We start from the raw sequence: 57,671 nt of genomic DNA, 5'->3' as shown, positions 1-57,671 counted from the left end.
TCCATTATCGGGACACAGGGCATGGAAGCGGATTTTACTGTATTGGAGAGTGAACTTCCCCTTATTAAGAGTGGAGATAAGGTCGTTGTGACTCCTTATGCCGATCCTGCTGCAAAATATGAGGGGCGTATTTCAGAAATCAATCCCCTGGTGGACGACAAGGGTATGGTAAAGGTGAAAGCCATTGTCAGCGGACAGGGCAAACTGTTTAATGGCATGAATATTCGGGTGAATGTGCATCGCTCGCTTGGCGAACAGTTGGTCATTCCTAAGAGTTCCGTGGTGCTGCGTTCCGGTAAGCAAGTGGTCTTCACGTTGAAAGATAATAAAGCCAAATGGAATTACGTACAGACAGTATTGGAGAATTCAGAGAATTATACCATTGTGGAGGATGAAGTGCATGAAGGAGACGTGGTGATTGTGACGGGTAATGTAAACCTGGCTCATGAGGCACCGGTGATAATTAAAAATTAATAATTAAAGGGGGATGGTTAAGTTTCTGGTACATCGGCCCATTGCCGTATTAATGGCGTTTACCGCGTGTTTTATTATCGGTCTGGTGACGTATTTCACGTTGCCGGTATCTTTGTTGCCGGACATTGCCATTCCGGAGATTACAGTACAAATCTCGGCACAGAATACTTCAGCCCGTGAGTTGGAGAATACTGTGGTAAAACCGTTGCGGCAACAGTTGATTCAAGTGGCACGACTGAAAGACATGGACAGCGAAGCGCGGGATGGGGCAGGGCTTATCCGCCTGAGTTTTGATTTTGGCACGAATACCGACCTGGCTTTTATAGAGGTGAACGAGAAGATCGATGCTGCCATGAACTACCTTCCTAAGGACACTGAACGTCCTAAAGTAGTGAAGGCAAGCGCTACTGATATTCCGGTATTTTACCTTAACCTCACTTTAAAGAATGACAGTGCTTACGGGCAAACCGACGAACGGGCATTTCTTGATTTATGTGAGTTTGCTGAAAATGTTATTAAACGCCGTATTGAGCAACTGACAGAAGTGGCAATGGTGGATGTCACCGGCTTGGTGGAACGGCAACTACAGATTGTACCGGATAAAAATAAACTTGCAGTTCTGGGACTCTCCATTCAGGATGTGGAAACAGCGCTTGCGCAGAATAATGTGGAACCGGGCAGCATGATCGTGCGCGACGGATATTACGAATACAATATCAAATTCTCTACTTTGCTGCGCACGGAAGATGATGTGAAAAATATCCTTATTAATAAAGAAGGCCGTATTATCCGCCTGGAGGAATTTTGTGAGATCGGCGTTGTTTCCGTCAAGGAGAAAGGGATCTCCATGAGCAATGGTAAGCGGGCAGTGACACTGGCCATCATCAAGCAGGCGGACGAGAATATGGATGACATGAAGGAGGCTATCGGCGGCACTATGGACTATTTTCAGAGTGTATATCCGGATATCGAGTTCAGTGTCAGTCGCAACCAGACGGAATTGCTGGATTATACCATCTCCAATTTGCAACAGAACCTTTCGTTGGGCTTCCTCTTTATCTGCATTGTAGCTGTCCTTTTTCTGGGGGATGTTAAATCACCGTTCATCATCGGATTGAGTATGGTGGTTTCCATTGTTATCTGTTTCCTCTTCTTTTATCTGTTCAAGATGTCCCTGAATATCATATCCCTTTCCGGACTGATTCTGGCATTGGGTATGATGATTGACAGTTCCATTATTGTAACTGAGAATATCTCGCAATACCGGGAGCGGGGGTATTCGCTGAGGCGTGCATGTATTGCGGGTACCAGTGAGGTGATTACGCCTATGCTCAGCTCCTCATTGACTACGATAGCGGTATTCGTGCCGTTGATTTTCATGAGTGGTATTGCCGGTGCTATCTTCTATGATCAGGCTTTTTCTGTAACAGTGGGGCTGATGGTATCTTATTTTACAGGTATCATGCTGTTGCCGGTGCTCTATATGCTGGTATACCGCACAGGGCTGCGTAAGTCATGGTTCTCGCGTATCCGTATCAATAATCCTATAAAGGATCATACGCTCGACCGTTTTTACGATGCAGGAGTCGATTTTATATTTGCCCATAAAACAGCAAGTGTGCTATTTTGTATCATTTCTATTCCCTTGTGCGTATTTATGTTCTATTTCATAGGTAAGGAACGTATGCCGGAAATAGATCAGAATGAGCTGATTGCCCGTGTGGAATGGAATGAGAATATCCATGTTGACGAAAACCGCCACAGGGTAAATGTTTTATTTGAGACATTGAGAGAAGGGACAGTGGAGCAAACCGCCGCTATCGGACAACAAGATTATCTTTTAAATCGGGAACAGGCTCTTTCCTCTTCGGAAGCCGAGCTTTACTTTAAGACAAAAGACCCCTCGGAAATAGCTTTTTTACAAGAAAAAGTCTATCGCTTGCTCAAGTCAGAGTATCCATTGGCTGTTGTCTCTTTTTCGCCTCCTGAAACGGTGTTTGAGAAACTGTTTGTGACGGGAGAAGCAGATATTGTGGCTGAACTCTATTCCCGCAATAAGGAAAAAGTGCCGACTGCTGATGAATTGCGTGGTCTGGAGAATGAATTTATAACTCGCACGGGATATGCTCCTACAGGTATTGCTTTTGAAAATCAGTTGAATATCCGCATTAATAAGGAAAAACTATTACTGTATAATGTTTCGTATGATGAGCTGTATCGTGTGCTGAAGACTGCTTTCAAAGAGAACAGTGTGGCGACTCTTCACTCTTATCAGCAATATCTGCCGATCAGTATTGTAGGAGAGGAGCAGACTGTGAACACTATTTTGCAAGAGACACTGGTGCAGACACGGGCGGACAAGGACGGTGTTGAATATCTGCCTTTGCGTGAACTGGTATCGGTGGTGACGGCGGAAGACTTGAAGGCCATAACTGCAGGACGTAACGGAGAGTATGTTCCTTTCCGCTTCTACGAGGTGCAAAAAGCAGAACCACTGATGCGGCAAGTGAAAGAAGTTGCGGATGCTACCGGAGATTGGGATACAGCTTTCTCAGGAAGTTTCTTCTCCAATCGCAAGATGTTGGATGAACTGGTAGTCATTCTGTTTATTTCCATTCTGTTAATGTATTTTATTCTGGCGGCACAGTTCGAGAGTTTTGTGCAACCGCTTGTCGTACTGCTTGAAATACCGATAGACGTAGCATTTGCCCTGGTACTGCTGTGGATATGCGGACATACGCTGAATCTGATGTCTGCTATCGGCTTAATCGTAACGTGCGGTATCATTATCAATGACTCTATCTTGAAACTTGATGCGATCAATGAATTGCGTAAGACGGGGATACCACTTCTGGAAGCTATCCATGAGGCGGGAAGGCGCAGGTTGCGCCCCATTATTATGACTTCGCTGACTACCATCTTTGCTATGGTGCCGTTGTTATTCTCTTTCGATATGGGATCGGAATTGCAGAAACCGCTTTCTATTGCTATGATTGGGGCGATGTTTATCGGTACACTGGTCAGTCTGTTCATTATTCCTTTGATATATTGGTTTATTTACCGGAACAAAAAAGCTTGATACAATGAAGAAACTTAGTTTGATAATTCTATTCGGACTTTCTCTGATACTTCCTGCCATTGCGCAGCAGCAGATAACGCTGGATTTGCAACGAACCATTACCATGGCAAACGACAGTTCGCTGGAAGCTTTCCGTACCAAAAATATGTATCTGTCCGGCTATTGGGCGTACCGCACTTATAAGGCAAACCGTTTGCCGAGCTTGACTCTGAATATGACCCCTGCACAATACAACCGTGACATTACAAAACGTTATGACTCTGAGCAAGACTTGGATATTTACCGTAGTCAACAATCTTTCTATGCATACGGTAATCTGGCCATCAAACAAAATTTTGACTTGACGGGCGGTACGTTCTATCTGGATACGGAGTTGGGGTATATGCGCAGCTTTGGTTCTAATAGTTACACCCAGTATACCAGTGTTCCTATACGTGTAGGCTATTCACAAAGTCTGGTAGGCTATAATCCTTTCCGCTGGGAGCGGAAAATAGAACCGCTGAAATATGAAAAGGTAAAGAAAGAGTATATCTATAATGCCGAACAGGTGTCCGAACAAGCCACTACCTACTTCTTTGAATTGGCTATGGCGCAAGCTGAATATGATTTGGCAAAAGAAAATGTTGCTTCTTCCGATACGCTTTATCGCATCGGTATGCAACGCCTGAAGATAGCCTCTATCAGTCGTGCAGACCTTCTGACACTGAAGCTGGACGTTGTGAACGCCCGCAATACTTTGCAAAATGCAGAGAGTTCATTGAAGCGTGCCATGTTCTCATTGGCTTCTTTCCTTAATTTGGAAAAGAATACAGAAATACGGCTTGTCCTTCCCAGCCGTCCCGGAGAACTGACTATTCCGGTAGATGCCGCTTTGGATGCTGCGCGTACAAACAATCCCAATTTCCTGGGTTTGCGTCAGGATGTATTGGAGGCTGAACAGAATGTGGACAAGACTAGAAAAGAGTCCCGCTTCAATGCCAGTATCAATGCCAGTGTCGGTTTCAATCAGGTGGCAGAGAAGTTTGGCGAAGCCTACAATCGACCCATGCAACAGGAGATGGTTTCTGTCAGCGTTTCTATCCCTTTAGTGGACTGGGGGGTGCGTAAAGGCAAATACAATATGGCTCGTAATAACCTGAATGTGATAAAGACCTCTTCCCGCCAGAGCGAGATCAGTATTGAAGAAGAAGTCATTATGACCGTGAGCGATTTCAATGTCCAGCAAGATCTGGTGACAAGTGCCGAGGAAGCCCTCGATCTCTCTATCCTGGCATATAATGAAACCCGCCAGCGTTTCATCATCGGCAAAGCCGACATCAGCAGCCTTACCCTGTCATTGAACCGTCAGCAAGAGGCCCAGCGCAACTATATATCGGCTCTGAAGAACTATTGGCTGAACTACTACAAAATCCGCAAACTGACCTTGCATGATTTTGCCAGTGGCTTCTCCCTTTCCGACAAGTTCGACTATAGCCATTAATCCTGCGTTGGTCGTGGCTTTTAATCTTTAATTGTTAATTTTTAATTATGCAACGTCTCTCTCCTTTCACCCTCATCGTCACCTTTGTCTGTCTGGCACTGGTGGGTTTGGCTCTGGTTCCGATGCTTCCGGTCAAGCTGAACCCGTCGCGTACATTGCCGGGCTTCACGGTGCGCTTCAGTATGCCGGGCACTTCGTCGCGGGTGGTGGAAATGGAGGCGACAAGCAAACTGGAATCCATGTTGGCCCGTATCAAAGGGGTAAAGGCCATGTATTCTACTTCCGGTAACGGTTATGGCTCGATAACGGTAGATTTGGATAAACATGCGGATGTGGATGCAGTACGTTTTGAAGCTTCCACAATCATTCGACAGACGTGGTCGCAATTACCTTCCGGAGTGAGTTATCCGTATATCGATATGAAAGTACCCGATGAGAATGCATCCCGCCCGTTTCTTTCGTTTACACTGAATGCACCCTCCACGCCTATACTGATACAACAATATGCAGAAGAGCATATCAAGCCCCGATTGGCTCAACTTCAAGGCATTTATAAGATTGATTTAAGTGGCGCTACTCCGATGGAGTGGCGGTTGGAGTATGACAGTGAACAACTACGGACCTTGGGTGTCAGTATCTCAGATATCCGTCAGGCCATCCAGTTACACTATAATAAGGAGTTTCTGGGTACGCACAACATGGATACGCCCGAAGGCAAACAATGGATACGCTTGGTGTTGGTGCCGGATGGAGTCAGTGGGCGGTTCGATCCTTCGGATATCACTGTGACGGCTTCCGACGGAAAAATCATCCACTTGGATGAACTCGTGAAGGTGGCTCATGTGGAAGAAGATCCTCAAAGTTATTATCGTATCAATGGTTTGAATTCCATTTATATGTCGATCACAGCGGTGGAAACTGCCAATCAGTTGCAATTGAGCAATGAAGTAATGGCGGAAATGGAAGATATACGCCTGACATTGCCTCCCGGCTATGAGGTGCATACCAGTTATGATGCTACGGAATATATTCGTGAAGAACTTAATAAAATTTATTTCCGTACCGGATTGACAGTACTTATTTTGCTGGTGTTTGTCTGGATTATCACATTGAATCTGAAATATCTGCTTCTCATAGTTACCAGTTTGGCAATAAACATTGCCGTTGCAGTTATTTTCTACTATATGTTCGGTCTGGAGATGCAATTGTATTCATTGGCAGGGATTACTGTGTCCTTGAATCTTGTGATAGACAGTACTATCGTTATGACCGACCATATCTTGCACCGGCGTAATCTGAAAGCATTCATGTCTGTGCTGGCGGCTACTTTGACCACGATGGGGGCTTTAGTCATCATTTTCTTTCTGGATGAGAAGATCCGGCTGAATTTGCAGGATTTTGCTGCTGTAGTGATTATTAACCTGGCAGTTTCTCTCTTTGTTGCTCTTTTCTTTGTACCGGCTATGATTGAAAAGATTAGCTTGGTGAAGAAATCTTCAAAGAAGACCTTGCGGCACAAAAACAGGCGAATGGTATTTCGTCCTTATCAGTGGTTGCAGAATGCGAAGCAATGGATGCACCGACATATACGTATTCGCAGGTTGACGGTTTATTTTACCCATTTCTATCAGGTGCTTATTCGTTTTCTTCTCCGTTGGCGGGTGGCGGTGTGCATTGTGCTGTTGCTGGGGTTCGGATTGCCGGTCTTCCTTCTTCCTGAGAAGTTGGAAGGAGAAGGTAAATGGGAAGAAAGGTATAATAAGACATTGGGATCTTCTACCTATAAGGAAAAAGTGAAACCTATAGTGGATAAGGCTTTAGGCGGAAGCTTACGGCTGTTCGTTCAGAAGGTATACGAAGGAAGCTATTTTAGTCGTAATGAGGAAGTTGTGCTTTATGCCAATGCCAATCTGCCAAATGGAAGTACGCTGGAGCAAATGAATACATTGGTGAAGCGCGTAGAGACTTATCTTAGTGGTTTCAAGGAGATCAAGCAGTTCCATACTTCTGTGTATAATGCACGTAGAGGGAATATTCAGATTTACTTTAAGAAAGAATACCAGCATAGCGGTTTCCCGTATACACTGAAAGCAAATCTGATAGGTAAAGTTTCCGAATTGGGTGGCGGTAGCTGGGATGTATATGGCCTGCAAGATCAGGGATTCAGCAATGACGTTCGTGAAAGCGCAGGTTCTTATCGTATCAAGATGTACGGTTATAATTACGATGAACTTTATGCATGGGCCGAGAAACTGAAAGAAGTATTGCTTTCGCACCGCCGCATAAAAGAGGTATTTATTAAGTCGGAATTCTCTTGGTGGAAAGATGATTATCAGGAATTCTATTTCAACCTGAATAAGGAACGCATGGCTCAGGAAGGTATTGATGCACAACACCTGTTTGCAGCTATTCAGCCGATATTCGGTAAGAACATGCAGGTGGGTTCGGTCATGACGGAAAGTGGCACGGAGAGTGTGAAACTTTCTTCACGTCAGTCACGTGATTATGATGTGTGGGCTATGCAGTTCTTCCCGTATGGTGCGGATGATGGAAAGCATTATAAGCTTTCCGAATTGGCTACGGTGGAAAAGGGGCAGATGCCGCAGCAGATAGCCAAAGAGAACCAGCAATACCGTCTTTGTCTGCAATATGAATATATCGGTTCGTACGAACAAGGTAATAAGATACAGAAGCGGGACTTGGAAGAGTTTAATAAGCTGCTTCCAATGGGATATACAGCCGAGTCGGATAGCCAGTCGTGGGCATGGAACAAGAAAGATAATAAGCAATATCTGTTGTTGTTGGTTGTGATTGCTATTATTTTCTTTACGACGAGTGTGCTGTTCAATTCGTTAAAACAACCTTTAGCTATCATTTTCGTCATTCCGGTATCTTATATCGGTGTATTCCTCACATTCTACTGGTTCCGCCTGAATTTCGACCAGGGAGGTTTTGCATCCTTTGTATTGCTTTGTGGTATTACCGTGAATGCCAGTATTTATATTTTGAATGAGTATAACAGTATTCGCCGCCGCTTTCCGCGCCTTTCCATGCTTCGTGCTTATACAAAGGCATGGAATGCTAAAATAGTGCCTATTTTCCTCACGGTAGTTTCCACGATTCTGGGTTTCATCCCTTTCATGGTGGGGACGGAGAAAGAGGCTTTCTGGTTCCCATTGGCGTCGGGTACTATCGGTGGGTTAATCATGTCTATTATCGGTATTTTCTTCTTTTTACCGGTGTTCTGTCTACCGAGAAAGAAAATACTCAAATCAAAACTGCATAAAGCTTAGAGGAAATTCATCTACAGAAATACTAAGGCATACTGGCAGAAATGTAAGTTTGAAATGGATGATGTTTATGAAAATCAGTATATTTGTAGCATCATACATGAATAATAACCTATGCATATTATATTGAAACTGCTATTGCTACGGGAACGGCTGTTTTGTTTGTTATTTCTTTTCGGGATGACTGTACTTGCAGCATCTTGTCAGCTCCCTGAAAGGGAAGTTTCTGTTCGTCGCACTACGACTTTAAGAGCTGCCGACACAGTACAAAGCCCGTCGTTGAAGGGTCTTATCTATTGCTATTATGGTCGTCAAGATCTAAATAGGGGGCACTCTGAGGATGCATTGCATTATTTCTCGCAAGCAGCCGGGTTGTTCAAACAGAAGTCTTTGACAGGGTCTTATGCCAATGCTTTGCGAAATATGGGGCGTGCCCATCTTCTATCTTCCCGTCCGGATAGTGCTTTATATTGTTACTTGCAGGCGCAAGAGGCTGTAGCTGACTTCGATCCCATCTTATTTATGGATATTTCTACCGAATTATCTGTTATATGTCAAAATGTGGAAGATTGGGAAGAGGCTAAACGGCAAATGCTTCAATATCGTAGGAGATCGGCAACAGACGAACTTCCGATGCGACGGTCTTCTATGATAGGGATGTTTCTGATAAAGGAGGATTTTATGAATGGAAGGAAGCGGAGCCTGAGTGCATTACAAAGTGAAAAGTTTAAGATAGAAGATTATCGCCGGTTCGCTTCAGAATATCAGGAGCTTTATATGGATTGGTGTCGGATGAATGAAGAACTGCAGGAATTGGATCGTGATATAAAGGAGAAATATAATAATGAAGTCTTGAAGAATGAAAACCAGAGGATTAGGAATGAGTTGCTGAGCCGTAAGGTATGGTTGCTGTCTATCGGTTTCGGAGCAATGTTTTTGGTTGTAATTGGCTTTGTGTCTTTCCATTTATATAAACGGAATGTTCGGAGGCGTATCGATAGTTTGCTTGCCCGTCTGAAAGAGAATGAGAAACAATTGGATGAAGGAAGGGTGGAATCGGAAGAAGAACGAGAGCGATTATTACAAGAGAATAAAGAGTTGTCTCAACAGATAGAAAGGCTGTCCGTCCGGCAAAAGGATAAGGATGAACTGAACTCTTGTTTGCAGAAACTGAATATATCCTATACAAAACAACTGAAAGAATATCAGGAAATTCATTCGTTATTGCCTGTTGAGCGTACACTTGCACTGAGTCGGTTATGTCAGTTGCGTTGCCAGCCAGTATGTGGGTTGGTGAAATCGGATGAGGAATGGGGGGAGATATTTGGAGTAATTGATACTCTTTATGGTGATATATCGGCAAAACTGGATGATTATAAACTTGGCATGCAGGAACGGAGAATCTGTTATCTTATCCGTGCCGGGTTTACTAATGCCATGATTGCTACTGTTACTAATGTGACTGTCGATGCTATTGCGAAGTCGAAGCAACGTATGAAGGGCAAATTATTGTTGTCTGTTGGCGATACTTTTGATGACTTTATACGGAAATTGTAAAAAAGGGAAGAAAGAATTGTCCGGTTGAGACTCTTGTTTTTGCTTTAATTATTGGGGTAATGTATTGATCTTTAGTATTGTAACCTATTTGTCTTTTGTCCGGTATCTTTTCTTGTTTAAGTGTAGTATCCTGCCTAACTTTGCTACATTCCAAGTCGGGATGTTAGCTGCATTTCAACTTTGATGCTGATACCGTATAGTATTAATCGTAATGGAGTAGCTGGCTGTTATGATGGATAGGGCGGAGACTTTTTCTTTTATACGAATGGGTTGGGTGGAGATAGGGATAATTATAAACCTTTATTTTGGGTGATTGCTACAACTAATGGGACGGTTCTTTCTATTCGTCGGGCTTCACAAGAAAAAGTGAGACAGACATCTTATAAACTTTACAATAATTTATCTGCTAATCAAACATATAGTGATTCATTTATATTTTGGGATTTATTTAATGATACTATATTTTATGTGAATTCGGAGAAAGTGAATATGGCCTATTTGTGGAAAAAAGATAATTATCGTGTTCGAGAGTCAGACTATGATTCTTTGGGCAATAAGAGGTTGTTTTCTCTCAACCTGTTTGATACAAAGAGGTTTTTGTGGATTTTTTGGACAAGTATGGATGTTTCTGATTTATCTAAAAAAAGTATGACTTTATATGATAGAAAGACAAAACAAATCTATCGTTTTGATAATTTATATATTTCAGAGAAAAATTCTAATGTTAGATTGCCCATTAATTTGTCGACTTATATGCAATATAAGGGCCGTGAATATATATTATTTGAAATGAAGTCTAAAGATTTATATAATATTCCGGGTGCATTACGTTGGGGGATAGATGAAAATGACGAGGAAGGTAATCCGGTATTAGTCTTGGTACGATTGAAAGATGAATGAAAATCTATAATTATTGAATACATGAAAACACTATTATCAACCTATTTGCATGAGTTACATATTCCATTTACCAGAAGCTATGCCGATAAGCTTTTTGTAAAGTTGAAAAGAATGAAAAAAACTTTATGTACAACTGCTGTTTTAACGTTTGTTTGGATCGTTATTCCTAATATTTTTTTAACTTTGTAAAAATTAGATTTTGGAGTAAGAAATGAAATACTGCATAATACTGGTCTAAATATATTTGTATTATACAACATTAGTGTCCCGTTAAAATTGGGACAAATTAAAATTTTATAAATAAGCTGACTTTAAAATTTACAACTGCTATTAATACTTAGAGCTTTAGAACTATAAAAAAATGATATAGTGTTGGTACTAAAATCGTAATTTCAAATCGTTGCACTTGAAAAATCTCAGTAATAAGTTAGGTTTTAATGATTTCAAAGAACCTTTTGTAAATTTAGCGGGACAGCTTATACAACTAAAATAAAAATACTATGAGGACTTCATCTTATAACATATTGACAAGAGTTGATGAACAAGAAGGCTTATATGCTATTCTGAATGCTTATACTCAAGCTTTTGATATTGTAAATACTGAAGTTTATAATTATCTCCGAGTAAATGGAGAGAATAACAAGATAACAGAAGAAACACGAGACACTTTAGTTAAAAGAGGTTATTTAACATCTTTATCCCAGAAAGATGAACTGGAACTCGTTAAGCAATTATTGGATAGGGCTTATGATGAAGCTCGTTTAAAAAAAAATAGTTTCCATTTTATACTTTCGTATGACTGTAATCTTAGATGTGTTTATTGTTATGAAGATCCTGTTTTAAATGGGAGTATGTGTCTACCCAAAAGGCAAATTACCAAAGAACAGGTAGATAAAGCTTTTGAAATAATAATAGAGAAAAATGCGAATGGAACGAACAATAAAAAGATAGCATTATATGGTGGGGAACCTTTTTTGGCGGAAAACTATGATATATTGATATATATAGTTGAAAAGGGGAAGGGTCTAGGGTATAGTTTTTCTGTTACTTCTAATGGCTATGATATAGATAAGTATTTGGATTATATTAAAGATAATAAAGTTTTTTCTTTTCAGATCACACTTGATGGTATTGCTGAAATACATAATAAGAGAAAGCCACATTATAAAAATGAAGATTCATTTGAAAAAATTTCTGCTAATATCGATAGTTTACTAAAGTTAGGAATTCCGGTAACAGTAAGGATAAATACGGATACATACACAATGGAATATATTGATCAACTATTGGAATTTTTTAAAGAAAAAGGTTGGTGTAAATATAAACATTTTATGGCTTATTGTGCTCTTTTGCGTAAGGAAATAACGAAGAAGGAGGATGGCCTTCCTTCTCCAAAAGCTATCTTTACTCAAAGTGATTTTTGTCGTTCTTATTACAATAAGAAACTGTTTGTGTTGAGTGAAGGTAAATTGAAATGTCAAGATTATGATACTTCCGATATGTTAAAGAGTTTATTGCAAGGTAAGTTTTTGCCTTATAAAGGATGTTTTTGTGGGGCTCAATCTGCTATGATAATTTTTGATCCATTGGGAGATGTCTATTCTTGTTGGGATGTTGTAGGAATTAGAGAGCAAAGAGTAGGACGATATATGCCTGAGTTTGAGTTGGATGAAGAATTATCTAAAAGATGGTTTGATGTTAGGATTAGTGAATATAAATGTGTAAAATGTAAGTATGTATTATTTTGTGGTGGCGGATGTCCTTCTTTTTCTTTTCGAGATAAGGGAAAGGTGGAACCTGGAACATGCAATGATTATCCCAAACTATTTACATTTTTGATGCGACAAGTTTATAATGATTATTTAAAGAATAGTTGGCGTGAATAGTAGTTTGAATGAAGTTATATGTTTGTTGTCTGACATAGACAGTTTACGAAAGTGGGCTATGCCTGTGGAATGTTTTTCTTTGTGCAATTTAATTCAGCAAATAGAGAAAAAAGAAATTTCTGACGAAATATTTTTCTTATCTGGATTAGAATTTTCTTTGCTCAATTTTTATGGGTATCTGAAGATGAATAAAAAGTTGGTCTTTTTATCTATTGAATTAGAAAAAAAATTGTATTCTGATTTTTCTTCGATAAATATTTGTGAATTGAAAGAACAATTAGACAATGTTATGGAAAAGTATTCTATGATTATTTCAAAACCTATTATAGTAAAAATGCTGCGATGACACACGAACAAATTTCGCATAAAATAGTCACAGCTTTACATGTTGCTTATCCGGATGCTTCAATTGGGGTTGGTGGTTCTGTTGCTGAAGGAACATATCGTGAAGATAGTGATATTGATATCCTGTTTTTGAGAGAAGGACAGACGGAATCTTATTCTGTGTCTTTTGTCTATGAGGGAATTGATATCAGTATTTTTAGTTTTTCCATGTCTTTCTTTAATAGTAATGATAGGAAATATTTGTATACATATCATAATATGCCGATTACTTTTATATCGGGTGTTTCTGTACTTTATGATGAGAAGAGGCTAATAGAAGAAATACGAAAGATAGTGGATAATCTTTTAGAGAGGCGTTCTTTTTTGAGGGAACTTTTGATTAAAGATTTGAAAAATGGGATAGAAAAACTGTTCAATTTTCAATCCCAGTCTGTATTGGAGCGCAAACGAATTTATTATGATATTATACACAGTATAGTTTATATTTTCTTTTTGAAAAAATACCCTGATAAAATTATTAATAAGCAATATGGGAGGAATCCTTTTACTATAATAGCTTCTGAAGATTATTATCTGTATGTGAATTTGAAAATGTGTGGGTGCTATACTTCTTTTTCATTTAGTAAGTTGAAAAGTCTTTTTGAAAACCATATACTAACTAATTATTGAGATTATGAGAAACAAAAAGGAAATTGTATCTTTAAATGCCGTTAAGTTTGAAGCTGTTGATGGCATGAGTTTGGATGAAAGATTGGAAAAATTAACATCCAAGGAGTTGAAAGCAGTAAAAGCAGGTGATGATTGCCAGTGGATGGATTATTATGGTTGTGATACGATGTGTAATGGGGTGAATGCATATTATTGTCCTGATAAGAAACCTGATGATTGGTGTAATGCTCATGGAGATTGTGGAGGTCATTGTAGCTTTGAATGTGGCGGCACTTATGAGGGAGGATTAGGATGTATTTATTATGATATCTGTTTTATTATGACGTAAAATAATAGAGCTAAAATGAGATATATTGTTATTTTGTGTTGCTTCTGTTTGTTTTCCTTTCTTTCTTATGCTCAGACAAAAGGGAAAATATTGGATGGCAAAACACTGTTAGGTTTAGAAGGGGTAAATATTTATATTTCCAAAGATACTCTAGGTATTGGCATTACAAATGAGAAAGGGGAATTTGATTTACAAATGTTCCGGCATTGTTTGGATAATGATACTATAGTCTTTTCTTATATAGGTTATCAGACACTAAAGTGCGGGTTAAAGAAACTGAAAGAGAATGACTATCAAGTTCTTTTGTTTGAAGCATCACAGTGTCTTGGTGAAGTTAATATTACAGCAAAACGGAGATCTTATTTTTTGGATTTTAAATTTGTTTCTACTATGCCAAAAAGGTTGTTTTCATTTGGCTCTTTTTTGCTAGGACATAAACTATATATTGTTGCGGGAGATGAAACTGAAACAAAGCTAAATAAATTGGGGATGGAATACTGGGAATATCGTTCTTCTAATATATATGTATACGATATTGAAAGAAATCTTTGGGAAACAAAAAAATATAAAGTTGAAGATCGGGCTTGTCATGCTGCACATTTTTATAATAATCGTATTTTTATTTTGGGAGGAGTTAGATATTCGACCAACCGGCGCATGGAATATACAGATGAAAAGATGGAGATGTACGATTTGACAAAAGATACACTATATGTAGAATCTGTCAATCCTCATCCGGCTAAGAATTTCACTTCTTTGATTTATGACAATTTATTGTTTGTGATCGGAGGATCTTCTAAAAAGAATGTGTTTTGGGATAAGATTCATGCTCTTGATTTGAAACGCGGATACTGGTATGAAATAGGAGATATACCGGAAAAAATGCAAAGAGAGATGAATGGCATTTTGGTCGGGCATAATGTTTATTTTTTTGGTGGAAAGCGTACTATTCCTTTATGGGATATAAATTCTTATAATTTATTGACCGGAGAATGGAAAAGTCTTTGTGATTTGAAAGAAGCGGTCAGCTATCCGGCATTAGTAACCCATAATAACTTGATATTCATTTATGAGTATAATACGTTGCAAGTTTACAATGTTTCTACCAATATGTTGTATTCTTATCCTATTAATTTAGAATTGGAATATTCCAGTATGCATTATTATGACAGTAAACTTTATATTGTCGGAGGGTGTAGAACTGGCGGTTTCGGGACTGTTCATCCGACGGCAAAGGTGGTTAGTGTTGATGTGAGCCAATTATATAAGGATTAATAGAAGTGGTTGTGTTTTATGAAAAGTTTTCCGTTCTATAATCAATTGGACAAGAAGGATTGTGGTCCTGCCTGTTTGCGTATGATAGCTAAATATTATGGGAAAAGCTATTCATTGCCAACTCTTCGTAAATGTGCTTATATTACAAGGGGGGGGAGTTTCTTTGATGGGACTTAGTGATGCAGCGGGAACTATTGGTTTTAAAACGATGGGATTACGTATAACATTAGATCAGTTGGTAAATGATGTGCCTTTACCTTGTATTCTGTATTGGAAACAGAACCATTTTGTAGTATGTTACGGTATAAAAAAGAGGAGGGGACATTATCATTTTCTGATAGCAGATCCAGCCAAGCAACCGATAAGTTATGCAGAAGAAGAATTAAAAAAAAGTTGGTTGTCAATGGAAAATGCAGGGTGTGAAGTTGGAGTCGCGTTAGCTTTAGAACCCACAATAGATTTTTTAGAGTATGAAGACGAATTGGAAAATAACGGTCATAAGCTAAGCTTTTTTATTAAATATCTTACCCCTTACAAGAAGCAATTGCTACAATTAATGTTGGGAATACTTCTTGTCTCTTTACTACAACTTATACTTCCTTTTTTGACCCAAGTGTTAGTAGATGTAGGCATTCGCAATGGAAATTTGAATTTTATAACTTTGGTACTGGTTGCTCAGGTAATAATTTCTATATCACAGCTTTCTGTTGAATTTATTCGTAGTTGGATATTACTTCATGTTAATACACGTATTTCTATAACCTTAATATCTGATTTCTTAATAAAATTGATGAAATTGCCGTTACATTTTTTTGATACAAAGTTATTAGGAGATTTAATGCAACGTATCAGAGATCACAATCGTATTAGATCATTTCTTATGGGATCGTCTATTACTACCTTATTTTCTTTTGTCAATTTCTTTATTTTTGCCTTTGTTCTTGCTTATTATAATTTGACAGTGTTAGGTATCTTCTTATTGGGTAACACTTTGTATGTGTGTTGGATACTCGTTTTTATGAAGTATCGGCGGGAATTGGATATACGCCGTTTTGCACAAGCGGCAGGCGAACAAAGCAACCTGATACAAATTGTAACTGCTATGCAGGAAATCAAACTAAACAACTGTGAGACTCAGAAACGCTGGCAGTGGGAACGTATACAGGTGAAACTGTTCAAAATTAGTATAAAAGGTTTGGCACTGGGACAGATTCAGCAAGTGGGTTCCATATTCTTTAATCAAACTACCAATATTGTGATTTCCTTTATTGCGGCAAAAGCCGTAATAGATGGACAGATGACGTTGGGTATGATGATGTCTCTGACCTATATTATCGGTCAGTTGAGTTCTCCGGTATCTTCTTTTATTGGTTTTGCACAGCAATTTCAGGATGCTAAAATTAGTTTGGAGCGTCTGAACGAGATACATGGACGGAAAGACGAGGAACAGGATATTTCGTCAAAACTTACAGTGTTGCCGGAAAAAGGGGATATACGGATAGAGAATGTTTCATTCAGTTATGACGGTGCAAACAGGGATTATGTATTGGATGATGTTTCTTTACACATTCCTCAGCATAAAATGACCGCAATTGTAGGGGCGAGCGGTAGTGGTAAAACTACTTTGATAAAATTGATGCTTGGTTTTTATACTCCCAATAAAGGAGCGATCAAGATACAGGATACTCCGTTAGAGAACATTAATCCACATTTATGGCGTGCCCGAACCGGATCTGTGATGCAGGATGGTTTTATATTCTCCGAGACAATTGCACAGAATATTGCGGTAGGTGAGGAGCAAATTGATATTGAACGTTTGAGACATGCGGTGACCATTGCCAATATCCGTGATTTTATAGATTCCTTACCGTTGGGATACAATACTAAAATCGGTATGGAAGGAAATGGCATCAGCCAAGGGCAGAGACAGCGTATTTTGATAGCCCGTGCGGTGTATAAGAATCCGGATTACCTGTTTTTTGATGAAGCCACCAATGCACTGGATGCGAATAATGAGCGCGAGATAATGGAGCATTTGCATGAATTTTATAAAGGGAAAACAGTTGTAGTAGTGGCTCATCGGCTGAGTACGGTGAGGGATGCAGATAATATTATAGTACTGGATAAAGGTAAAATAGCCGAAGAGGGAACCCACAAGGAATTGGTAGAACGGAAGGGGTTATATTACCGGTTGGTAAAGAATCAATTGGAGTTGGGTAATTAGAAATTGGTAATTTAAGACAGTGGAAGAGGAGAAGAAATATAAAGAGATAGAGCTGCGTAGCGAGGAAGTGCAGGAAGTGATGAATCACATTTCCCCTTGGGTGGTGAGATGGGGGATAACTGTGCTGTTCATTATTCTGTTGGCTTTACTGGCAGGGTGTTGGATATTTAAATATCCGGATGTCTTGCAGGCGGAAGTGACACTGACCACTGAAGAACCTCCCGCTTTTATATTGGCGCGCTCTATGGGTAAAATAGATACTTTATATGTACACAATGGCGATACGGTGAAGGCAGGCGAACATTTGGGAGTCATTCAGAATGCTTCTGTTACGGAAGATGTACTATGGCTGACAGATCGTATGAAAGACTGGGAAATAGCAGGTTATGAACCGGCGAAAGGGGCCGAGTATTTTATAGGTAAGCGTTTGCAATTAGGAGAATTGCAGTCTGCATACGCTTCATTTATGATTGCTCTTTCAGATTACGTTCGCTTTATCGAGCAAGATTATTATGCAAAGAAGATGGATGCGGGAAAAAAACAACTGGCTGGGCAACGTTCTTATCTTAACTTGGTGGAGCGTGAACATACACTGACCGAAAAAGAAATGGAACTGGCGCAGAGTATGTACGACCGGGATTCCATTTTGTATGCGAGAAATGCAATGATTGTGGCAGAATTTGAAGAGTCGGGCAGCCGTTATTTGCAGAGTTTACGTACCAGAGAGACTTCAGGCATGAGTTTGTTGCAGGCTGAAATGCAATTAAAACAACAGGAGGAAAACTTGCTGGACTTGGGTAAACAGGCTTATGATGAGGAACAGAACCGCAGGCTTGAATTGAAAAATGCAATTGAGCAGCTTCAGGCACAGCTGAGTTCGTGGGCACAGAACTATCTGTTTAGTAGTCCTATTTGCGGTAAGATCACTTTTATGACAGTTTGGAGTCGCAATCAGAATGTACAGTCGGGTGAGACTGTTTTTGTGGTTCAGCCTTCCGAAGATTCGAAAGTGATTGGTAAAGCAAAACTCCCTTTACAAGGTTCGGGAAAGGTGCAGGTGGGACAGAAAGTGCATATCCGTATGGATAATTACCCCGATCAAGAGTTTGGTTATGTGAGGGGGAAAGTGGAAAGTATCTCTCCGGTTCCGACGGAAGAGGGACTTTATGTAGTGGAAATAGTATTGCCGGAAGGTTTGCATACGAATTATGGTAAAACCCTTCCGACTTTACGTGAATTGAAAGGCACGGCAGACATTATATTGGCAGACAGAAATGTATTGGAGCGTTTATTAGCCCCGTTAAGGAAGATAGTAGAATACGAAGACTAAATAAAACCTTTGCTACTTTCCGCCAACTCCCGAACTTTTTCGTACTTTTGCCCATTCAATTAGTATGAACGATGGAAGTGACTTTAATCGTTCAATCGTAAATTGTCTAATCGTAAATAATCAAATGTTAACAAAAGTAATAGAACAAGCCAAAATAGATCGTTTTGCCAGATGGATGGGGCATGCGGAGAGAATTGTAATTGTAGCCCATGTAGCACCGGATGGCGATGCCATAGGCTCTTCATTGGGATTGTGGCATTTCCTGAATTCACAAGATAAAGTTGCGAATGTCATTGTGCCGAATGCTTTCCCCGACTTTCTGCGATGGATGCCGGGTAGCAAAGATGTATTACTCTATGACCGCTACAAAGAATTTGCCGATAAACTGATTGCTGAGGCTGAAATAATCTGTTGTCTGGATTTTAATGCATTGAGTCGTATTGATGCAATGGCGGATGCAATAAAGGCAGCAAAAGGAAAGAAGATTTTGGTAGACCATCATCTATATCCCGAAGATTTTTGTGATATCACGATCTCACATCCCAATATTTCTTCTACTTCGGAGCTGGTATTCCGCTTGATATGCCGCATGGGGTATTTTAATGAAATAACCAAAGAAGGAGCAGAGTGCATCTATACTGGTATGATGACCGATACGGGTGGCTTTACTTATAATTCCAATAATCGGGAGATTTATTTTATCATCAGTGAATTACTTTCCAAGGGTATCGATAAGGATGACATTTACCGGAAAGTTTATAATACTTACTCTGAAAGCCGCTTGCGACTGATGGGTTATGTGCTTTCAAATATGCAGGTTTATCCCGATTATCATTCTGCCTTGATCTCATTGACAAAAAATGAGCAGGGACGTTTCAATTATATCCGGGGAGATAGCGAGGGGTTTGTAAATATCCCTCTGAGCATAAAAGGGGTGGTTTTCTCTTGCTTCCTGCGTGAAGACACGGAGAAGCCGATGATTAAGGTTTCATTGCGTTCTGTGGGTACATTTCCTTGCAATCAATTAGCTGCTGAATTTTTCAATGGAGGCGGACATCTGAATGCTTCCGGTGGTGAATTTTATGGTACGCTGGAAGAAGCAAAGAAAGTCCTGGAACGTGCTTTAGAGAAATTCAAGCCTTTATTGAATGCGAAAGGATAAAAAAAGAGGGGCACAAAGGTTAAAAGATACGAACTTTCCTCGTAGAGCTTTCAACTTTCAACGAAATCGAATACTTTTGTACGGAATTACTAAATAACAGATAATGAAGAAACTTACATTATTCTTTTTGTCTTTGCTGGTATGTGGTCTGGCTTTTCAGGCTTGTGATAACACCAAGACTTATGCAGAAATGCTGGAGGAAGAAAAAGAGGCCATTAAAGCATTTATAAAAGACAATAATATTAAGGTTATATCCCAAACAGAGTTTTACAGAAACGACTCGATTACGGATACGCTTAAAAATGAATATGTGCAACTCGCCAGCGGTGTATATATGCAAATACGGGATAAAGGCTCTAAAAATCCTGCCGATACAGTAAAAGCGAACGACCAGATCTTGGTACGTTTCATGGAATACGGCCTTATTCAAGGAGATACGACAATGTCTAACTTAGGATTTGCCGAAGTAGTGGATGAATTTAATTACCGGGTAACGAGTTCTTCCATTGCTGGTCAGTTTACGCAAGGATTGATGCTTTCTTATTACCAAACGACTGCTGTTCCTGCCGGTTGGTTAGTACCACTGGCTTATGTACGCGACATGGCACACGTCAGACTGATCGTTCCTTCAAAGATGGGACACAATACAGCTATGCAGTCCGTATACCCTTATTACTATGATATCCGTAAATACCAAATCTATAGGTAATTATAGTATATAACCAACAATCTTTAAATCATTAACCTAATGACTCTAATCAAATCTATCTCTGGAATCCGCGGAACTATTGGCGGAGGAGCGGGTGTGGGCTTGAATCCGCTTGACATTGTGAAATTCACATCAGCGTATGCCACACTTATTCGCAAAACGTGCACGGTAAAAAGCAACAAAATTGTAGTAGGACGCGACGCCCGTATTTCGGGTGAAATGGTAAAGAATGTAGTAGTAGGTACCCTGATGGCTATGGGATGGGATGTAGTGGACATTGATCTGGCTTCTACACCGACCACCGAATTGGCCGTAACTATGGAAGGCGCCAGTGGTGGTATTATCCTGACTGCTTCGCACAATCCGAAACAATGGAATGCCCTGAAATTGCTGAATGAACGCGGCGAATTTCTGAATGCTGCCGAAGGTAACGAAGTACTTCGCATTGCCGAGGCTGAAGAATTTGACTTTGCTGATGTAGATCATCTGGGATCATATCGCAAGGATCTGACTTACAATCAAAAACATATAGACAGTGTGTTGGCGCTTAGTCTGGTGGATGTAGAAGCTATCAGAAAGGCGAACTTCCGCGTGGCTATTGATTGTGTGAACTCTGTGGGTGGTATTATTCTGCCTGAGTTACTGGAACAACTGGGTGTACAACATGTAGAGAAGCTTTACTGCGAACCGACCGGTGATTTCCAACATAATCCTGAACCGCTTGAAAAGAATCTGGGGGACATTATGAACCTGATGAAAGGTGGCAAGGCTGATGTAGCTTTCGTAGTTGACCCTGACGTAGACCGCTTGGCAATGATTTGCGAAGATGGAAAAATGTATGGCGAAGAATATACGCTGGTGAGCGTAGCCGATTATGTGTTGAAACATACTCCGGGTAATACAGTTTCTAACCTGAGTTCTACACGTGCTTTGCGTGATGTAACCCGTAAGTATGGCAAGGAATATTTTGCTTCTGCCGTAGGCGAAGTAAACGTTACTACTAAAATGAAAGAAGTGGGTGCCGTGATCGGTGGTGAAGGCAATGGTGGAGTTATTTATCCGGAAAGTCACTACGGACGTGATGCGCTGGTTGGTATTGCCTTGTTCCTGAGCCATCTGGCACATGAGGGCAAGAAGGTGAGCGAGCTTCGTGCAACTTATCCTGCTTATTTCATGGCAAAGAATCGCGTAGATCTGACTCCTGAAACAGATGTGGATGCTATTCTGGCTAAGGTGAAAGAACTTTATAAGGATGAAGAAATCAATGACATCGATGGTGTGAAAATAGACTTTGCCGATAAGTGGGTACACTTGCGTAAAAGTAACACCGAACCGATTATCCGCGTGTATAGTGAAGCTTCTACAGCGGAAGCAGCTGAAGAAATCGGTCAGAAGATAATGAAAGTGATTGAAGATCTGGCAAAGTAAAAGTTGTCAGGAACAGATATATAAATATTAAGTAAATGGGAAGCCTCGGCTTCCCATTTTTTATTTTAGTGAGAGTACTTTTTCAATCTCTCCTTCAAAGTTAGGGGTGAATATGCCTTTCCCCATATTCTCTTTAATTTCTTCTACGGTCCAGAATCGTCCGCCGTCCAGTTCGTCACTGGGGGTGATTTCACCGTCGTAAACCGTTTTGTGTACAAAGACAAGCTCTTTCTCGCGTGCAGATTCAAAAACGTAACTCGTAATGGTTTCGGGAGTAAAGTCAGTAATGCCCAGTTCCTCACGTACTTCGCGCTTTAGAGCCATTTCTACACTTTCGCCCAGGTCTACATGTCCTCCTACGGAAGTATCCCACTTTCCCGGCTGAATATCTTTCCATTCGGGACGTTTCTGCATATACAGTTCGCCTTTGGAATTAAAAACGTGAAGGTGAATGACCGGATGTAAGAGTTTGCTACCACTGTGGCATTCGCCACGTGTAGCGGCACCTGTAATATTCCCCTGTTCGTCGACAATAGGAAACATTTCTTGGTTGTTATCGCTGTTCATAATTTTACGGTATTAATAATGAAGAATCTCCATAACTCAGAAAACGGAAGCCATGACCTAATGCGAAGTCATATATCTTTTGCCAATTGCCTTTTACAAAAGCCGAGACAAGCAATAGCAATGTACTTTGCGGTTGATGGAAATTAGTGACCATGGCACATACAATCTTGTAGTCGTAGCCCGGTGCAATAATGATCTGCGTGCTGGTATGCAGGGCTTCCATATCGTGACGGTTCAGATAGTCGAGTATAGCTTGCAGGGCTTTTACAGATGTGATATTCGCAGCTTCTTCAGCTGTTTCATAAGGCTGCCATTGGCGGACGTGAAGTTCTTCTTCTGTGGCATCCGGATTTTTCAGTAGAGTAACGCCGATATGGTAAAGGCTTTCCAGTGTTCTTACTGAAGTAGTACCTACTGCAATTGCTTTTCCATCGTGTGCAATCAGCTTTTCAATGGTTCCGCGTGACACGGAAATATATTCCGTATGCATTTCGTGCCCTTCAATCTCTTCACTTTTAACGGGTTTGAAAGTACCTGCACCTACGTGTAATGTCAGTTCTTCAAGATCAATTCCTTTTTCTTTCAGAGCATCCAGTACACGGGGGGTAAAGTGTAGTCCGGCAGTAGGAGCAGCTACGGAGCCTTTTATTTTAGAATAAACAGTCTGATAGGTTTCCTTGTCACTTTCCTGAGTATCCCGGTTCAGGTATGGCGGAATGGGGAGTTCTCCGAATACTTCAAGAATATCGGCAAAAGTAATCTCCGGATTATTCCAACGGAAATCAACCCAATGGCTGGTGCCATGACATTCACCACGAGTGGCAGTCAGAGTTATCGGTTGCCCTTTTACGGTCATTTCCCGTTTTAGCGTGCCTTCTTTCCATTTCTTCAGATTACCGATCATGCAGAGCCAGGCAGCGTGTTCGGTTTGCTGGAAATTGAGGACGTAGTCGTTTGGCTCAATGGGTTCTAGGCAAAATACTTCAATCAGAGCACCGGTATCTTTGCGGAAGTGCAGTCGTGCCTGTATTACTTTTGTGTTATTGAATATCATCAGACTCCCTGTCGGCAGATAGGATGAAAGTGAAGTGAAGCGATCTTCGGAAACTTTGCCGTGACGGTAGACCAGGAGTTTGGACTGATCGCGTACTGGCAGAGGAAATTTGGCAATACGCTCATCCGGTAATGGATAATTGAATTCGCTGATACGGATATGTTTTGGATCTTCTTTCATGATAAACTTCTTTACGGGCTGCAAAGGTACGGATATTTATCGTCTTTTTTCTATCTTTTTTTATTGAGTTGCCGTATCTTTGTAGAACGATTGTTTGTTTAAGCAACTTCAATCATAAATTGTAAATAGCTAAATTGTAAATGATATGATGAAAATTGGTGATAAAGTACGCTTCCTCAATGAAATCGGCGGAGGAATCGTGAAAGGATTCAGGGGGAAGGATATTGTATTGGTGGAAGATGCTGATGGCTTTGATATTCCGATGCCCATGCGTGAGTGCGTAGTAATTGATACGGATGATTATAATATGACCCGGCCGGTGCCGAAAGCAACTCCGAAGAAAGCGGAGGAGAAGCCGGTACGTTCTTCTATTTCTCACTCGGTTCAGGAAGAAAGTGAGATGCAGCGCTTGTCCAAACCGCAGGTATCTGTTTACCGTCAGCCGGAAATGCGTGGTGGAGATATTCTAAATGTTTTTCTGGCTTTTGTACCGGAAGATATTAAGGCTGTCAGTACTACTCCTTTTGAATCTTATCTGGTGAATGATAGTAATTACTATCTGTATTATACTTACCTCTGTGCAGAAGGAAAAGCATGGAATGTCCGTTCCAATGGAATAGTAGAGCCGAATACGAAGTTGCTGCTGGAGGAATTTGAGAAGGTGGAGCTGAATGACCGTGAACATGTTGCAGTACAGTTCATCGCTTTTAAAGAGGATCGCTCTTTTGCTTTGAAGCCGGCAGTCAGTGTAGAACTTCGCATAGATACGGTGAAGTTTTATAAGCTACACACGTTCCAGGAATCAGAATTCTTTGAGACCCCTGCACTGATTTATGATATAGTGAAAGATGATGTTCCTACCAAACAAGTGTATGTATCAGCTGAAGATTTACAGTCTGCTTTGCTGCAAAAGAAAACTGAAGATAAACCAAAGTCCCAGCCAATTGTGAAGCGCAGTGGACAAAATGGTATCATCGAGATCGATTTACATATCGGAGAATTGCTGGATGATATTAAAGGAATGAGTAACAGCGAAATATTGAATTACCAGCTGGACAAATTCCGGGAAGTTCTGGAACAATATAAGAATAAACGTGAACAGCGCATTGTTTTTATTCACGGTAAAGGTGACGGTGTGTTGCGCAAAGCATTGCTGGAAGAACTGAAACGTAAATATCCGAATTTCCGGCATCAGGATGCTTCTTTCCAGGAATATGGTTTCGGAGCGACGATGGTGACGATAAAATAGTTACAGGTTACGAGCTACAGGCTACAAGTAGCTGCGCTTTCATTCCGAAAGGCACTTGTTACTTGTAGCTCGTAGCTTCGTAGCTCTTATATCTTCCTCTTTCCCAAAGGAATAGAAAGTCCGATGAAAGCATTTACATGTTTGGAATTATTTTCGAAAAACATATAGTCAGTACCCAGCATCAAAGGACCTACCTTGAAAGCAAAGCCGAATGTTTCACCACCTTGAAGCATGGAGTAACTTAATGTAGCGTTGATTAAAGTGTTCGGACGATAATTGGCGGATAAAGTCAATTCGGAATATGTCTTTAGCTGTCCGAAGCGGGTAGTTGATAATAATCCTACTCCCAGTTTATTATTCAGGAATCCGTATTCTCCTCCTAAAACCATAGTCGGGGATAAAGAAGTGGTGCGGGATTTATTCTCCTTCTTCTGCAAACCGTATAATTCAAAGTCCAGTACATCAGTAGATTCACTGTAATTATCTTTATCAATAGCGATATCTTTGTTTGATTCGGCTATCTGGGTGCTTGATTTACCCCAAGAGATAAAACCTAAGTCGAGGATGGCAGCAGAGAACGTAAGGTTCTTCATCACTTGATAGCTTGCTCCCAGATCTAAGCCTGCTCCGTATCCACTGATACCGAAATTATTGTAGTCCAGATCTGTGATGTATCCATTTTCTTCTTCCAAGTCCAGACCTTTAGCAGAAGCTTCCAGATAAGCATCTGATTTTAGTTGGAATTCGGAGTCTAATCCTGTTTCTTTACCAGACATATAAAGTTGGTTGATCTTCAGATTCAAATTTCCGACACCTAACAATAGTTTGGCTTTACCACCTATAGTCAGACGGTCGTTTATGGCACGTGAATAGCCTGCTCCAACTTCTATATAAGAGTTCAGGCGCAGTTTTTCATTCTGAATATTAAAGGTTCTACCGCTTCCCCAAGTAAAATCTTCCGCATCTGTAGCACGCAGATATTCGAACATGGTTTTAGGAATAGTTGCATCCACATCTACACGTGCTCCTACATTGAATGACCAGAATCCCTTGCCTCTATAGAATCCGAAAGAGATGACATCCGTATTAAGATTGATGTTCAGCTCATTCATTCCTTTCAGGCGGTTGTAGAACTTATCATTGTTGTAAAACTCTCCGTCGGAGTCAAAGACGTCAATAACATCCTGGATACCCAAAGAGTTAGAGGATACCTCGGCGGTCAATGACCCGATAACGGGTAGATTGATATAGCCACGCTTTGGTTGCGCTGCGGGGTTTAGTTGCATACGGGTACTGCTACCGTCCATAAAGTAAGATGAGCGCATATACTGCGCTTGCATGGCTGTGGGGAGAAGAAAAGAGATGCAAATCCCCAGAAGTAAAAGCTTTCTCATTGTGCTTCGTAAATTGTGGATTACTGTTAATGATTACTTATATTTGTTGTTGCAAAGTTAAAAGAACTATTTGTTATATCAAAATTATATAATAAATAAAAATTGAATAAGAAGCTGTCTTCATGGCTATGTGGCTTTATAATTGGATTGAGTGGGAAAAATAAGATGATTGCGGCCTATAGGCACATGTTATTTTATCCGCTCTCCTTTGCAATATGATGGTTTGTTAAGCGTAAAAAGAAGACTATCCTGATCTTTTTTTGAAAGGAAAGTAATGCTGTGTGATTGATTGAGCTATACTATTAAATGATAAACAACGGCATTTTGAGTGCACGCGAAAGAACTTGCATTGTTGAAATCCGGTCTGTTTGAATAAAAACATGCATCAATCTTACCCGGTAAAGACGTTTGCTACCGTATAGCACGCCTTTCTCTTTGTATTCATATACCTTTTTCTTTGCTTCCATCTTCTTTATTTTGTATTGACCACGTATGTGAAGCACAAGATTTACATTCGTGAAGCAGGATATTCACAGCTGCGAAGCAGGTGATTTACGGATGTGGTAAATGCTAAATATTGACTGTCAGTGAAATAAACATGCAGTGCTAATCTAATAAACATAAGCGGTGATGCCTATAAACACTGTTTCCGAACCGGTGAAAGCAAGTGGCAAACAGAATGAAATATGGAGTGTAGGTAAATTTGCCTACACTCTGTTTCTCTTTGCCTACACCACCGCTCAATGCCGATGAACAGGGCGATGCAGCGCATGAGTGTAAGCGTGTAGGTAAAAATGGACATAAACTCCTGTTATAGATAGATAGTGTTGATAAAGGAAAGAGGGTGCTAAACGTGATGTTCAGCACCCTCTTTTACAATTTATTTATTAATCAAAAAGGATATTCCTAATTATCGACATGAAATTATTTCATTTCGATACCCTTGTTCTGCAAAGTGACATTCAATACTCTTGCATATTCAGCATATTGTTTGTCAGTCAGTGCTTTTCTCATCAACTTCAAGTTTCCATAAACTGCATTGTGAAGTTTCTTTTTCTGATCTTTCTTGGCAGCTGTAGCGCGTTCCATCTGTGTAGAGAAGTAATCGCAAATGTTTGCTACTTCTTCATGCTGGTCAGCGGATAAATTCAAATATTTACTCAACTTGGTTACGTTGATGTTACCATCCCATTTTGCAGTTGTAGGTTGATTTCCTGCTGCAAATGTCGTAGCAGTCAGGCAGACTGCTGCCATTAATGTTAATCCTAAACGTTTCATAATACCTACTTTTAATTTGTTATACCTAAAAACAATTCTAACTCTAAAAATCTAATACCTATTGAAAACAGCTCTAAGCGCTTAGCTTTTTCTTTTTACCTGTGCAAATATAGAAATATGTTTTATAACACAAAAGTGAAAAAGAAAGAAAGTGATGCTAAGGTGACTATTTTTTGATATATATCAATTATATGATGTTATTTTGATTGTTTTAGGTCTTTTTTGTAATATGAATGTAATATAGTTATCGCGCACGGTTAAGCATAATGGTAGCAAGCGCTTGGTGAAAATATAAATAGCCTATCGGGTAGACATTTTTCTGCATGCTGCGCGAACTTCGGCAGGAACAGAAGGACACGGTTATTAACAAGAGAAGAATATAATGCTTCATGGTATAATCTTATTGAGTATATGGTGGCAAGTTTTCATTGTCAATAATCTCATCGGGCAGTTGCATTGTTATTCTTGTTTCCGAACTGATCCCTACAAATCCGAGCCCGCCTTTTACATTGCTTGGTATCATGACCGGTTCCATGAGTGCCTCTTCATAATTGCCCGATTCCAGAGTATTTAGGGCTTTTAAATAGCGGAATTCAGCTTCACTGATGCTGAGCAGGCGGACAGTGATACTTTTGGAGCGGCGAGTGACGTTATAAAGCCATAAATTGTAATCATGATAAAGTTGAGTATAAACCTTCAATGTACAGGTAGCATCAGAAAAGCGGTCATCGGTAAAGACATTATATTTATTCTCAATGTAGCTACCAAATAAATCATCTTCATCGTCTTCACTGCTGCTGGGTTTTCCATCTGTCAGTATCACATCTTCTCGATTGATGATACTTGTTTCTCTGGCATAGAGGACGGTATCTATGCGGCTGTCGTATTGTCCGTGAACGGCAATGTCATTCCAAATGTCCAAGCGGTAGTAATTTTTCTCATTAGGACGGTCTTGCAGGGTAATCTTAAACTGGCGATGAGGTTCCCATCCGCTGTACACTCTGATGGGGATGAGGCATGTATCTATTTGGATGGAGCTTACCGGATAAGGAACGGTAACTTCGGCTGTTGTATGATATTTGCCATTTTCAGCTATGGCCTCCAGACAGATTTGCTCACCGGCTTTCAAAGGAGTAGTGATGCGGAATTTTTTGCGTTTTGCTATTTCCGGGAGGTTATTGAGGGGTGCATTAGGATCGTAGACCATATCCAGGCTGCCAATAGGCTTGAGTGGGGGAAGTTCTTCCGCTTTTTCGACAAGCTTCCCGTTGATATATAGGTTTACAGTAGCTTCTTCTACGTGTGAGAGGCCATGTGTACCACTTAGGTTGAGATATACGTAGTTTTCCGGTTCTCCTGCATCAAGGAGGGCGTTCATAATGAGTTGTGGCTCACTGTGAGCCGGGGTATAGGGGATTTCATTCTCGCAGGAGGTGGAGAAAAGGATGATACCTATATATATAATAAGGTGCAAAGAGCAAATCCTTGTTTTCATTTTTTTGTTTCCGGTTTTATGGTTATTTGTTGTCATATCTTAGAACTTGTATGTATAGGTGACAGATGGAATGATCGGTAGCAAAGTTATTTTCTTTATGAATAGCTTTGATGTATTATAGGCACCTGTGTATTTACCGTATTCATCTTTATAGTAGAGGTAATCATAATCGCGCCGTTTGCCATAAACGAGTGTTGGGTTCATTGAATTATAAGCATTGTAGAGGCTGATGTTCCAGGTTCGCATGCCATGTTTGGTTTTCTTGTTGAAGTTCACTCCAATGTTCAATCTATGACTGGCAGGTAGGCGGTAGTTATTACGTTTGGAGATGTAGTCAGTTTGTTCTATGCTGCCATCAGGTTTGAGAATGACCGTTTGCTGCTCCGGTAAGGTAACTGTTCCGCCACTATTGTATATCCAGGAAGCTCCAATGTCAATGCGTTCACTGAATTTATGGTTCAGGCAGAGGCTAATACTGTGCCGGCGGTCGTATTTATAGGGAAAACGCTCACCATCGTTGATACTGCCGTCTTTGAATTGGCGATCTGCTTTAGCCAGGGTATATGCCAACCAACCGGTGGTTTTGCCTATGGTCTTTTGCGCCATGAACTCTATGCCCATTGAACGACCTTCACCCATTTCCACTTTCTCTTCCCAGTTGGTTGAACTGCCAAAGAAAGAAACCCCGTTCTGGTATTCCAGTACGTTTCGCATCTGTTTGTAATATCCTTCAATGGAGAACTCCCACCCCCGGATTCCGGTATAATATCCGCCTAAAGAGTATTGGTTAGCACGCATAGGACGTATGTTTTTGGTAATAGGTACCCATAAGTCTGTGGGCATGGCGAGTGGAGTGGAGGAGAGTTGGTGTACATATTGAGCCATCTGAGAGAAAGATGCCTTTACTGAGAAATCATGATCGAAGCGATAATGAACGGAAAGTCGCGGTTGTATGGAGAAATAATTCTTCCCCTGTGTATTGAACAGAGAAACGTGTACTCCTGCATTTAAACTGGTACGGCTACCTATATCAAAATTATCTTCTGCATAAACAGAAGCCTCATGTCCGTGCAGGTAACTGTTCGAAATACTATTATACAAGGTATCTTGTTCAGTTACGCCATTCTCCTCTTCTTTCATTTTCGAAGTATTGGTTTCCGGACGGAAGGTATGGTATAGGTATTCTACACCAAACTTAATGTGGTGTGAAGGAATAGGTGTATAGTCGAAGTCTGTCCGGAAACTCCAGTCACGGATTCCTGAACGATACTCTGAATCGTATTGATAGAAGTAGGAGTGTGATGGAGAGTAGATATTTTCTTCTTTTGCTTTGCCTTTTAAGATCATGCGATAGCTGTTGAAAGCTACGGTTGTATTGCTAAACAGTTTGTTGGTAAATACGTAATTCCAGCGTCCTGCAACGATTGTATTTCCCCAGTTCAGCCCATTTTTGCTTTCATAACAATCGCTAGTACCGTAACTCTCTTTGAAGTTATAGTGATAGTGATCCTTTCCATGATAAAAACTCAGGAAAAGCCGACTGCGATCGTTAAACTTATGATTTACTTTGGCATTGAGGTCATAGAAGTAATAATTGAACTCATCACCGTCACTGCTGAAAGCTTTTCCCATAAAAGCTGTGTGTGTGGTACGTCCACTAAGCGAAAAAGAAGTGCGATCTTTGATAATAGGTCCTTCCAAATGTATTTTATCAGTGAGTGTACCTATGCTCAGTGCACCATGATAACGTTTCATATCCCCGTCGTTGGTACGCACGTCTACAATAGACGAGAGACGTCCGCCATAGCGTGCCGGAAAAGAACTCTTGAACAGTGTAACCTTTTTCACAGCTTCGGGTGTGAAGATAGAGAAGACACCTAATAGATGGTCAGCATTATATATAGGAATACCGTCCAGCAATATCAAGTTCTGATCCGGTCCTCCGCCACGCACATATAAGCCGGAGAAGCCTTCGGTTCCTGCCTGTACGCCTGGCATTAGCTGGATGGTTTTCAATATATCAGCCTCTCCCAGTACAGCGGGTGTATGTTGTATTTGTGCCATGGGAATCTCATGTGCACCCATGGCGGTGGCTTGGATGCCGGCTTCCTTTTTGTCCGAAAGTATGATCACTTCCGCCAGTTCGTTATTAGTGTTCAGGCGAATATTGAGCACGGTGTCTTGGTTTAGCGGGAACGAACTGTGCCGTGTTTCGTACCCTAAATACGAAAAACTTAATTCTGCATCTCCCTCAGGTAAGGTGAGGGTATAGAAACCGAAAGGATTGGTGGCAGTGCCCACACGCTGACGACTATCGAGAACATTGGCACCAATCAGCGTCTCGGAAGACGCTCCGTCTGTCACGTATCCGCTGATCGTGAACCGTCGGCTTACGGTTTTCTGCGGCATGGGCCGCTTATGTAGCAAAATATGTTTTCCTGATATTTCGAAGCCTATAGGCTGCATTTCAAAAGCCTTCCGCAGGATTTCATTGATAGTGAGATCGCGGACAGCCAATGTGATACGGCTATTCAAGCGTACTTCTTCTCCATAGATGAAGCTGTAACCGGTTTTTTGTTCCATTTGTTTCACAAACTCTTCCAGTGTGGCATTTTGTAGTTTAATACTAAAACGCGTTTGTGAAGGATTGGCCTGTAAAACACAAGTGGCAAATACGAGCGTACTTTGCAGAGTACAGGTCGAGAGGAGAACCGCTCCCATCAGGAATAATTTCCTGATGGTGCGGGGTGAGCAGATAGAAGATTTCATTCTAGTTTAATTTTTGTGTGATTGTTATAGTGTCATTAGTTTTTGTGTATCCAAACTTTTGGTTGCGACAAAGCAAAGAAAGGATTTCTTCCAATGTTTCACCATTAGAAAAAGTAGCCGTCATGTGGTAGTTCTGCAAGTCAGCATCTTCTATACGAATGTCCGTATGAAAAGCATTGGAAAGTTGCCGGACAATCTCCTGCAGAGGAATACTTTTAAAAAGTAGTGTTCCGTTTCTCCAGGCAATCTCTTCCGATGCATCCTTTTCGGTGTGTAAAGTTAAGTTCTTTTTATCCTTATTGTAGATAGCACTTTCGTTAGGTGAGAGTACCAGGCGTTCTTCTTCTTTACCGATAAGGCTGACAGCAACAGAACCTTCCAGTAACGTTGTTTTAACTTGCGCATCTTCGGGATAGGCTTCGATATTGAAATGAGTACCCAAAACTTGTACTATAACCGCTTCGGCCTTTACCTTGAAAGGGTGTGCCGCATCTTTACTGACTTCGAAGTAAGCTTCACCCTGCAATTGTACTTTCCGGTCTTTTCCTCTGAACCGTTCGGGGTAAGTCAGGGTAGAGTAGCGGTTCAGTACAATTTCCGTTTGGTCGGGTAATGTTATACTACGTGTTTCTGCCAGCGTGGATACGGTTTGCAATGGTACCGGGGCGAACATATAGTATGCCCACCATCCCAGTACGCAAAGCACGGCAACGGCGGCTGCATTCGCCATAGTGCGCAATGGAAGAATGCGGTGTTGCAGACGTGGTAACCGTTTTTCTAGAAGTATCCAACTGTTAGTTTTGGAAAATTTTCCTCTCGGCGAACGGGTGGAGGCTACGAGTTTGTTGAGTATTTTTTCAAAATCTTGTTCCATGTTCTTCATCTTTCTTTTCTATAAAGACAGGTGAAATGAAAAAACTCCCTACGCTAAATCCTTTTTTTATTTGGGAAATTGCATCTTTTGCTGATTCATTCTCATTATTTATTATAGTGAAAGTCAGGTTTAGGTTATTTGGGTTGCAGGTAGACCGTGATTTGTGTTCTTTTCGCTTCCTTGTCCTGCGGGATACAGACGATACGAAACTCTGCCTTATTTTTAATTTTCTTGGGATAGATCTTCACGTGCAGATTGGCAGATTTCTTTTTTGCAGGAATAATAATCTTTTTATCCTCGATACTGAATACGACTGTTTGTCCTGGCATACTAACTCCGTTGATAAGGACTTCCCGGTCTTCTTTTTTCTTCTCCGCAGCGATAATTTTAATGTCGAACTCTTCAACATCTTTACTCCTGTCGAATGAATAATTCTTGGTAGTCTTGTCAAAGCCTACATATTCTTCGGGATAATTGGAATTGTTCTCACTGCATGCGGCAAGGATGAAGAGAATAGCTGCAGCTCCCGCCATTTGTTTACAAAGTTGTTTCATACTGTTTTAATTTAGTCTAGTTTATAGTTCATAATTAAAGACAGGGGAGGAGAAAGAAGTCCCTATAGGAATAAAACTAAAATGTGTTAATGTGTGGAAGAAGGGGGAATATATGATTATGGCTCTTGTTGGATCATGTATTATCCAGCAAGAGCCATCTGATATAAAGGAGCTATATTTTAATTAGCTTGATTCTCAACAGTATTTTGATAGCTGACAGGCCTTACATATTCTATCTGGACATTACTCTGTTCATTCTCCTCTAACAGCATAGAATGAGGTTCCGGTACTGCGAGCTTTATTTCTGTCGCGTTGAAATTCCGTGTAAAGCGGATCATTCCTGCCTTCTGAGCTTGTGCTTCAATAGCATGCAGATAGAAATTCTCCAGACGTAATGAGTCATTTTCACCGGAAGCGGAAATGAATTCCCTTACATTGGTTGTTTTGACGTGAGATAAGTATATGTTACGGAAATGAGGGTAGCCTTTCTCCGGAGGATCTACCGGGGTGAGCATTGTTTGCCAATGTTCCGGTATTTCTTTGCCTTTATACTCTTCAGGCAGTGTGCTATAGCTGTATTTAGGATTCCAGTTAGGCTCGGCTCCAAGAACTCTGCGGTTATTTTCGGCTTCTACCCGGGTTACATAAATATTCTCGATGGTTCCGCCACGGGTTGTGGCGCTCTTTAGTTGTAATATAACCGAAGTCCCCATGGCTTTGAGGTCGTGAGCCAGTATATTGCGTATGCTGCCGGAAGTTTCGCTGCCGCATGTAATCAATCCTCCACCTTTGTGAGCGATACAATTGCGTATCACTACATTTTCTGTAGGGCGGTTCACGCGTAAACCGTCGGCATCTCTGCCTGCCTTCAGGCATATATTATCATCGTTACAGTCTATTTCACAGTTCTCTATCAAGATATTTGTGGATGAATCTATATCGATGCCATCCGTACTGGGACCACGTCCGCCAATATTGTTATTAATAATTAATCCGTCTACTGTACAGTGGTCAGAGTATAAAATCTGGCATCCCCAAAAACCGGTACGCATCAATGTGAAATTACTTAGAGTGACGTCCGAACTATTTTCAACAAGGATACCGCGGACGCGCTTACAGTCGTAATCCACGATCCAGCGTAACCCTTTGGCTTCGTATTCTTTTCGCATAGCCCAGTATTTATCCCAATATATCTTACCCCGGCAATCCAGAGTCCCTTCACCGCTGACAGATGCTTTCTCTTCGCCGATGATGTTGATTACTGCTGCGGGCCATACCATCTCAATACCTGCAATGCGCGAGCGGAATTCCGGATAACAATGAATATCAGGACAGGCTATCAGGGTCACGCCTTTGCTTATTTGCAGATTAACCCCGCTTTTAACAAAGAGTGCTCCTGTCAGATAATAACCCGGTTGCAGCGTAACGGTTCCTCCTCCGGAGAGTGCGCAACTGTCTATTGCTTTTTGAATGGCATCTGTACTAAGAACTGTACTATCGGCAACAGCACCGAAGGAGTTAGCGGATACCACTGTACTACTATCCGGTAATTGCCGGCTACCTACATTCTCTGTCCAAGAGAAGTCCGGTTGTTGAGGGATTTTTCCCCATTCAAAGTTATTAGTATCAAGTCGGGGGTGTGCACACGAAAAAAGAAGTGCTCCTGACAAGAGCAGGGAAAAGGTATATCTTCTTTTCATATAATTAAAGTATTGATTATTAATTGTCATCCGATCTCTATGAATCCTACTGAAAAAATCACCGCTAAAGTAGGGCATTTACATCATTTGTTATATAGAGGTATGTACAGATGCATGTAATATTTGTTTTTGTGCGCTATTTATACCCTGTCCATACCTGAGTTGTATCCGAACAGTACTTGCTCCGTACATTCTCCACTCAGAGGTACCTCTACACGGAGAAAGTACGGTGTTGGTACGGAGCAAGTGCGTTTCAAGAAAGGCTGGGAGTACTGGAATCTGATGAAAAGCACGATTTTCTATGTTTTTGTCTGTTTTTACATTGCCTCTTTTCTTATATGGTGCTAAGTTTGCGATACATTTTAATATTATTGAAAAATAGAGGATATGAGACAGCTATTCGTGATTTTGCTTGCACTGGGTATTGGGATGCCGGTAAATGCCAAACAGATAACTTTCACAAAGAAGGGGGTAATTCATTACTGCATGAGTGGACAAGACACTCTTATTGTTCAGACTGCTTTAAAAAAACACTATACTTTGTCTATTGCTCCGTACAAAGGTGATAAGGCTTGTGCTATCAGTTATACATTCGATGACGGTTTGGCAGAACAATATTCATTGGTTGCTCCTCAGTTTGAGAAAAGGGGATTCCGGGGTACATTTGCTATTAATGGTTCTAAGATTAATAGCGATGGTGGACTAACTACGGATACCACGAGGATGAGCTGGGAGCAAGTGAAAGACTTATCGGACAGAGGACATGAGATATCGAATCATGGTTGGAAACATAAGAATTTTGCCCGATTTCCGTTAGAGGAAATCAGAGAGGATATTTATAAGAACGATAGTGCCATCTTTGCCAATACAGGAGTCATGCCCCGCACTTTTGTGTATCCTAATAACAATAAGAAAGAAGAGGCTAAGAAGATTGCTGTTCAGAACCGGGTAGGTACAAGAACCAAACAACGTTCTATCGGTAGTAAATCTACTCCTCAGAACCTGGAAGCTTGGGTAAATACTTTAATAGAAACTAATGATTGGGGGGTAGGGATGACGCATGGCCTGACCTATGGTTATGATGCTTTTCGTGATCCACAACGCTTCTGGGATCATTTGGATCAAGTAAAAGCGAAGGAGGATAAAATCTGGGTTGGGACATTTCGTGAAGTGGCAGCTTATGTTGAAGAAAAGGGAGCGACTCAGTTGGATATTGTATGTGAAAAAAATCATTTAAGAATAACTCCGGAATTGACTTTGGATAAGGAGTTATTTATAGAACCGTTGACGCTGGTTATTAAAGGAAAGCAGATAAAAAAGATTTCCGTCAGACAAGATGGGAAGAAACTGCCTGTGCTACTTCATACAGATAAAGCCGTTTTTGACTTTAATCCTTATGGAGGGGTGATAGAAGTAAATCTTAAATAAGTAAAACTATAAAAACACGTCTGTTATGAAATAACTGGCAGGCATAAAAATGATTGAAAATGAGGAAAATTGTTTTATTTACTTTATTGTTCTTTCAATATGTAGCGGCGTTTGCCCAAGACATTGAAACAGGTAAGCGGGTGTCGCAGTTGTTTAACTTTGACTGGAAGTTTCAAGCTGGTGATCTGAAAGGGGCACAGGCGGTAGACTATGATGACAGTAGTTGGCGCACGCTCGATTTGCCACATGATTTCCAGATAGAGCAGCCTTGGAGTAAGTCGGGTGGAGGTGCACGCGGCTTTAAGGATATGGGAACCGGTTGGTATCGTAAAATATTTAAGGTAGATCCTGCGTGGAAAGGGAAAAGAGTCTTTCTTGATTTTGAAGGTATTATGCTGATTGGAGATGTGTGGCTGAATGGAAAGAAAGTAGGAAGTACGGATTATGGCTATCTTGGTTTTGAGACAGATATTACCAGACTACTTAATTATGATAAAGACAATGTAGTAGCTGTGTGCGCCTCTACAGGTAAGAAGGGGGGATCTCGTTGGTATACGGGTGGTGGTTTGTATAGGAATGTACATTTGTTGGTGAAGGATAGTATTGCCATAGCCCGTCATGGCGTATTTATTTCTACTCCCCGAATTACAGAACAGAGTGCTGATGTCAGTGTACAGGTAGAGGTGGAAGGGCTTTGCGGCAAACCTCTGAATGTTGAAATTTATGCGAAGGTATTTGCCCCTGATGGTAAACAGGTGGCAGAAGGGAGAATGTTTACTCCTGAAAGGTCCAAACTGCAAACAGTAGAATTATCTTTACCGTCAATTAAGATTGAGAACCCCCAACTTTGGTCATGTGAGACACCTAATCTTTATACAGCAGAGATCGTGCTTTCTCATAATGGAACGGTGGTTGACCGTGTGGTTGAAACTTTTGGTATCCGTACTCTGGAGTTCTCAAAAGAATCAGGGTTTAAACTGAATGGAAAAAAAGTCTTTCTGAAAGGTATTGCTATCCATCATGACTTGGGAGCTTTAGGAGCAGCCGTTTTTGATGAAGCCATTGAAAGGCAGTTCAAGCGATTGAAAGAATTTGGTTATAATCATGTACGTACATCACACAATCCCTATTCGGAATCTTATTTGAGATTGGCGGATAAGTATGGCATCCTGATTGTAGATGAGTTGATTGATAAATGGAGTAGTAGTAATTCGTATTGGGGAGGAAGAGTTCCTTTTACCCAATTGTGGTATCAATTGATTCCTGAATGGATTAAACGTGACCGCAATCACCCTTCTGTAATTTTGTGGAGTTTGGGAAATGAATTGCAGATGAGAGAAGATCTGGCAGGATTTCCTACCGGTGACTGGGGAGTCACTACTTATAAAATATTTGATACGCTTACTAAACGTTATGATGCTACACGGAAGACAACTGTAGCTATGTTTCCTTCGCGGGCTGGTGCTATTAATCGACATGATTCGGATTTCAATGAGAAAATAATTCCTCCTGAATTGTCTGCGGTAACGGAAATTGCGAGCTTCAACTATCGGTATATGGATTATGCCAAATATCTGGAAACGTATCCCGATCTGATTATCTATCAGAGTGAAGCTACGACGAACGAACTTACTGCCCCTTTCTTTGGAATGGATAGGGAGAAAATGGTAGGAATTGCCTATTGGGGGGCTATTGAATATTGGGGAGAATCGAATGGTTGGCCGAAGAAAGGATGGAACTATTCATTCTTTAGCCATACCCTTGAACCTTATCCTGAAGCATATTTGATTAAAAGTGCGTTCTGCGATGAGCCTTTGGTACATATCGGTGTAGTGGATAGTGAAAGAGAAAGTGTTGAGTGGAATGATGTGATTGTCGGACGTATGCCTCTTTCATCACATTGGAATAGAACAGAAGGAAGTAAACAGAACCTATTTACTTATACAAATGCCGATGAAGTGGAACTGTTGGTGAATGGTAGGTCTTTGGGGATTCAAAAGAATATCCGGGATAATATACAGCGTCGCAATATGATATATTGGCAAAATGTGCCTTATGGAAGGGGAGGTAATGTTGTGGCAATAGCTCGTAATGGAGGGGAAGAGGTTGCTCGTCATACATTGGAGACTACCGGAAAAGCTACAGCTTTGAAGATGGAGATTGAAAACACAGACTGGAAGTCCGGTGGAATGGATTTGCAGTATGTGAGAGTATATGCTGTAGACAGTAAAGGACGGGTAGTGCCGGGCTATGAAGGCGAAGTTGTGTTTGAAATTTCAGGATCAGCGAAACTTATTGCAGTAGATAATGGTGACCATTCGACGGATGAATTGTTTTCAGGAAATCAGAAGGCATTACATAAAGGTTTTGTGATGGCTGTTTTACGCTCGGACCGAATGGCTGGTGAAGTGAGAATTACAGCTTCTTCCAAGGGATTGAAAAGTGCAAACAAGAAAATGAAGACTCAATGAAACAAGCTATGAAATATCTTATTTTTGTTCTTATTTTTGTTGCAAGTAGTTGCAATGTAGTTGCTTCCAAACCAGTTCATGTGATTATTACAGCCGGTCAGTCGAATACTGACGGGCGAACTTCAAATAAGGATCTACCGGATTATATTAAAGCATTGGCAAAAGATACTGCAGAGTATTCCGAAGGGGCATATTCTTATTGCCAGATTGCACAGAATGATCCGGACGGAAAATTCATCCCTTTTTGGCCTCGGGCTGCGCGAAGTGAGCGAAATAGCTTGTGGGCCTATGATGCTGTGACCTATTATTGGCTAGAACAGTTATTAAAAGATAAATTTTATGTGATTAAATGGGCAGTTGGCGGAACCTCTATTGCTCCTAATTATGATTCTGTAAAAGGAAGATATTGGTCGGCAGATTCTGAATGGCTATCTCAAACAGAGTCGACATCTAAGGGAGGAAGATCACTTTTATTGTCATTTATTCAGGAAATAGATATTTGCATTGATCAAACTCTTTCGAAGTTGGAAGAAGGATACCACATTGATGCTTTTCTTTGGCATCAGGGGGAGAGTGATCAGCGTAAGGGAAAAGATTATTATGATAATCTGAAAGCTGTAGTCACTTATGTGCGCACACATTTAAGTCAGAAAACAGGCAAGGATTATTCGAAGCTCCCCTTTATATTCGGCACAGTTGCCAGAAGCAATAAATCTTATAGCAGTGAGGTGGAGGCAGGTATGCGCCGCCTGGCAGAGGAAGATTCAAATGCTTATCTGATAGATATGTCTGATGCGGAGCTATTGAACGACCGACTTCATTTTAATAAAGAATCGGCAGAGCATTTGGGTAGGGAAATGTATAAGTGCTTGGTTGAAATAATGTTTTAAGGAATTATCCCGGAATTAGTAAAGTATTTATTGCAGAAATTTTAGATATTAAATTGAAATAAACTATGTTTTTAAAGAATTGTATTTTCTTATGTATGATTTTTACCTTATCCAATGTAGTGACTTCCATGGCACAAGATGACAATATATCTTCATTGAGTGAGGTTGGGGCGGAGATGTTGCCTTCGACTATTGCACCATACCAGAGAAATCCTTTCAATATTCCACTGTTGAAGTATCCTGTATTTCCTGATTATTCGGTAAATATAGAGGAGAGAGGAGCTGTGAAGAGTGAGCCTGTTACTGAACTTGTCAATCAGTTAATTGCTGAAATCAGTAATAGGGGAGGGGGAAAACTGATTATACCTGAGGGAAAATGGAAGTCGGGGCGTATTATTCTGAAAAGTAATGTCAATCTGTATCTTGATGAAGGGGCTGAAATAGAATTCTCGGGAAATGCGGAAGATTATTTGCCGAGTGTATTTACTGCCCATGAAGGAATAGAAATTATGGGAGCTGGTGCATTTATTTATGCTTGTGGCGAGGATAACATTGCTGTAACAGGTAAAGGACATATTTATGGACCTCAAATGGATGTACCGGTTCGAAAGAATTCTAACAGTATAGCCTGGCTTGAAAAAGAGTTTCCTGCAGAAGTGGATAAACGCATTTTTGATGGAATGGAAGGACGACGCTTTTTTGCACCCAAAGTGATCTCACCCATTAACTGCCGAAACGTTTTGATTGAAGGTATAACTATCGGAAGATGTTTGTTCTGGAATGTTAATCCTATCTATTGTGAAAATGTGATAATAAGAGGAATTACAGTGAATTCTGTCGGGATTCCAAGTGGGGATGGCATTGATATTACATCCTGCAAGAATGTTTTGATAGAATATTGTACCATGAATTGTGGGGATGACTGTTATGCGCTGAAAGGCGGAAGGGATAAAGACGGTTTAAGGATAGGTAAACCGACAGAAAATGCAATAATCAGGTATTGTATAGCAAAAGCCGGGCATGGAGGTGTTACTATTGGAAGCGAAACTGCGGGAGGTATTAAAAATATATATGCCTATGGATGTGTCTTTGACGGAACTCAGATTGGGATACGTTTTAAGACCCGGAGACCGCGTGCCGGTGTTTCTGAGAATTTGTTCTATGAGAATTTCAGGATGATAAATGTGAGAGATGCATTTGTTTGGGATTTACTTGGTACTCCACAATTTATGGGAGATCTGGCTAAACGTCTTCCTTTGCGTCCGATAACGGAACTTACACCTGAAGTTAAGAATATACATATCCGGAATTTTATAATAGAGTCTGCTAAACGACTGATTGTAGCTAATGGAATTCCAGAGCAACCATTCAGTAACGTGGTGATAGAGTCAGGAAGCATATATTGCAAAAAACTGATTCCTACAATGAATGATTTTAAAGGTTTCACCATGCGTGACCTTTCCATTACCTCAGATGATAATGTCATAAATTTGCTTGATGGGCGAGACTTATTATTAGACAATATTCGATTTACGCTTCCTGAAAATAAATTATACGTTTATATGAAGGGAGAGAGGACAAAAAATATCGAATTTAAAAATATTCAACCTGAAATTGAAATCATAAAAGAAAAGTAAGCGATATGAAGAACTTATCTTTATTACTGTTGTGGGCCGTTTTTCCATGGCAAGTGTTTTCGCAAGTGGAAAATAACCGGATGGAGGGAATGCCATCTGCTAAAATGCATATTCTTTCACAGGAAATTTCTTCCTATCAAACTACTGTTTATGGAAACCCCTTTTCCGGAAGTTACAGAAGTATCTTGAAAATATCGCCGGAATTATCGGGACTTGCAGGAATCAGACTGCCATTGGATGCTGACGGAAATATGAAATCAGCAACTTTGCGTGTCCGTTTTGGAGAGAATGTCAAATTGCTGGTTGGCATTACTCCGAGACGTGGGTTGAAAACTACTGATGTTTCGCAATTATCGCAAATAGACTTTGGAGAAGGGGATATTCCAGTAAAACCAGTGATCGAAAATGCGGTTAGCATAACTGAACTTCCTGCTATGGATGTATATGCTGTTTCCTTTCGCAAAGGAACGTATATTATGACTATTCCGGATAAGGTGGATTTTCATATTGTATTGTTAGGTGCCATTCCCGCTAAACAGCAGATTTCCAGTTATGATGCGAAGTTGAAAGATGCTCTGGATTATCCGGCCTTTTATATAGATGGATTTACTGAAAATAAACCGCTGTTTACGATAGTAGGGGGTGCGGATGAGCCTGTTGTCAGTGAAGGGATGCCCGGGACAGAAAATATTCTGGGTGGGTTTGAGGCTGGATCAGCAGTGAAAGTAAACGGTATTTATCATATGTTTCCTACGGAGCGTGCAGGAGAGCCGGGAGCACATATGCACTATGACAGGGTTAAAACGAAGATTGGGCATTGGACAAGCCCGGATGCTAAAACATGGACCCGTCAGTCTACAATTCTTGAATCCAGCGGAGTTTATGCATTGGTACATGAAGATAATCCAATGAATGACCGCCGTTCGGCAATATGGTCATTCAATGCTGTCTTCAATGAAAAAGAGAACAGATGGAATGGCTTTTATTTGGCATATACAACGGACCGAGAGATCGAACCTAATCATTCGTTCGGGCGTATATGGCGGTGCGAATCTGAGGTGGAAGGGATTGAAGGTATCGGTGGTCCTTATCGCGATCTGGGTATCATCATTGAACCGGGACTGGATTCTCAGCTTTGGGAAGGACGCCAGGGAGTTGCTTCATTCTACCCATTCAAGGTGAAGGATAAATGGCATGGATTTATCAGTGGGGCATTTCCTTTCGAAACAAAAGATGATTATCCCTTACGCGGTGGTAAAAAGAAGAAAGCCTGGTATGTAGGACTGGCACAGTCGGAAATAATGGAGGGACCTTGGACAAGGATGGGTGAAGATGTGAATCCTCTAGTTACCATCCACCCTTCTTTTGTTGAGAATCCGATTGTATCACAATTGTCAAATGGCCTTTATATTGCTGTTTTCGATGGTGGACCGGAATCTTTGAAGTTACCTAATAAAATAGGCTATACATTATCTAAAGATGGTTTAAACTGGATGCCTGCCCGTTATCTTGCTATTGATTCCAAAGTAAAAAGATGGTGGATGACAATGCGTACTCCTCTCTGCCTGATACCGGAAGGGAATGATATATATACGATTGTTTATACTGCATGGATGAAAGACCCCCGAAAATTGAATGCTAAAACCCGATTTAACCCGATTGGGATGGTAAAAGTAAAGCTTGATTCGGTGGTACTTGAAGAAATAACGAATAAGTTATAAGAGTGAACTATATGAAAAACATTGCTAAATCAATATTATTAGTGTCGGGAATCGTTGTTACGCTCCTATTCACAGGGACAGTTTTAGGCTATGCTTCGAATAATGAAGATGGAAATGGTACTCATGAAAATCCGATTGCCGTAGTTTCACAGCAACCGGGTTTTTGTTCCATATTTCGTTCATGGGGATTTATTGGCGATTCTCTATGTAGCGGAGAACACGAATATCATAAATCGGATGGAAGTAAAGGATATGCTGATCTATATGAATATTCCTGGGGACAATTCATTTGCTATGCAACCGGAGCGAAAGGAGATAATTATTCACAAGGTGGAGAAACGGCGAGGGGATGGATAGAGCGTTTTTGGAATAATCCTAAAAATAGAAATAACAATATAGATGCTAAAGCCGAACCCAAACAGGCATATATTATTGCTTTAGGAGTGAACGATACATATAAGAAACATCCGGTTGGTAATGTGGAATCGGATATAAATAAAGATGATTATACCCAAAATGCCCAGACTTATACAGGATGTTATGCTGGAATCATACAACGTATCCAGAGTATACAGCCTGATGCGAAGATATTTGTTGTTACACGTCCTAAAGAGGAATCCACTAATGAGGCATACAATGAAGTGGTGCGCCGGATGTCCGATATCTTTGAGAATGTGTATGTAATAGATTTATATAAATATGCGCCGTCGTATAATAAAGAAGATTATTTTCGTTCCAAATACTTCATGGGAGGTCATCTTAATGCAGCCGGATATCAATATACTGCCTGGATGTTTATGACTTATATTGATTGGATTATACGTCATAATCTGAAAGATTTTGAGCAGGTTGCGTTTATTGGTACAGATTATAAATACTAATCCTCAAAGGTAAGGTAGTAACCCTTCTTTTGGTCAATACTAATTCGTCCCCTTATAAGGAACATTTCGTTCCCTTATAAGGGGACGAATTAGTGTTTATAGCTACATTATTAAATGGTAGTAATAGTAGAGAGTATTAGTTACCGGGAGTTAATTTCATTATGAATGGTTAATAATCATTTTCTTCAAAATCGTATGGGGAGTAGATGGTACTTGCCAATGATTTCTTTTAAAGACTCTGTGAATTTGATGGAAATTCGTACACGAATATGGAAATATTGGGCTGGGAGGTGATGTAATGGTGTTATTTTATTCAGGTGTCCATTATTACATGCTTACGTACAATTTTATATTATTTCGGATTGTATATACAGGTATATTTGCAGCACATTTATTGTTTGAGAACTAAAAAATACTATCGTTAACTAAAAAAAAGAATGCATGAAGAACAGAAGAAAAAACAATCTGTTTGGTTGCCTGCATGAATTCAGGCAATTTTTCTTCATTACATTGCTATCAGTGCTTTCCGTAAACCTCTATGCACAGCAGAGGGGTATTCAAGGTGTTGTGGTAGATGGTAATGGAGAAACTATCATTGGGGCTAATGTCGTGTCGGAAGATGGCAAGGTTGGAGTAATTACCGATCTTGATGGGAATTTCAAATTGGATGTTCCAGTGGGCACTAAAATTAAGATTTCATATATTGGCTATGAGACAAAGGTCTTGAAAGCAACTGCCGGGAATATGAAGATCACTTTATCGGAAGATTCCCAAATGTTGGGGGAAGTGCAGGTGGTGGCTTATGGTACACAGAAGAAAGTGACTGTTACAGGTGCTATTTCCGGTGTTAAAGGTGAAACTTTAACTCAAATTCCTACAGGTACTATTTCAAGTATGTTGGCAGGTCCCGTATCTGGCGTTTCCTCCGTTCAATATTCAGGTGAACCGGGTTCTAATGCTGCTCAATTGTTTATTCGTGGTAAGGCAACTTTTAATGATGCCAACCCCTTGGTTCAAGTAGATGGTGTGGAGCGGGATTTGAATGAAATTGATCCCAATGATATTGAAGATATCACAGTATTGAAAGATGCGTCAGCTACAGCTGTGTTTGGTGTACGTGGTGCGAATGGCGTTATTCTGGTGACGACCAAACGTGGTAGTGAAGGTAAGGCAAAAATTTCTTTCTCTTCTACGGAGAGTATTCTGATGCCTACTAAAATGCTGGAGATGGCAAATGCTTATCAATATGCATTATATCATAACCAAATGAGACTAAATGATGACGGAATACCTCAGTTTTCTGATGCAATCATAGAAAAGTTCCGCACTCATTCTGACCCTTTACGTTTTCCTGATACGGATTGGACGGATAGCGTATTAAAGGATTTTACTTTTCAGACACGTAATAATGTAAATATTTCCGGAGGTACGAAGACGGTGCGTTATTTTCTTTCAGCCGGTGCTTATACAGAAGGTGGTTTACTTAAACAGTTTGATCAAAAATATGATAACTCTTATCAGTATAAGCGTTTTACTTATCGTGGAAATGTTGACATTGATGTAACTAATACAACAACTTTGTCTTTTAGTGTAGGTGGTAGTGTTGATAATGCAAATAAGGGTAATACTGGAAGTGTAAATAATATAGTAAAACAAATATATTGGTCGCCTCCATTTTCAAGTCCTGGTCTTGTAGATGGTAAGTTTTTGGTTGGATCTACACAATATACTACTTATCAAGGTGAGGAAGAAGGTCTTCCGTTTGTAGGTGGTAATCCGATTGGTCAGTACTACGGAAAGGGTTTTATTGCTACAAGTAATAATAGACTTTCTGCTGATATTGGATTGAAACAGAAACTGGATTTTGTAACGAAAGGACTTTCTCTCAGACTAAAAGGTTCATACAATAGTAGTTTTTATGAGCGTAAAACTGGAACAGCTGGAGTAGCAACTTATATACCGGTTTTACAGGAAGACGGTTCGTTCTTATATAAGAAAAGTGGAGATAATAGTCAACTGAGTATTGGCCAGCCTGCAAGTGGTGTGGGGCGTAACTGGTATATGGAGGCTGGGCTTGATTACAGCCGTAACTTTGGTTTGCATCATGTAGGTGCTCTATTGATGTATAATCAGTCTAAGACATATTATCCCAGTGAATATTCAGGTGTCCCTACAGGCTATGTGGGTATGGTAGGACGTGTTACGTACGACTATAACAATCGCTATATGATTGATTTGAATGTAGGACACAATGGCTCTGAAAATTTTGCACCGGGGAAACGCTTTGGCTGGTTTCCTGCAGGTTCGATAGGTTATATTATTAGTGAGGAAAAATTCTTTGAGCCGTTGAAGAAAGTTATCAATTTTCTGAAGATTCGTGGATCGTGGGGACTTGTTGGTAATGATAAAACCGGTAGTGCCCGCTTTTATTACCTGGCTGACCCTTACGGTGTAGGTAATAATTCACTTGGAAAAGATAATGGTTTTGGTTATAATTTTGGTTATGGTGCAGGAACTACGTTGAGCGGTGCTTATGAAAAGAGTAAAAATAATCAAGATGTAACATGGGAAAAGTCCTTCAAACAGAATTACGGAATTGATATAAATTTCTTTGATGATCGTCTGAAGACCAATGTAGATTATTATATAGAAAAACGCCGTGATATTTTGTTGGTTGATGAAACTGCTCCGACTATTATTGGTTTTTCGGTTCCTAAAGCTAATTTGGGTTCGGTAGATAGCTGGGGATGGGAACTCTCCTTAAAATGGAACGATCGTCTCAATTCTAATTTCCGCTATTGGATTGGTGCTAATCTTTCTTATAACCAGAATGAGATTATAGAGAAAAAAGAAGCACCCCAACCTCATGATTATATGTTGGAAAAAGGACACCGTATAGGTTCGCGTAAGATTTATCAATTCTATAAATATTATTATGAGGGTATTGAGGCGGATTATGAAAAGGAATTTGGAATACCTCTCCCTAAACATGGTGAAAGAGAGTTGAAACCGGGTGACTGTGTATATGTGGATTTGAATAAAGATGGGGTGATTGATACAAATGACGGTTCTCGTGAACTGGGTACTTATACTGATGACCCGGAGTATACTTTAGGCCTGAATTTAGGATTTAATTGGAAAAAGTGGACCGTATCTATGCAGTTTACCGGTGCATGGAATGTCAGTCGTGAGTTGGCTGATATTTATCGGCGTCCATTTACGACTGCCAATACAACTACTGAAGGTGGTTTGCTAATGTACCAGTATGAAAGTACTTGGACTCCGGATAATCCGTCACAGAGTGCTGCTTATCCTCGTGCAACGCAGGATAATGGAACCAATAATTATGCATCATCTACACTTTATGTGGTGAATTCCAGCTATATGCGTATGAAGAATGCAACGATATCTTATGAACTGAATTTTCCGTTTATGAAGAGGATGAAGCTGAACAATTGCTCTGTATCACTGACGGGATATAACCTGTTAACTTTCACACCGTTTAAATATGGTGATCCGGAATCCAGAACCAGTAACTCGCAGCAATATCCATTAACGAGATCATTTGCTTTAAGCTTGAAACTGGGCTTCTAATAAAATAATATTAAAAAGCAGAATTATATGAAAAAGAAATATATGTGGCTTGTAGCCTCTGTGATGAGTCTGTCTTTCTCTTTTGGTTCTTGTGTTGATGAGATTGCTTTTGGTAATTCATTTTTGGACAAGGCACCGGGAGGAGATGTAACATCAGATACAGTTTTTAATAGTGCGGAATATACCCGACAATATCTGAATGCATTGTATCGCAGTCAATATTATGGGTTACCTTGGTTTAACGGAGAAGGTAGCAGCTTTCCTTATCCGATGAATTATTGGTCGGCTAATTGCGTATCTTATTTAACGGATATGTATCAGATATTCTGGACAGGATGTGGTACTGTAAAATCGTATTATTCTGGTAACCGTACTGCCGGCGACGGATCGGATAGATGTGCATTTGATTTTATAAAAAACAATGTATGGGGAACTACTCGTGCTGGTTGGAATTTGATAGAACATATAGGTTCGGTTCCTGGAATTAAAGAGGCTGAAAAGAAAGAAATGGTTGCACAAGCCAAATGTTTGATTGCCGCCGCTTATTATAATATTTTTCGTCATTATGGCGGTCTGCCTATTATTAGAAAGACATTCACAGGAACTGAAACTTCGTATGATATTCCGCGTGCAACGGTAGAAGAAACTGTAAATTTCATCGTAGGATTACTTGATGAAGCTAAAGGTGATCTCCCTTGGGCTTTCTCCAGCAGTAACACCGTATCGGGTAATTATGATAATGCTGAGAATGATATGGGACGTTGGACACGTGCAGGTGCCATGGCACTGAAGTGTAAAGTGCTGTTGTTTGCAGCTTCTCCTCTTTTCAATGATGATGTGGCGTATGCCGGTGGCGCTTCAGAAGCCGAAATGCAGAGGTTAGTATGGTATGGCGGTTATAAAAAAGAGTTGTGGGATCAGTGCTATACAGCTTGCCAAGAGTTCTTCGAAGAATTGAGAAGTAAAGGATTTTATAACTTGGAGAAGCCAGTGTCGGCTAATCCGACTCCTGGGGAGTATCGTTATACTTTCCGTCATGCTTATTACTATCGTGACAGTAAAGAGGTGCTTCATTCAACGCGTATTACAAGTACAAGCTTAAGTGGTAACTATTTCAGTTCAGGACTTTCTAATGCTGGTCGTATCGGATCTCCTACGTGGGAGTTTATGTGTAAATTCCCTTGGGCGGATGGACGACCTTTCGATTGGAATGAAGCAGAGAAAGATGGAAAATTGAATGAAATATTTGTGGAGTGGGCTAATCCTAATGCTAAGTATGATGCTAAAAATGCGATATTGACCCGTGACCCGCGTATGTATGAATCTATTCAAGTAAATGGAGTACCACGTAGTTTGAGTGCTAATGGACAGATGAGCGGTGATCCTTGGGAAGGCTGGATAAATGGAGCAGAAGCAGGAACTAATCCACAAAAACAATCTTCCAGTATGTGGGGATCTGGGTTTATGAATAATAAGCATATGATTGATGCTAGGAAATCTACATCTGCGGATAATGCTACTAAAGGTATCCCTATACATTGGCCGTATTTGCGCCTTTCAGACCTCTATCTTACTTATGCGGAAGCTATGCTTCAATCTAAGAATGATTTTGACGGTGCTATTGCGATGGTTAACGAAGTACGTGGACGTGTAGGATTGGGTGATGCAGTGAAATGCAATCCTGGACAGAATCTTCGCACGGATAAGCAAGCTCTTCTCAATCTCATATTAAATGAGCGTGCTTGCGAACTGGCTTTTGAAGATAGCCGCTATTTTGATCTGATTCGTTATAAAATGAAAGATGTGTTCGAAAAGCCTCTTCATGGACTGATTATTTATCGTTTGGGTGATGATGGCAAGAGAGATAATGATAAGTGGCAGGGAACTGATAAGGAAGCAAACATTCCTTTCCCCTCGAAATTTGAATATGAAATTACACCTATTACTACCAATAAGCGTGTATGGTGGACTAATGGATTTGATTCCAAATGGTATCTTTCACCCATCAAGCAAACTGAAATCGAAAAAGGCTATTTGATTCAGAATCCCGGCTGGTAATTAATAATAGATTATGAATAAAATTTGAATACACATGAAAAAAAATAAGATACTTGTATTATCACTTCTTCTTAGCTTTTCGCTGAATGGCTTTGCACAGAACAGTGACGGTAATGTCTCTGGACGTGTAACAGACCGTTGGGGAAATCCGGTATCGGGTGCTTTGGTTACAGTGGTAAATAATCCGAATGTATTTGTATCTACAGACACTAACGGTAAGTTTGTGATTAGTGCTGAAAAGGGGGCTCAACTGGAAATATCTGCTCCTGATCAGAGTGAGAAGACTGTTGATGTGCTTACGGAGAAGCCTATGAATATTGTCATGGGATATGCAGATCAAGCTATCCATGCGGGGTACGAGCGTCAACAGACAATTGCTGAATCGACCTCTTCAGTAGCTACTGCTTTTAATCAACAATTCAATAATCGCTCTTCTCAGAATGTTAACAAGTCAATGTTTGGTAATATACTGGGTCTTACTGCCTTGCAGGAAACCGGTACTTATTGGGAAGGAAATCCTACTTTCTATCTTCGGGGGCTTCAGTCCATATCGGGCAGTGCACCGGTGATTATGATAGATGGCATCGAACGTGATATTCAATATCTTACGGCTGAAGAAGTAGAAAGTATAACAGTGCTGAAGGACGCGGCTGCTATTGCTCTTTATGGCTATAAAGGCATTAATGGTGTAATAAACGTTGTTACTAAAAGAGGTAAATATAATTCTCGTGAAATTAACTTTACCTATGATCATATTATTAACTGGCAGCCTCGCCGTCCTCAATTTGTTGATGCACACACTTATGCCAGTGCTATGAATGAAGCATTAGGTTATGAGGGGAGTTCCCCTATGTATTTGGCCAATGAGCTGTCTGCTTTTAAAAGCGGTCAGTATCCTTACTATTACCCTAATGTGAACTGGATGGATGAAGTATTCAAAAATACTGGAGCAACCAACAATTATAATATGGATTTCCGTGGTGGTGGACAAAAGTTCCGTTATTATACAGCGGTAAATCTGCAGGTAAATAAGGGTTTCATTAACAATGCCAATCAGAATGAAGGATACTCTACTCAAGAGAAATATTCGAAGGCTAATTTGCGTACTAACCTGGATATTGATCTGTCGGATAAAACCAAGCTGGTTGCGAATATTTTCGGTTCTTTGTCAGAAACAAGCCATCCGGGAGCAAAGGATCCTGATGATAGTAAGAAAGAGCTCAATTTGTGGAATTTGATTTATAAACTTCCTGCTGCAGCTATTCCTGCCAGATTAGAAGACGGTACTTGGGGAGGAAGTTCCATTTGGCCGGGTACTTATAATCCGGTTGCACAATCTCAGGGAGCTGCTTATACAAAGGGACATTCACGTGCTCTTTTTGCAGACATGACTTTACGCCAGGATTTATCGTCTATTCTTCCTGGTTTAGGCGGCTCTTTTCAGTTGGCTTATGACAATGTATCCAATATTATAGAAGATCATTCAAAGTCCTATGTTTATAATTCTTATACTGTGACGATGGGCGAGGATGGTGTTCCTACAGCGAACTTGAATACTCCTCAAGGTGAGGATACACCGATAGGTGAGGGTAAAACTAATACATTCCAGCGTAGCTTTAACTTCTATGGTAGTTTGTACTACGATCGTCTTTTTGGAAGTCACAGCTTATATTCACAGTTGAAGTGGAATTATGAGTATCGTAACTCTAGTGGGCGAAATACTTCGCTTTATCGTCAGCATCTTTCACTCTATTCTCATTATGGATACAAGGGACGTTACTTCGCGGATTTGAATATCGTTGCTTCTGCCTCTAACCGTTTGGCTCCAGCCCAAAGATGGGCTGTGTCACCAACGATCTCAGCCGCATGGGTACTTTCTAAAGAAGACTTTCTCAAAGACAATAAGTATATTAACTTTCTGAAATTGCGTGCCTCTTTTGGAGTTATCAACACAGATAACATTCCGGGTGATGGATACTGGCTGCAGACATATAAATCAAATGGAACTTATTCTTTTGCGGAGACTTATACTAAGCTGGATGATGGAGGATGGACAATGGGGCAGTTAGCTTCTTTGAATTCAGTACATGAAAAGGCACTTAAGTATAATTTCGGTCTGGATGCTTCGCTTTTTAACAGTCTTGATGTTACATTCGATACTTATTATCAGCGTAGAAAGGACATCTGGGTAGATGGTGATGGTCAATATTCTTCTGTCTTAGGTTTTACCCCTCCTTTTATCAATGGTGGTGTCGTAGATAGCTGGGGTTTTGAATTGGGTGCTAATTATAACAAACAAGTTGGTGAAGTACGTCTTACAGCTGGTGCTAATTTTACATTAGCAAAAAGTAAAATAGTGGAGCAAAGTGAGGAACCGGTGGCTTACTCTTATTTGGCCAAGACAGGCCGTCCGATGGAGCAGTTGAGAGGTCTTGTTGCAGTAGGTCTCTTTAAAGATCAGGCTGAAATAGATAATAGTCCGCGACAAACATACTCTACTGTTTATCCGGGTGATATCAAATATAAAGATATGAATGGGGATAATGTAATTGATGATAACGATGTAGTGTCGATTGGCCATTCTACTACTCTTCCTGAAATCTTCTATTCTTTCAATATAGGTGCAGAGTGGAGAAATCTGGGCTTTAATGCATTATTTCAGGGTACAGGACGTTATTCTGCGATGTTGGATCTGACATCAATGTATCGCCCTTTGTTGAGTAGTACTACGTTGTCTCAATACTATTATGAGAACCGTTGGACACCAGGAAATCAGAATGCGCTTTTCCCGCGTTTAGCTTCTCAAAGTAGTCAGAATAACTACCGTAACAGTACGTGGTGGATGAGAGATGCATCGTTCCTGAAATTGCGTAACATTGAAATTTACTATAAATTGCCTAAGTCATTACTGGCTAAAACCAAAATTGTGAACAATGCAAAGATATATGTGAGGGGGAATGATTTGCTATGTTTTGACCATATTGGACAGATGGATCCGGAAACTTATAATTCAACTACTCCAACGACTCGAAATGTAGTAATAGGACTGACGGTTGGTTTTTAATTAGTGAATATTAAAAAGAAAATAGTATGAATATTAAATATATAGTTGCTGGAATCGTATGTACGGGCTTATTAGTTTCGTGCAATGACGAAATGAACTTTAAAGAATATACTCAATATGAGAAGGATTATGTGGATAATAGCTTTTCACGTGTAAAAGCTTTAGTCACTAACATTTATACTTATCTGGATACAGATTTTGGAAGTTATGAGGGTGCTATGCTCGCGTCTACTACTGATGAAGCCGAATATGCTTATACTGGTAATCCTATTTATTCTTTTATTAATGGAGGATGGAGTCCTGTAGATGCTCGGGGTACTATTTGGACAAATAGTTATAAAGCTATTCAGCAGGCTAATATGTTCTTACAAGACTTTCAGGGACTTACTTTTCCGGAGGAGATGTTGAATGATGATTATCATACAAATATGCTTCAATATAAGCATTTCCCTTATGAAACGCGTGCGTTGAGAGCTTATTTCTACTTCAACCTGGCTAAACAGTATGGTGATGTACCTTTATTTACGAAAATGATTACTGCAGATGAAGTGAACTCGTTGACTCGTACTCCTGCTCAGGAAGTATTTAAGTTTATCATTGATGAATGTGACGATATCATGAATGACATTCCTATGGACTGGGGAGAACTGGGATCAGCTACTGTGAATGCGGGACGTGTGAATCGTATGTTTGTGTTGGCATTGAAATCTCGTGCAACTCTTTATGCCGCCAGTCCATTGTTTAATACAAGTAATAATACTAATTTGTGGAAACAGGCTGTGGTTGCCAGCCAGGCTGCAGTGGATGCAGCTACAAGTAATGGCTACACAATGGGGGATTATGCAAAGATATGGGCTGAGGATAATTATAAGGCTTCTGAAATAATATTTGCAGTACGTATGGGAAATTCTAATAAGTACGAAGCATATAATTTCCCTGTGGGAGTTGAAGGGGGAAAAGGAGGAAACTGTCCTACCCAAAATTTGGTGGATGCTTATGAGATGCTGAATGGAAAGAGTATTGATGAGACAGGAAGTGGTTATGATCAGCAGAATCCCTATAAGGACCGTGATCCCCGTCTGTCTTTGACTGTCGCTGTAAACGGTGAGAAAAAATGGCCGGATTATAATGGAGCCGAATTGCAGACCTATTATGGTGGTTTGCATGGTGAACCTTTAGCTGGAGCTACTCCTACAGGATATTATCTGAAAAAGATGATGAACAGAGGTGTTGTTCTTCAAGCAGGAAAAACGAATGAAAAACTGCATAACTGGGTGACTTTCCGTACAGGTGAGCTTTATCTGAATTATGCTGAGGCAGCATTTAAGGCTACAGGTTCAGCAGATGTTGTTCCAGAAGGTGGTAAGATGTCTGCACGGGAAGCGGTAAATGTAGTTCGTGTACGTGTCGGTATGCCTGAACTTGCAGTAGGGCTTTCTACAGATGCTTTCTGGAAGAAATATGAGAATGAGCGTTTTGTAGAGTTGGCATTCGAAGGGCACCGCTTTTGGGATCTTCGTCGTTGGAAACAAGGTGATAAATTGAAAAGTATTACCGAAATGAAGATTACAAAGAATGTAGATGGCACATTCACTTATACACGTAAGACTGTTAGCCGTCAATGGGATGACAAAATGTATTTGTTCCCGATCCCTCAGTCTGAAAGATTGAAAAATCCAAATTTGACACAGAACCCAGGTTGGGAATAAAGGATATATTTTAAACAAAAGTTATGTTAAGGTAGAGATTGAATTCAATTAAGAAAGAAGAGCGACTGTGAAGCCGCTCTCTTTTCGTATAAATAATAATATACTAATTATGAGAAAAATACTATTAATTATGCTGTCGCTTCTATCGGTTATTCAGATGGGTGCACAGAAGACAATTGACTTATCCGGAGACTGGAATTTTGAAATAGACAGGCAGGATATAGGAGAGAAAGAAAAGTGGTTTAATCAAGCACTGAAAGATGTGATTGAGTTGCCCGGTTCAATGCCCGAAAGATTAAAGGGAGATGATGTAACAGTTCGCACCCGGTGGACCGGAAGTCTTTATGACAGTTCCTATTATTACAATCCGTATATGGAGAAGTATCGCAGAGAAGGAAATGTGAAGCTCCCCTTTTTCTTAACTCCTGATAAACATTATGTAGGAGTAGCGTGGTACCAAAAAGAAATTAATCTTCCTAAAGATTGGAAGAAAGAGCGTATTGTGCTGTTTCTGGAACGTCCGCATATTGAGTCTACTGTTTGGGTGAATGGGCATAAAGTAGGTATGCAGAATAGTTTATGTGTGGCACATGTATATGATGTTACACAGTTTATGAATCCTGGTAAATGCAAGATAGTTATCCGGATAGATAACCGTATTAAAGATATAAATGTAGGACCAGATTCACACAGTATCACCGATCAGACGCAGGGAAACTGGAATGGAATAGTAGGACGTATCTCTTTGCAGACTACTCCAAAGGTTTATTTAGAAGATATTCAGGTATATCCGGAACCAGAGCAAAAGGTGGCAAGAGTAAAACTTCTGATTAAATCCTCGGATAAAAGTACTGTAAGTGCTCAAGTGAAGCTGTCAGCCAGGAGCTTTAATACGGAACAGCGTCATGTACTTCCGGCTGTTTCCTACGATGTAAAAGTAATGAATGGCATCGCGGAGCAAGAGATTGTTTTACCTATGGGAGATGATATGCTACTTTGGGATGAATTTAATCCGGCATTGTATAAACTGACGGCTGAAATCAGTACCAGCAAAGGGAAAGAGGTAAAAGAAATTCAGTTTGGTATGCGCCGTTTTGAGATTAAAGGCAAATGGTTTTATGTGAATGGTCGTAAAACGATGTTGCGCGGAACAGTAGAGAACTGCGATTTCCCTTTAACAGGTTATGCTCCTATGGATGTGGAAAGTTGGGAAAGGGTTTTTCGCATTTGTCGTAGTTATGGGTTGAATCATATGCGATTCCACTCTTTCTGTCCTCCTGAAGCAGCTTTTATAGCTGCCGACCTTGTAGGATTCTATTTGCAGCCTGAAGGCCCAAGTTGGCCTAATCATGGTCCTAAACTAGGATTGGGACAGCCCATTGACAAATATTTAATGGATGAAACCATAGCACTGACCAAAGCCTATGGTAATTATGCCTCTTATTGTATGTTGGCATGTGGAAATGAGCCGAGCGGACGTTGGGTGGACTGGGTTACCAAATTCGTGGATTATTGGGAGAATACAGATCCGCGTAGAGTATATACAGGAGCATCAGTTGGTGGCGGATGGCAATGGCAACCTCGTAACCAATATCATGTGAAAGCTGGTGCTCGTGGGCTTACCTGGAGGCAAAAGCGCCCGCAAACCAACGATGACTATCACATGCAGAGCCGCATTGATACAGTGAGTCAGCCATACGTATCACATGAGACAGGCCAGTGGTGTGTATTCCCTAATTTTAACGAGATACGGAAATATACCGGAGTGAACAAAGCCAAAAATTTTGAAATATTCCGTGATATTCTGAATGATAACCAGATGGGAGAACAAGCGCATTGTTTTATGATGGCATCGGGTAAATTGCAAGCGTTATGTTATAAGTATGAGATAGAAAAGACACTGCGTACTCCTGACTATGCAGGATTCCAACTATTGGCCTTGAATGATTATTCAGGACAGGGGACGGCGCTTGTAGGAGTACTTGATGTGTTCTTTGAAGAGAAAGGATATATTAATGCACAAGAATGGAGGCGCTTCTGCTCACCTACTGTACCATTGATGCGTACGGACAAGTTTGTATATACGAATGATGAGGCATTCGTTGCTGATATTGAAATTGCTCATTTCGGTGAGAAAACCTTGAAACATGCCCCTGTGACGTATACCATAAAGGATGTGTACGGTAAAGTCTATACTCGCAATACATTAGGGAATAAGGACATTCCTATCGGTAATCTTCACGTTTTGGGACATATCGAATTTCCTCTTGGGGAGATAAAGAAACCGACGGAATTAAATCTGGAAGTTCGTATTGAGGGTACTGAAGCTGTAAATGATTGGAACTTCTGGGTATACCCCAAAAAGGTGGAATTGGTACAGAATGATGTTTATACTACGGACACGTTAGATACTAAGGCTTTAGATATCTTGCAAAGTGGTGGAAAAGTTTTAATTCTTGCTGCCGGTAAAGTCAGTTATGGGAAAGAGGTGTCTCAGACGTTTACACCTGTTTTTTGGAATACATCCTGGTTTAAAATGCGTCCTCCGCACACTACGGGCATTCTGGTAAATCCCAAGCATCCTTTGTTCCGTGAGTTCCCGACAGAATATCATAGTAATTTGCAGTGGTGGGAGCTATTGAATCGTGCCCAAGTGATGCAGTTCACTGACTTTCCGTCCGATTTTCAGCCTACAATACAGAGCATAGATACCTGGTTCCTGAGCCGGAAGATTGGTATGCTATTTGAAGCTAAAGTGCTCAATGGCAAATTGATAATGACTACCATGGATCTTACTACAAATACTGACGAGCGTATTGTGGCAAGGCAGATGCATAAAGCAGTTCTGGATTATATGAATTCTGATAATTTCCGTCCGATGTATACAATAGAGCCAGAACGGATCAGTGATTTATTTAACCTACATTATTCATAGTGGATTCATTTCAGGTTATCAAAACAGATATGG

Annotated in this window: 38 protein-coding genes and 1 pseudogene (1 of these 39 running past the window's edge); 29 read left to right on the top strand and 10 right to left on the bottom strand. The window is 40.4% G+C overall.

All coding sequences use genetic code 11. The annotated features are described in order from the left end of the window. The 16 genes and pseudogenes from DW182_RS18420 to glmM all read left to right on the top strand — a co-directional run. Positions 1-474 carry the final stretch of an efflux RND transporter periplasmic adaptor subunit gene (locus DW182_RS18420; RefSeq protein ID WP_044532904.1) on the top strand. Its footprint begins 600 nt before the window's first position, so the window shows 474 of its 1,074 coding nt (coding positions 601-1,074); the start codon falls outside the window, past its left edge; it ends in the stop codon at positions 472-474. Between the two features lie 13 nt (positions 475-487). Next, the gene (locus tag DW182_RS18415; protein WP_118296450.1) at positions 488-3,553 is read left to right on the top strand and encodes an efflux RND transporter permease subunit; all 3,066 of its coding nucleotides are present in this window, start codon (positions 488-490) and stop codon (positions 3,551-3,553) included. 4 nt (positions 3,554-3,557) lie between these two features. Continuing rightward, the gene (locus DW182_RS18410; RefSeq protein ID WP_118216528.1) at positions 3,558-5,033 is read left to right on the top strand and encodes a TolC family protein; all 1,476 of its coding nucleotides are present in this window, start codon (positions 3,558-3,560) and stop codon (positions 5,031-5,033) included. 47 nt (positions 5,034-5,080) lie between these two features. Continuing rightward, entirely contained in the window at positions 5,081-8,326 is a 3,246-nt protein-coding gene (locus DW182_RS18405; protein ID WP_117693230.1) for an efflux RND transporter permease subunit, read from the top strand. Positions 8,327-8,503: 177 nt separating this feature from the next. Continuing rightward, complete coding sequence (locus DW182_RS18400) at positions 8,504-9,880, top strand: hypothetical protein (RefSeq protein WP_233564189.1); 1,377 nt, start codon at positions 8,504-8,506, stop codon at positions 9,878-9,880. A gap of 270 nt (positions 9,881-10,150) precedes the next feature. Next, positions 10,151-10,780 (top strand): hypothetical protein, encoded by a 630-nt coding sequence (locus DW182_RS18395; RefSeq protein ID WP_147400136.1) that lies wholly within the window; start codon positions 10,151-10,153, stop codon positions 10,778-10,780. Between the two features lie 500 nt (positions 10,781-11,280). Then, a complete protein-coding gene (locus DW182_RS18390) occupies positions 11,281-12,666 on the top strand; it encodes a radical SAM/SPASM domain-containing protein (protein ID WP_118296447.1) in 1,386 nt (461 codons plus the stop codon). Continuing rightward, a complete protein-coding gene (locus DW182_RS18385) occupies positions 12,659-13,012 on the top strand; it encodes a hypothetical protein (RefSeq protein WP_147400135.1) in 354 nt (117 codons plus the stop codon). The genes DW182_RS18390 and DW182_RS18385 overlap by 8 nt, the downstream gene beginning before the upstream one ends. Further along, on the top strand, positions 13,009-13,680 hold the full coding sequence (locus DW182_RS18380) for a nucleotidyltransferase domain-containing protein (protein ID WP_118296445.1): 672 nt from the start codon (positions 13,009-13,011) through the stop codon (positions 13,678-13,680). The genes DW182_RS18385 and DW182_RS18380 overlap by 4 nt, the downstream gene beginning before the upstream one ends. Before the next feature lie 4 nt (positions 13,681-13,684). Further along, positions 13,685-14,008 (top strand): hypothetical protein, encoded by a 324-nt coding sequence (locus tag DW182_RS18375; protein WP_118296444.1) that lies wholly within the window; start codon positions 13,685-13,687, stop codon positions 14,006-14,008. 15 nt (positions 14,009-14,023) lie between these two features. Next, a complete protein-coding gene (locus tag DW182_RS18370) occupies positions 14,024-15,283 on the top strand; it encodes a carboxypeptidase-like regulatory domain-containing protein (protein WP_118296443.1) in 1,260 nt (419 codons plus the stop codon). 18 nt (positions 15,284-15,301) lie between these two features. Next, positions 15,302-17,507, top strand: a pseudogene (locus DW182_RS18365) (peptidase domain-containing ABC transporter). 19 nt (positions 17,508-17,526) lie between these two features. Beyond that, positions 17,527-18,837, top strand: coding sequence for an HlyD family secretion protein (locus tag DW182_RS18360; protein WP_118296442.1), 1,311 nt, complete (start codon positions 17,527-17,529; stop codon positions 18,835-18,837). A gap of 124 nt (positions 18,838-18,961) precedes the next feature. Further along, positions 18,962-19,999 carry a bifunctional oligoribonuclease/PAP phosphatase NrnA gene (locus tag DW182_RS18355; protein ID WP_118296441.1) on the top strand — a complete coding sequence of 346 codons (1,038 nt, stop codon included), beginning with the start codon at positions 18,962-18,964 and terminating at the stop codon, positions 19,997-19,999. A 103-nt stretch (positions 20,000-20,102) separates the two neighbouring features. After that, positions 20,103-20,708 (top strand): DUF4827 domain-containing protein, encoded by a 606-nt coding sequence (locus DW182_RS18350; RefSeq protein WP_007659843.1) that lies wholly within the window; start codon positions 20,103-20,105, stop codon positions 20,706-20,708. A gap of 39 nt (positions 20,709-20,747) precedes the next feature. Then, positions 20,748-22,136 carry a phosphoglucosamine mutase gene (gene glmM, locus DW182_RS18345; protein WP_118296440.1) on the top strand — a complete coding sequence of 463 codons (1,389 nt, stop codon included), beginning with the start codon at positions 20,748-20,750 and terminating at the stop codon, positions 22,134-22,136. Positions 22,137-22,196: 60 nt separating this feature from the next. Here glmM and DW182_RS18340 read toward each other — a convergent pair whose 3' ends face one another. Both DW182_RS18340 and DW182_RS18335 read right to left on the bottom strand, forming a co-directional pair. Continuing rightward, a complete protein-coding gene (locus DW182_RS18340; protein ID WP_118296439.1) occupies positions 22,197-22,703 on the bottom strand; it encodes an NUDIX domain-containing protein in 507 nt (168 codons plus the stop codon). Positions 22,704-22,707: 4 nt separating this feature from the next. Then, the gene (locus DW182_RS18335) at positions 22,708-23,937 is read right to left on the bottom strand and encodes an S-adenosylmethionine:tRNA ribosyltransferase-isomerase (RefSeq protein ID WP_118296481.1); all 1,230 of its coding nucleotides are present in this window, start codon (positions 23,935-23,937) and stop codon (positions 22,708-22,710) included. Between the two features lie 148 nt (positions 23,938-24,085). On the opposite strand from DW182_RS18335, the gene DW182_RS18330 reads away from it, so the two are divergent. Next, positions 24,086-25,186, top strand: a complete 1,101-nt coding sequence (locus DW182_RS18330) for a DUF2027 domain-containing protein (RefSeq protein ID WP_044154571.1) — start codon at positions 24,086-24,088, stop codon at positions 25,184-25,186. An 86-nt stretch (positions 25,187-25,272) separates the two neighbouring features. On the opposite strand, the gene DW182_RS18325 is transcribed toward DW182_RS18330, so the two are convergent. Continuing rightward, a complete protein-coding gene (locus DW182_RS18325; protein ID WP_118296438.1) occupies positions 25,273-26,580 on the bottom strand; it encodes a DUF5723 family protein in 1,308 nt (435 codons plus the stop codon). Between the two features lie 302 nt (positions 26,581-26,882). Further along, on the bottom strand, positions 26,883-27,047 hold the full coding sequence (locus tag DW182_RS22190; protein WP_158580816.1) for a hypothetical protein: 165 nt from the start codon (positions 27,045-27,047) through the stop codon (positions 26,883-26,885). Positions 27,048-27,210: 163 nt separating this feature from the next. On the opposite strand from DW182_RS22190, the gene DW182_RS22725 reads away from it, so the two are divergent. Then, positions 27,211-27,333 (top strand): hypothetical protein, encoded by a 123-nt coding sequence (locus tag DW182_RS22725; protein WP_255421303.1) that lies wholly within the window; start codon positions 27,211-27,213, stop codon positions 27,331-27,333. 171 nt (positions 27,334-27,504) lie between these two features. Here DW182_RS22725 and DW182_RS18320 read toward each other — a convergent pair whose 3' ends face one another. The 6 genes from DW182_RS18320 to DW182_RS18295 all read right to left on the bottom strand — a co-directional run bounded on the left by DW182_RS18320 (position 27,505) and on the right by DW182_RS18295 (position 35,250). Beyond that, positions 27,505-27,858 carry a hypothetical protein gene (locus DW182_RS18320; RefSeq protein ID WP_118296437.1) on the bottom strand — a complete coding sequence of 118 codons (354 nt, stop codon included), beginning with the start codon at positions 27,856-27,858 and terminating at the stop codon, positions 27,505-27,507. 400 nt (positions 27,859-28,258) lie between these two features. Further along, positions 28,259-29,353 (bottom strand): DUF4249 domain-containing protein, encoded by a 1,095-nt coding sequence (locus DW182_RS18315; protein ID WP_118296436.1) that lies wholly within the window; start codon positions 29,351-29,353, stop codon positions 28,259-28,261. Between the two features lie 39 nt (positions 29,354-29,392). Next, positions 29,393-32,122, bottom strand: coding sequence for a TonB-dependent receptor (locus tag DW182_RS18310; RefSeq protein WP_118296435.1), 2,730 nt, complete (start codon positions 32,120-32,122; stop codon positions 29,393-29,395). Between the two features lies 1 nt (position 32,123). Then, complete coding sequence (locus tag DW182_RS18305) at positions 32,124-33,005, bottom strand: FecR family protein (RefSeq protein ID WP_199678622.1); 882 nt, start codon at positions 33,003-33,005, stop codon at positions 32,124-32,126. Between the two features lie 125 nt (positions 33,006-33,130). Beyond that, positions 33,131-33,550 carry a hypothetical protein gene (locus tag DW182_RS18300; protein WP_115503525.1) on the bottom strand — a complete coding sequence of 140 codons (420 nt, stop codon included), beginning with the start codon at positions 33,548-33,550 and terminating at the stop codon, positions 33,131-33,133. Between the two features lie 179 nt (positions 33,551-33,729). Then, complete coding sequence (locus DW182_RS18295) at positions 33,730-35,250, bottom strand: glycoside hydrolase family 28 protein (RefSeq protein ID WP_118296434.1); 1,521 nt, start codon at positions 35,248-35,250, stop codon at positions 33,730-33,732. A gap of 387 nt (positions 35,251-35,637) precedes the next feature. Between DW182_RS18295 and DW182_RS18290 the strand changes: the two genes are divergently transcribed. From DW182_RS18290 to DW182_RS18240, 11 genes are all read left to right on the top strand, one after another. Then, positions 35,638-36,678 (top strand): polysaccharide deacetylase family protein, encoded by a 1,041-nt coding sequence (locus DW182_RS18290; RefSeq protein ID WP_118296433.1) that lies wholly within the window; start codon positions 35,638-35,640, stop codon positions 36,676-36,678. A gap of 59 nt (positions 36,679-36,737) precedes the next feature. Then, on the top strand, positions 36,738-39,149 hold the full coding sequence (locus DW182_RS18285; protein ID WP_118296432.1) for a glycoside hydrolase family 2 TIM barrel-domain containing protein: 2,412 nt from the start codon (positions 36,738-36,740) through the stop codon (positions 39,147-39,149). Next, the gene (locus DW182_RS18280) at positions 39,146-40,039 is read left to right on the top strand and encodes a sialate O-acetylesterase (RefSeq protein WP_233564188.1); all 894 of its coding nucleotides are present in this window, start codon (positions 39,146-39,148) and stop codon (positions 40,037-40,039) included. The genes DW182_RS18285 and DW182_RS18280 overlap by 4 nt, the downstream gene beginning before the upstream one ends. A gap of 95 nt (positions 40,040-40,134) precedes the next feature. Next, positions 40,135-41,676 carry a glycoside hydrolase family 28 protein gene (locus tag DW182_RS18275; RefSeq protein WP_233564187.1) on the top strand — a complete coding sequence of 514 codons (1,542 nt, stop codon included), beginning with the start codon at positions 40,135-40,137 and terminating at the stop codon, positions 41,674-41,676. Positions 41,677-41,681: 5 nt separating this feature from the next. Further along, positions 41,682-43,397 (top strand): hypothetical protein, encoded by a 1,716-nt coding sequence (locus DW182_RS18270; protein WP_233564186.1) that lies wholly within the window; start codon positions 41,682-41,684, stop codon positions 43,395-43,397. Between the two features lie 11 nt (positions 43,398-43,408). Beyond that, the gene (locus tag DW182_RS18265) at positions 43,409-44,278 is read left to right on the top strand and encodes an SGNH/GDSL hydrolase family protein (protein ID WP_233564185.1); all 870 of its coding nucleotides are present in this window, start codon (positions 43,409-43,411) and stop codon (positions 44,276-44,278) included. 441 nt (positions 44,279-44,719) lie between these two features. Then, positions 44,720-47,872: a TonB-dependent receptor gene (locus DW182_RS18260; protein WP_118296430.1), complete on the top strand. Its 3,153-nt coding sequence runs from the start codon at positions 44,720-44,722 to the stop codon at positions 47,870-47,872. Positions 47,873-47,899: 27 nt separating this feature from the next. Continuing rightward, the gene (locus DW182_RS18255; protein ID WP_118296429.1) at positions 47,900-49,930 is read left to right on the top strand and encodes a RagB/SusD family nutrient uptake outer membrane protein; all 2,031 of its coding nucleotides are present in this window, start codon (positions 47,900-47,902) and stop codon (positions 49,928-49,930) included. Positions 49,931-49,964: 34 nt separating this feature from the next. After that, complete coding sequence (locus DW182_RS18250; protein WP_118296428.1) at positions 49,965-52,994, top strand: SusC/RagA family TonB-linked outer membrane protein; 3,030 nt, start codon at positions 49,965-49,967, stop codon at positions 52,992-52,994. Between the two features lie 26 nt (positions 52,995-53,020). Further along, positions 53,021-54,703, top strand: a complete 1,683-nt coding sequence (locus DW182_RS18245; protein WP_118296427.1) for a RagB/SusD family nutrient uptake outer membrane protein — start codon at positions 53,021-53,023, stop codon at positions 54,701-54,703. 130 nt (positions 54,704-54,833) lie between these two features. Further along, the gene (locus DW182_RS18240) at positions 54,834-57,638 is read left to right on the top strand and encodes a sugar-binding domain-containing protein (RefSeq protein WP_370449829.1); all 2,805 of its coding nucleotides are present in this window, start codon (positions 54,834-54,836) and stop codon (positions 57,636-57,638) included. The last annotated feature ends 33 nt before the right edge of the window (positions 57,639-57,671 follow it).

The sequence above is a fragment of the Bacteroides sp. AM16-24 genome (assembly GCF_003471885.1).
Lineage (GTDB): Bacteria > Bacteroidota > Bacteroidia > Bacteroidales > Bacteroidaceae > Bacteroides.
The sequence above is the reverse complement of the archived record's forward strand: the minus strand, read 5'-3'. Positions and strand labels throughout refer to the sequence as shown.

Coding starts and splice junctions, on each gene's coding strand:
- DW182_RS18300 (WP_115503525.1), bottom strand. CDS start 33,550: ATGAAACAACTTTGTAAACAAATGGCGGGAGCTGCAGCTATTCTCTTC.
- DW182_RS18320 (WP_118296437.1), bottom strand. CDS start 27,858: ATGAAACGTTTAGGATTAACATTAATGGCAGCAGTCTGCCTGACTGCT.
- DW182_RS18255 (WP_118296429.1), top strand. CDS start 47,900: ATGAAAAAGAAATATATGTGGCTTGTAGCCTCTGTGATGAGTCTGTCT.
- DW182_RS18375 (WP_118296444.1), top strand. CDS start 13,685: ATGAGAAACAAAAAGGAAATTGTATCTTTAAATGCCGTTAAGTTTGAA.
- DW182_RS22725 (WP_255421303.1), top strand. CDS start 27,211: ATGCCTATAAACACTGTTTCCGAACCGGTGAAAGCAAGTGGCAAACAG.
- DW182_RS18290 (WP_118296433.1), top strand. CDS start 35,638: ATGAGACAGCTATTCGTGATTTTGCTTGCACTGGGTATTGGGATGCCG.
- DW182_RS18310 (WP_118296435.1), bottom strand. CDS start 32,122: ATGAAATCTTCTATCTGCTCACCCCGCACCATCAGGAAATTATTCCTG.
- DW182_RS18405 (WP_117693230.1), top strand. CDS start 5,081: ATGCAACGTCTCTCTCCTTTCACCCTCATCGTCACCTTTGTCTGTCTG.
- DW182_RS18315 (WP_118296436.1), bottom strand. CDS start 29,353: ATGAAAACAAGGATTTGCTCTTTGCACCTTATTATATATATAGGTATC.
- DW182_RS18270 (WP_233564186.1), top strand. CDS start 41,682: ATGAAGAACTTATCTTTATTACTGTTGTGGGCCGTTTTTCCATGGCAA.
- DW182_RS22190 (WP_158580816.1), bottom strand. CDS start 27,047: ATGGAAGCAAAGAAAAAGGTATATGAATACAAAGAGAAAGGCGTGCTA.
- DW182_RS18280 (WP_233564188.1), top strand. CDS start 39,146: ATGAAACAAGCTATGAAATATCTTATTTTTGTTCTTATTTTTGTTGCA.
- DW182_RS18325 (WP_118296438.1), bottom strand. CDS start 26,580: ATGAGAAAGCTTTTACTTCTGGGGATTTGCATCTCTTTTCTTCTCCCC.
- DW182_RS18400 (WP_233564189.1), top strand. CDS start 8,504: ATGACTGTACTTGCAGCATCTTGTCAGCTCCCTGAAAGGGAAGTTTCT.
- DW182_RS18265 (WP_233564185.1), top strand. CDS start 43,409: ATGAAAAACATTGCTAAATCAATATTATTAGTGTCGGGAATCGTTGTT.
- DW182_RS18285 (WP_118296432.1), top strand. CDS start 36,738: ATGAGGAAAATTGTTTTATTTACTTTATTGTTCTTTCAATATGTAGCG.
- glmM (WP_118296440.1), top strand. CDS start 20,748: ATGACTCTAATCAAATCTATCTCTGGAATCCGCGGAACTATTGGCGGA.
- DW182_RS18410 (WP_118216528.1), top strand. CDS start 3,558: ATGAAGAAACTTAGTTTGATAATTCTATTCGGACTTTCTCTGATACTT.
- DW182_RS18335 (WP_118296481.1), bottom strand. CDS start 23,937: ATGAAAGAAGATCCAAAACATATCCGTATCAGCGAATTCAATTATCCA.
- DW182_RS18275 (WP_233564187.1), top strand. CDS start 40,135: ATGATTTTTACCTTATCCAATGTAGTGACTTCCATGGCACAAGATGAC.
- DW182_RS18305 (WP_199678622.1), bottom strand. CDS start 33,005: ATGAAGAACATGGAACAAGATTTTGAAAAAATACTCAACAAACTCGTA.
- DW182_RS18240 (WP_370449829.1), top strand. CDS start 54,834: ATGCTGTCGCTTCTATCGGTTATTCAGATGGGTGCACAGAAGACAATT.
- DW182_RS18380 (WP_118296445.1), top strand. CDS start 13,009: ATGACACACGAACAAATTTCGCATAAAATAGTCACAGCTTTACATGTT.
- DW182_RS18330 (WP_044154571.1), top strand. CDS start 24,086: ATGAAAATTGGTGATAAAGTACGCTTCCTCAATGAAATCGGCGGAGGA.
- DW182_RS18350 (WP_007659843.1), top strand. CDS start 20,103: ATGAAGAAACTTACATTATTCTTTTTGTCTTTGCTGGTATGTGGTCTG.
- DW182_RS18295 (WP_118296434.1), bottom strand. CDS start 35,250: ATGAAAAGAAGATATACCTTTTCCCTGCTCTTGTCAGGAGCACTTCTT.
- DW182_RS18390 (WP_118296447.1), top strand. CDS start 11,281: ATGAGGACTTCATCTTATAACATATTGACAAGAGTTGATGAACAAGAA.
- DW182_RS18250 (WP_118296428.1), top strand. CDS start 49,965: ATGAAAAAAAATAAGATACTTGTATTATCACTTCTTCTTAGCTTTTCG.
- DW182_RS18245 (WP_118296427.1), top strand. CDS start 53,021: ATGAATATTAAATATATAGTTGCTGGAATCGTATGTACGGGCTTATTA.
- DW182_RS18260 (WP_118296430.1), top strand. CDS start 44,720: ATGAAGAACAGAAGAAAAAACAATCTGTTTGGTTGCCTGCATGAATTC.
- DW182_RS18355 (WP_118296441.1), top strand. CDS start 18,962: ATGTTAACAAAAGTAATAGAACAAGCCAAAATAGATCGTTTTGCCAGA.
- DW182_RS18415 (WP_118296450.1), top strand. CDS start 488: ATGGTTAAGTTTCTGGTACATCGGCCCATTGCCGTATTAATGGCGTTT.
- DW182_RS18370 (WP_118296443.1), top strand. CDS start 14,024: ATGAGATATATTGTTATTTTGTGTTGCTTCTGTTTGTTTTCCTTTCTT.
- DW182_RS18340 (WP_118296439.1), bottom strand. CDS start 22,703: ATGAACAGCGATAACAACCAAGAAATGTTTCCTATTGTCGACGAACAG.